The sequence below is a fragment of the Daejeonella sp. genome (assembly GCF_030695525.1).
GTDB lineage: Bacteria > Bacteroidota > Bacteroidia > Sphingobacteriales > Sphingobacteriaceae > Daejeonella.
This window is the reverse complement of record NZ_JAUYSS010000027.1, coordinates 1-57671: the sequence shown is the minus strand read 5'-3', so window position 1 is coordinate 57671 and position 57671 is coordinate 1. Positions and strand designations below refer to the sequence as shown.

General features: G+C 39.7%; 43 protein-coding genes and 1 tRNA gene (1 of these 44 running past the window's edge). 22 read left to right on the top strand and 22 right to left on the bottom strand.

Features of this window, described 5'->3' with window-relative positions; all coding sequences use genetic code 11:
• The 10 genes from Q8S11_RS06340 to Q8S11_RS06295 all read left to right on the top strand — a co-directional run.
• Positions 1-86, top strand: the 3' end of a protein-coding gene (locus tag Q8S11_RS06340; protein WP_305661239.1) for an RNA polymerase sigma factor. 526 nt of this gene lie to the left of the window's left edge; the window shows 86 of its 612 coding nt (coding positions 527-612); its start codon lies off the left edge, out of view; its stop codon occupies positions 84-86.
• Between the two features lie 333 nt (positions 87-419).
• A complete protein-coding gene (locus tag Q8S11_RS06335) occupies positions 420-956 on the top strand; it encodes a hypothetical protein (protein WP_305661238.1) in 537 nt (178 codons plus the stop codon).
• An 87-nt stretch (positions 957-1043) separates the two neighbouring features.
• The gene (locus Q8S11_RS06330; protein ID WP_305661237.1) at positions 1044-1565 is read left to right on the top strand and encodes a hypothetical protein; all 522 of its coding nucleotides are present in this window, start codon (positions 1044-1046) and stop codon (positions 1563-1565) included.
• A 177-nt stretch (positions 1566-1742) separates the two neighbouring features.
• The gene (locus tag Q8S11_RS06325; protein WP_305661236.1) at positions 1743-2282 is read left to right on the top strand and encodes a hypothetical protein; all 540 of its coding nucleotides are present in this window, start codon (positions 1743-1745) and stop codon (positions 2280-2282) included.
• A 580-nt stretch (positions 2283-2862) separates the two neighbouring features.
• Positions 2863-3399, top strand: a complete 537-nt coding sequence (locus tag Q8S11_RS06320; RefSeq protein ID WP_305661235.1) for a hypothetical protein — start codon at positions 2863-2865, stop codon at positions 3397-3399.
• Between the two features lie 66 nt (positions 3400-3465).
• Positions 3466-4284, top strand: a complete 819-nt coding sequence (locus Q8S11_RS06315; protein ID WP_305661234.1) for a hypothetical protein — start codon at positions 3466-3468, stop codon at positions 4282-4284.
• A gap of 12 nt (positions 4285-4296) precedes the next feature.
• On the top strand, positions 4297-5811 hold the full coding sequence (locus Q8S11_RS06310; protein WP_305661233.1) for a hypothetical protein: 1515 nt from the start codon (positions 4297-4299) through the stop codon (positions 5809-5811).
• A gap of 42 nt (positions 5812-5853) precedes the next feature.
• On the top strand, positions 5854-8733 hold the full coding sequence (locus tag Q8S11_RS06305) for a hypothetical protein (RefSeq protein WP_305661232.1): 2880 nt from the start codon (positions 5854-5856) through the stop codon (positions 8731-8733).
• 53 nt (positions 8734-8786) lie between these two features.
• The gene (locus Q8S11_RS06300; RefSeq protein WP_305661231.1) at positions 8787-9176 is read left to right on the top strand and encodes a hypothetical protein; all 390 of its coding nucleotides are present in this window, start codon (positions 8787-8789) and stop codon (positions 9174-9176) included.
• A gap of 99 nt (positions 9177-9275) precedes the next feature.
• Entirely contained in the window at positions 9276-9827 is a 552-nt protein-coding gene (locus tag Q8S11_RS06295) for a hypothetical protein (RefSeq protein ID WP_305661230.1), read from the top strand.
• Here the strand turns inward: Q8S11_RS06295 and Q8S11_RS06290 are convergent, their stop codons facing one another.
• Positions 9828-12092: a cation:proton antiporter gene (locus tag Q8S11_RS06290; RefSeq protein ID WP_305661229.1), complete on the bottom strand. Its 2265-nt coding sequence runs from the start codon at positions 12090-12092 to the stop codon at positions 9828-9830. It lies immediately after the preceding gene.
• A 225-nt stretch (positions 12093-12317) separates the two neighbouring features.
• Between Q8S11_RS06290 and Q8S11_RS06285 the strand changes: the two genes are divergently transcribed.
• A complete protein-coding gene (locus tag Q8S11_RS06285; protein WP_305661228.1) occupies positions 12318-12533 on the top strand; it encodes a hypothetical protein in 216 nt (71 codons plus the stop codon).
• A 111-nt stretch (positions 12534-12644) separates the two neighbouring features.
• Positions 12645-13604 carry an acetyl-CoA carboxylase carboxyltransferase subunit alpha gene (locus Q8S11_RS06280; protein ID WP_305661227.1) on the top strand — a complete coding sequence of 320 codons (960 nt, stop codon included), beginning with the start codon at positions 12645-12647 and terminating at the stop codon, positions 13602-13604.
• Between the two features lie 174 nt (positions 13605-13778).
• On the opposite strand, the gene Q8S11_RS06275 is transcribed toward Q8S11_RS06280, so the two are convergent.
• The 18 genes from Q8S11_RS06275 to Q8S11_RS06190 all read right to left on the bottom strand — a co-directional run bounded on the left by Q8S11_RS06275 (position 13779) and on the right by Q8S11_RS06190 (position 44111).
• Positions 13779-14801 (bottom strand): ThuA domain-containing protein, encoded by a 1023-nt coding sequence (locus tag Q8S11_RS06275; protein WP_305661226.1) that lies wholly within the window; start codon positions 14799-14801, stop codon positions 13779-13781.
• 22 nt (positions 14802-14823) lie between these two features.
• The gene (locus Q8S11_RS06270) at positions 14824-18003 is read right to left on the bottom strand and encodes a PVC-type heme-binding CxxCH protein (RefSeq protein ID WP_305661225.1); all 3180 of its coding nucleotides are present in this window, start codon (positions 18001-18003) and stop codon (positions 14824-14826) included.
• A 45-nt stretch (positions 18004-18048) separates the two neighbouring features.
• Positions 18049-19164 carry a Gfo/Idh/MocA family protein gene (locus Q8S11_RS06265; RefSeq protein ID WP_305661224.1) on the bottom strand — a complete coding sequence of 372 codons (1116 nt, stop codon included), beginning with the start codon at positions 19162-19164 and terminating at the stop codon, positions 18049-18051.
• A 36-nt stretch (positions 19165-19200) separates the two neighbouring features.
• Positions 19201-20049, bottom strand: a complete 849-nt coding sequence (locus tag Q8S11_RS06260; RefSeq protein ID WP_305661223.1) for a sugar phosphate isomerase/epimerase — start codon at positions 20047-20049, stop codon at positions 19201-19203.
• A gap of 75 nt (positions 20050-20124) precedes the next feature.
• Positions 20125-23190, bottom strand: a complete 3066-nt coding sequence (locus Q8S11_RS06255) for a PVC-type heme-binding CxxCH protein (RefSeq protein WP_305661222.1) — start codon at positions 23188-23190, stop codon at positions 20125-20127.
• 23 nt (positions 23191-23213) lie between these two features.
• A complete protein-coding gene (locus Q8S11_RS06250) occupies positions 23214-23996 on the bottom strand; it encodes a DUF1080 domain-containing protein (protein WP_305661221.1) in 783 nt (260 codons plus the stop codon).
• Between the two features lie 59 nt (positions 23997-24055).
• Positions 24056-25198: a Gfo/Idh/MocA family protein gene (locus Q8S11_RS06245; RefSeq protein WP_305661220.1), complete on the bottom strand. Its 1143-nt coding sequence runs from the start codon at positions 25196-25198 to the stop codon at positions 24056-24058.
• A 38-nt stretch (positions 25199-25236) separates the two neighbouring features.
• Positions 25237-26262, bottom strand: a complete 1026-nt coding sequence (locus Q8S11_RS06240; protein ID WP_305661219.1) for a sugar phosphate isomerase/epimerase — start codon at positions 26260-26262, stop codon at positions 25237-25239.
• A gap of 18 nt (positions 26263-26280) precedes the next feature.
• Positions 26281-27486 carry a class I mannose-6-phosphate isomerase gene (locus tag Q8S11_RS06235; RefSeq protein ID WP_305661218.1) on the bottom strand — a complete coding sequence of 402 codons (1206 nt, stop codon included), beginning with the start codon at positions 27484-27486 and terminating at the stop codon, positions 26281-26283.
• A 41-nt stretch (positions 27487-27527) separates the two neighbouring features.
• Positions 27528-28553 carry an aldose 1-epimerase family protein gene (locus Q8S11_RS06230; protein ID WP_305661217.1) on the bottom strand — a complete coding sequence of 342 codons (1026 nt, stop codon included), beginning with the start codon at positions 28551-28553 and terminating at the stop codon, positions 27528-27530.
• A 12-nt stretch (positions 28554-28565) separates the two neighbouring features.
• Positions 28566-31268 (bottom strand): c-type cytochrome, encoded by a 2703-nt coding sequence (locus tag Q8S11_RS06225; protein ID WP_305661216.1) that lies wholly within the window; start codon positions 31266-31268, stop codon positions 28566-28568.
• A 74-nt stretch (positions 31269-31342) separates the two neighbouring features.
• Positions 31343-32497, bottom strand: a complete 1155-nt coding sequence (locus tag Q8S11_RS06220; RefSeq protein ID WP_305661215.1) for a VCBS repeat-containing protein — start codon at positions 32495-32497, stop codon at positions 31343-31345.
• 298 nt (positions 32498-32795) lie between these two features.
• Complete coding sequence (locus Q8S11_RS06215) at positions 32796-34217, bottom strand: DUF1501 domain-containing protein (protein WP_305661214.1); 1422 nt, start codon at positions 34215-34217, stop codon at positions 32796-32798.
• 12 nt (positions 34218-34229) lie between these two features.
• Positions 34230-36740 (bottom strand): DUF1549 domain-containing protein, encoded by a 2511-nt coding sequence (locus Q8S11_RS06210; protein ID WP_305661213.1) that lies wholly within the window; start codon positions 36738-36740, stop codon positions 34230-34232.
• Positions 36741-37478: 738 nt separating this feature from the next.
• Positions 37479-38417 carry a sugar ABC transporter substrate-binding protein gene (locus Q8S11_RS06205; RefSeq protein ID WP_305661212.1) on the bottom strand — a complete coding sequence of 313 codons (939 nt, stop codon included), beginning with the start codon at positions 38415-38417 and terminating at the stop codon, positions 37479-37481.
• Between the two features lie 11 nt (positions 38418-38428).
• Complete coding sequence (locus tag Q8S11_RS06200; protein ID WP_305661211.1) at positions 38429-39367, bottom strand: ABC transporter permease; 939 nt, start codon at positions 39365-39367, stop codon at positions 38429-38431.
• Positions 39354-40844, bottom strand: coding sequence for a sugar ABC transporter ATP-binding protein (locus tag Q8S11_RS06195; protein WP_305661259.1), 1491 nt, complete (start codon positions 40842-40844; stop codon positions 39354-39356). Before Q8S11_RS06195 ends, Q8S11_RS06200 begins: the two co-directional genes overlap by 14 nt.
• A 111-nt stretch (positions 40845-40955) precedes the next feature.
• Entirely contained in the window at positions 40956-44111 is a 3156-nt protein-coding gene (locus Q8S11_RS06190) for a protein O-mannosyl-transferase family (protein WP_305661210.1), read from the bottom strand.
• 328 nt (positions 44112-44439) lie between these two features.
• Here Q8S11_RS06190 and Q8S11_RS06185 point away from each other — a divergent pair.
• From Q8S11_RS06185 to Q8S11_RS06160, 6 genes are all read left to right on the top strand, one after another.
• Positions 44440-44513: transfer RNA gene (locus Q8S11_RS06185), tRNA-Gln, on the top strand.
• A 118-nt stretch (positions 44514-44631) separates the two neighbouring features.
• Positions 44632-45576 carry a ribose-phosphate pyrophosphokinase gene (locus tag Q8S11_RS06180; RefSeq protein WP_305661209.1) on the top strand — a complete coding sequence of 315 codons (945 nt, stop codon included), beginning with the start codon at positions 44632-44634 and terminating at the stop codon, positions 45574-45576.
• Between the two features lie 166 nt (positions 45577-45742).
• Positions 45743-46318: a 50S ribosomal protein L25/general stress protein Ctc gene (locus tag Q8S11_RS06175; RefSeq protein ID WP_305661208.1), complete on the top strand. Its 576-nt coding sequence runs from the start codon at positions 45743-45745 to the stop codon at positions 46316-46318.
• Between the two features lie 108 nt (positions 46319-46426).
• Positions 46427-46987 (top strand): aminoacyl-tRNA hydrolase, encoded by a 561-nt coding sequence (gene pth / locus Q8S11_RS06170; protein WP_305661207.1) that lies wholly within the window; start codon positions 46427-46429, stop codon positions 46985-46987.
• Positions 46988-47040: 53 nt separating this feature from the next.
• Positions 47041-47409 carry a Spx/MgsR family RNA polymerase-binding regulatory protein gene (locus Q8S11_RS06165; protein ID WP_305661206.1) on the top strand — a complete coding sequence of 123 codons (369 nt, stop codon included), beginning with the start codon at positions 47041-47043 and terminating at the stop codon, positions 47407-47409.
• Positions 47406-49391 carry a M1 family metallopeptidase gene (locus tag Q8S11_RS06160; RefSeq protein WP_305661205.1) on the top strand — a complete coding sequence of 662 codons (1986 nt, stop codon included), beginning with the start codon at positions 47406-47408 and terminating at the stop codon, positions 49389-49391. Before Q8S11_RS06165 ends, Q8S11_RS06160 begins: the two co-directional genes overlap by 4 nt.
• A gap of 321 nt (positions 49392-49712) precedes the next feature.
• Here Q8S11_RS06160 and Q8S11_RS06155 read toward each other — a convergent pair whose 3' ends face one another.
• The 3 genes from Q8S11_RS06155 to Q8S11_RS06145 form a co-directional block, all read right to left on the bottom strand.
• Positions 49713-49994 carry a hypothetical protein gene (locus Q8S11_RS06155; protein ID WP_305661204.1) on the bottom strand — a complete coding sequence of 94 codons (282 nt, stop codon included), beginning with the start codon at positions 49992-49994 and terminating at the stop codon, positions 49713-49715.
• A gap of 150 nt (positions 49995-50144) precedes the next feature.
• A complete protein-coding gene (locus tag Q8S11_RS06150) occupies positions 50145-52592 on the bottom strand; it encodes a helix-turn-helix domain-containing protein (protein ID WP_305661203.1) in 2448 nt (815 codons plus the stop codon).
• 154 nt (positions 52593-52746) lie between these two features.
• Positions 52747-53598 carry a hypothetical protein gene (locus Q8S11_RS06145; protein WP_305661202.1) on the bottom strand — a complete coding sequence of 284 codons (852 nt, stop codon included), beginning with the start codon at positions 53596-53598 and terminating at the stop codon, positions 52747-52749.
• Positions 53599-53796: 198 nt separating this feature from the next.
• On the opposite strand from Q8S11_RS06145, the gene Q8S11_RS06140 reads away from it, so the two are divergent.
• From Q8S11_RS06140 to Q8S11_RS06125, 4 genes are all read left to right on the top strand, one after another.
• Positions 53797-54423, top strand: coding sequence for a Uma2 family endonuclease (locus tag Q8S11_RS06140; RefSeq protein ID WP_305661201.1), 627 nt, complete (start codon positions 53797-53799; stop codon positions 54421-54423).
• Between the two features lie 56 nt (positions 54424-54479).
• On the top strand, positions 54480-55121 hold the full coding sequence (locus Q8S11_RS06135) for an ERCC4 domain-containing protein (RefSeq protein ID WP_305661200.1): 642 nt from the start codon (positions 54480-54482) through the stop codon (positions 55119-55121).
• 110 nt (positions 55122-55231) lie between these two features.
• Positions 55232-56992, top strand: a complete 1761-nt coding sequence (locus tag Q8S11_RS06130) for an SWIM zinc finger domain-containing protein (protein WP_305661199.1) — start codon at positions 55232-55234, stop codon at positions 56990-56992.
• 45 nt (positions 56993-57037) lie between these two features.
• The coding region (locus Q8S11_RS06125) for a Uma2 family endonuclease (RefSeq protein WP_305661198.1) at positions 57038-57671 on the top strand (634 nt) is incomplete at its 3' end.

The window sequence follows — 57671 nt, the reverse complement described above, 5'->3', positions numbered from 1 at the left end:
ATATTACAGTTGGAATTTTACGATCCAGACTTCAGTCATCAATAACCGAGCTCCGCAGGACGTTTAACAGGGAATATCTGGGCTAAGGTTGGGTTTAATTACGAATTACCAATTACGAATTATCAATTACGAATTACGAATTACGGGGTTTCGCATTCCCTAAAATAATTGAGTAATCATTATTCAGTTTTTTTATTATTGCCAATAAATGCCAAATTAAGCAGCCTTTAATCTCAATACTCAATACTCTGTACTCAATACTCCTTTGAGTATCCCATTCCCCATTCGGGAAAAATTATCCCATATAATTTCCTCGTGATTCTCAAAAAAACCTCTTTTCAGCCTCTCTGGCACTTGGTCTGTAATTTGTCTATAGCTAATCAACATCAACAAATTAAAAACAGACAAAAAACAAGAACATGAAAAAAGTAATCATCACCTTCGCAATAGCAGCAGTTTCATTATTAGGTACCAAATCATTTGCACAGACTGCAAATTTAAACATCACCATATCTGATGTCTTATCTTTCAGTGTAACTCAACCGGCATCATTGGATGTGAACTTCGATACGGAAGCAAAATATACGAATGGTATCACTGCCCTGGCAACTGACCATGTGAGTGTAACCAGCTCAAGAGGTTATGTAGTTAAAGCAATCGCAGGGGCAGTAACAGGTTCGGCAGCGATCGCACCCGGATCAGTAAAAATAAGTTCAGCAGTTGGAGCTACTAACAGTGGTAATACAGCCGGTATCACATACGGTTCTTCAGTAACTTTACCGGTAACAGGTGGATCAGCAGCGACGGTTATTACAGCAGCCAATACTTCATGGAACGGATCAAACTCTACGAATAAATTCAATATTTCTTACCTGATTGGTGCAGGTGGTGCATACGCAGGTAAAGCAACAGGATTGAATGTGGTGCCGGTAGTTTATACAGTAACACAACAGTAGATTCATTTAATTCACATAGCGAATTGAATGAGTGGTTTACTAACCACTCATTCAATGCTTATTCTCTCACATGAGATTCAATTCATTATGAAAAAAGTATTTATTCTATTTCTATTTTATTTTATGGTACTGACCCATTCTATGGTGTATGCACAGTCTCCGGGCTTAAGCATAAAATTGTTGGATGCGTTGTCATTTACGATAAGTCAGCCACAAGACTTTGATTTGGAATACATCAATACAGGCAAAATGAAAAACCGTATTGTCGCCAAAGTGCCTGATCATATTACCGTGATCAGTTCACGGGGCTATGAAGTAAGGGCCGTATCGGGTGCTTCAAATGATAGGGAATCACAGGTTAGTTTAACTTCACATATCAGCAAAACAAATAAGGGAAATACATCCGGACTTGTTTTTGGAAGGGGAGTTCAACTGGAAGCATTAAATGGAAGTGCCGTCACAGTTATTTCTTCTTCTAATACTTCCTGGAATGGCATCAATCCTGAAAATAAATTTGACATTGATTATTCTCTTGAATCCACCTATTCACCCGCAAAGGGTGGGGTTCCCCCTACAATCCCTGTGATTTTTACGGTTCTACAGCCCTGAGGATTTACGGGTAATTATGTGGGATAATTTTAAATCGGGAATTGGTTCAATACATTCAACTGGAATTGTCATAACAAACATAAATTAATATAAATCAGGATTTATATTAATGTTTATGAAAATTAAGGTAGTATTGACATTATTTATTGAATCTGAGCTTGCCTGGATAGCCTGAATATGAAGAAAATATTAATTATTTCGGTATTTTCATTCTTTATCCATTATAGCAAAACAGCTTATTCTCAGGGTACCAGCCTGAATATTACCTTATCTCCAACAGTCATATCTGTCAGAATAAGCGATCCTCCTGCAATTGAGCTAAGTAGAAGCGGCTATGCAAAGTATGATGAGGGAATCAATGCCATAATCAGGGATCACATTAATATTGTAAGTTCGGGAGCCTATATTGTAAAAGTTGCTATCGGAGACATAACAGGTGATTCGAAACTGGATAAAAATTCAATAAAAATTACTCCTCAACTGGGTACCGGGAACAGGGGTAATCTGAATGGACTGCATATTAATTCGGCACTACCTCCAAATTTTCAGATAAATAAGCAAATAACCATTATTGAAGCAGATCATGCATCGTGGAATGGTAAGGATTCAGCGAATACTTTCAACATCTCCTATTTAATTGGCACAGATGGTGCTTTTGCAGGGAGAGTGCCTGGAACAGTCTTAATTCCTGTTATTTATACTATTATACTAAAGTAGTATCCTGTGTTCGATTCACATGGCAAAATGGTTCTTTTGCCGGTCTGCCCTTCCCAATGAAAAACAGCTCCGCGTAAAATAAACCTTGCCGGAGGAGGTAGCTTCCGGCTATTGGTAATTTGATGTAGAATGCGATTTCGTGCCGGAAAACCCCGGAGGAAAGGGATGAACTGTACTATAATACACAGGTATTGCTTTCCAAAATCACATTATTGTGGGTCATGAGCCTTATCTGACCAATTATAAAGTATTTTTTTAGCTCATAAGCCGAACTCAGATTAGAGCTTCCTGCTCTTATATGATACCTGGTCCGGGAAATTTTATATCCATAATTCCATCATGGCTTAAATTTTCAAATGAAATAGGATTTAATCTCAATACTCTCTACTCAATACTCTCTACTCAATACTTATTACTCACTACTATTCTGAGTATCCAATTCCCCATTTGGGAAAATATATCCCTTAATATATCCCCCAATTTACCTGAAAAGGCCTTTATTGTACTGTTTGGCACATTGGTCTATAATTTGTCTATACCTATTCAACATCAACAAAATAAAAAACAGAAAAATAAGATCATGAAAAAAGTAATTATAACCATCGCAATTTTAGCAGTATCATTATTAAGCACTAAATCATTCGCACAGACTGCAAATTTGAACATCACCTTATCTGATGTTTTATCATTCAGTGTTACTCAACCTGCATCATTGGATGTAAATTTCGATACTGAGGCAAAATATACCAATGGTATCACAGCCTTAGCAACCGACCATGTAAGTGTGACCAGTTCAAAAGGCTATGTGGTTAAAGCGGTAGCAGGTACAGTAACGGGTTCAGCGGCTTTAGCACCCGGATCAATAAAAATTACGTCTGCAATTGGATCTACAAACAATGGTAACACTGCCGGCATCACCTATGGTTCATCAGTAACATTACCCGCTTCAGGCTCAAGTCCTGCAACAGTGATCACAGCATCTAACAGTTCATGGAGTGGATCAAATGCTACCAACAAATTCAATATTTCTTATCTGATTGGTGCTGGTGGTGCATATGCAGGTAAGACAACAGGATTAAATGTGATTCCTGTAACCTATACAGTAACACAACCGTAAGATATAAGAGCGGTTTTATCGTTATATTGAGGCCTTTATTAAAAAGGCCTTTTTTATACCATACTTATGAAAAGAAATATTTTCTATATCCTTTGTGTAGCCATGCTTGGTTTTAGCCAGAATCTTATGGCACAAGCAGGCATGACTGTTAGCCCGGGCAAATTATATTTTAAACTTGCCCCGGGTGGCGCAGGTACTCAGAAAATAGTGGTAAGCAACCCCAATAATAAGGATCTTGAGATCGGGGTATCTCTTAATGACTGGGATTACGACTCTTTGGGTAATAACCAGACCTATGATGCTGGAACGCTTAAGACCTCTGCTGCCGAATGGATCAGGGTTATGCCCGGATCATATTTTACTCTCAGACCAGGAGAAAAGCGAGAATTGGATGTAGTATTCAGTGTTCCTGCAGATGCAAATACAGAAATTCCGGTGCATACTGCCATGATGTTTCTAACACAACTTAATCCCGGGGATGGAAGGGCAGCTGATGGAACTTCAATTAAAGTAAGTGTCAGAATGGGAATAAAAATCTACCATTCATTTTCCCAGGCTGATGTAAGGGATATTGAGGTTTTGGATTTTACAGACGTGCTACCTGATAAAGATGATAATACATCGAGTGGATATCTTGAATTAAAGCTCCATAATACAGGTAAACAATGGCTTGAAGGGAAAGTCAAATGGGAGATACTGAATACCCAATCCGGGGAAAAGAAGAAACTCGATGATCAGGAAATATTCTCTTTACCCGGTGATCAACGACTGGTTAGGCAAGTCCTTCCTTTAAATCTGGCTAAAGGTAAATATACCGCAACTGCTATAATCAATTATGGGGATAGGGATGAGTTGAAACTTGTGGAACTTGAGTTCCAGAGATAATTAAATTATTAGATGAAAAATATAAAAGGAGTTAACATTAGGATTAGCAAACTGCAGCTGATATTACTAGTTGCAAGTTTTCTCTTCTTAACCATTGATGGAAAAGCACAATCTATTAATGGATGGCTGGGTACACCCGTTACTTTTGATACATCTGCCGATATTTTAACAAATAAAACCAGTAGTAATTACCTGACCTTACAGTATAGTTTGAATTCGAACAGTCAATCAGGCTGGACGGTGATTATTCAGGCAAATAGTAATTTCAGTAATGGTACTGCAATTATCGATGCGTCCTTTGTATCCCTGTCGTATGCATCCTCTAGCGGAGGTCCTGCTGGGACTACCGGTACGGGCTACCAGAGCTTAAGTACCAATACTGCAAAGTCTATGATTAATTCATCAGGAAATATCACAGGTGCAAACAGAAATTTTCAGCAGCTCTTTGATATGAGAGTTTCAGGTGGCAATCACCTGAATGTTGGTTCAGGTACATATAGTACAACATTAACGGTAACAATTCTAGACAGAAACGGGGCTGTAATGGCAACTAACAATAATATTCCTGTTTCATTTGTTGTAAATTATAGCAGTACTTGTCAGGGAGCAACTCTGAATACCTATTCAAGTACTCAGGGTACCTTTACTACCTATGCCGAGCAAATGGCAGGCAAAACAGTAACCGATGCCCTGAGTGTACAATATTCTCCAAATGGAGCGACCTGTGATGAGTGGAGTTTACATGTGAGGGCAGCCGGTAACTTTACAAATGGAAGCCAGTCGGTAGCGCCTCAGTTTTTTTCATTGCGTTTTAATCGGGTTAGTACAGGTACACCTACGGCCACCCAAATCGGGGTATCTAATACACCTGTGGTTTTAAACAATACCGATGTAGTGCTTATTGATGGCTCGAATGCACCCTTTGGTGCATATGTTTTTACAGAACATAAGTTCGATATGCTGATTCAGGGAGGGAGTCATCTCATGGTTCCAAATGGGACCTATACCGCGACCTTAATTTTTTCATTATATAATTCCAATAATGTTCTGGTTTCTACAAGTACAGTAGCTGTATCATTTCAGGTAAACTCTGTTTCAAATAGTTTTACACTCGAACTTCAGAACTCAGCAAATGAGATAAACCTGGTTTTTAATACACTTGAGAGTTATGTGAATGGGGTATCAGTAAATAAACCCAGAGGGATGAGGGTTGTTGGTTATCAGCCTTATCAGGTATTGATTAAAACCAGTGGAATAAATTTAGTCGGTTCAGAAAGTAATACTATACCTGTTGCCGCAGTCAATGTTCAGACTACGAAGTATACCTCAAGCTCCGGAGGCATATCGACTTTTTCGAGGGCGCTTTCTACTGCTGACCAGGTTATCGTGACAAATCCAATGGTTGATTATACCCAACAGGTAGTAGAATATGACTTAAGGTATTATACAGCTGCGAATGACAGCAGGCTCTCAGGTAAAACCGGCACCTTTAACACAACAGTTTTATTTGTAATTATTCCCCAATAGCGTTCTTCATAAGAAACCGAATACATTTTCAGAATTCTTAAAGTGAGAAATAGAATATCACAGTTATTATACTATTCATTTAGTTTTTATAGATTTCGGTCTGCTTTTAGGATTGAGCCGGAGGGTCTGTTTGTATTTCTGTTTTTAGCTGTATTTCTGTTTTTAACTGTGTTTGATTCTGTGACATTAAAGGCACAATCAAATGATTCTTTAATCGTTTTGACCCCATCAAAACCACTTGTTAGTGCCTCTAATGAAGAACTGATCGATCTTACTTTAAAACTGGTCAATAAAAAAAAGATACCTCTTGTGGGTACAATCAGTATCAATCCTGAGAAAAGTATCAACCTGATCAGTAAAAATAAAACGGTAGTGTCAATCAACCCCGGGGACAGTTTATTTATTCCCGTCAAAGTATTTATCACCAAAAAGACTGTTTCCGGCCAGAGGCATGTAATAAGGTTTGTGCTTTCAGATGAAAGTAATAATCTGATTATGGCAACAGAAACAATAGTGCAGGTTTCTGTTAAGAGAAATGTGAATATGTTTTCACTGGTTTCTAGTATCCTGATAGATGTTTCAACCGACTCATTAAGAATACCTGTTAGAATTTCCAATCCGGGAAACACTGCACAGCGTATAACCTTAATTAATCGTTTTCCTCCTGTATTTCAGAATCAGGCATTTCATTCCACACAGGAATTTACAATTCAGCCATCTGCTGATACGCTGATTACAATTTCAAAACCGGTTACAAGAAAAATGTTTCAGTCGGAAGGTTTTGATGTGACTTTTACCGGACTATATTCAAATGGAGATGTGTTTGGGATGGCCTATGTCAGAGTACAAAGCGGTCGTAGTGACCGTGCTTACCACGATCCAAATATAAATGAATCGTATAATGCAAATAGTTTTTCTCTCAGCTCGCAGGGTATGTTTTCTAGTAATGAATCCTATTTATTGAATGGGCAAGGTAACCTGGCGCTTAAATCGGGAAATTTGGGATATAGTCTTGATTATACCGATTGGAAGAACACTTACTCACCAGCTATGATGAGGAATACCTGGCTTAGTTATGAAACTGGCAATATGGGGATAACGGCCGGAAACATTAACAAGAACATGGATATAAACCTCAGTGGCAGAGGAGCAAATCTTTTTTTGAATGATACCACAAATAATGATTCATATGAGGCAGGTTTTTTAGATGGAAATTCAAATCTGATTGGAAACGATTCTTATAATTTTTTACCTTCCGGTACTGCAGGATGGGCCGGCTATACCCACAGAAAAGAAAATTCTGAATTTTCTACAAATGTAATTTATGAAATAAGTCCGCTTCAGAACTCAAAGAACGCAATATTGAGCAATAGCTACACCCTTTCGAATTATAAAGGATTAAGAATTGTAGCCAATCTAAGTGCAGGTCATACACAACAACGTGATAGTATCAGTTTGATAAAACCGAGTTTTGCTTCGGGTTTTAATATTAATGGCACAATTAAGAAAATTGTAATCAGCAGTTCAAATTACTTTAGTTCCGGATATTATCCTGGGATGAGGAGAGGTGCATTGTCTTTTAATGAACGGATTACCTATATGAGAGAACGGTCAAATATTTGGGCAGGATTTGATTATAATTATTTTGCACCAAAAACCTTTTCAACTTTTAGGTTATTTATGCCTAAATACAGTACTATCAGGGCTGAAATTGGAATGTCGGGCACGATATTTAAAAAAATGATTGCCTCAGTTTCGCCACTTTATTTTCAGGAATCAAATAATGCATTCAGACTACCCGGTTCAACTAAAGAAGTACATACTTTAAGCTACTGGAATATTAATTCATCGTTTAATTATCCAATATCTAATAATCAGTACCTATCTCTTAATACAGAAAGTGGCTATTTCAGCACTTCATTTAACGATCGGCTACGCTTTCATTTCCGTTCAAATCTGAACTATAAAAGAGGGATCTTTAATCTGAGTTCCACACTACAATTCGGGACATTCTATGTCGGTGAAGCGGTAAACAATTTTTTAAGAAGTCAGGATTCTCCAAGAATTTTCAGCATTATTCCAACTGCAAGAAAGAATTTTTACAGGGATAAACTAAGACTTGAAGCAGGTTTAGCATTAATGAATAATTCATCCTATGGTAGCAGTAGTTTTCTGACTGGTAGGGCAGAGTATGATATTTTACCTAAATCCAGTATTTTCACTTCCATAAATCATAACCGGTTCAGTAATTATCAGTTCAGTCTTCTGGAACTTGGGATTACTCAAAAACTATCCTTACCTAAAGCTGGTGCTGTCAATAGCGATCTGGAAGTACTTATTTATAAGGATATGAATCAGAATAATATTTTTGATCAGGGGGATACAAAGGCTGAAGGTCATCTCCTTTATATCAACGATATTGCTTTCATTACAGATGCTTCAGGTTCTGTAGTTTATAAAAAACTCCCTCATGATAGTTATCGTGTCAGCATGTCAAACACCAAAGGCTGGTATGCACCTGATCAATATATAAGCCTGGATAAGAAGAAACACAGACTCGAAATTCCGCTTAAAAAAACAGGTACTATAAAAGGGAATCTAATTTACGTTTTCGATGAGTTCAGTTATGAAATCAATCGGAATTTGCAAGGTATTACTGTAGTTGCAACTGACGAAAATAATGTTAGGTATGTAACCAAGACCAATCTTGAAGGCCAGTTAATATTTTACCTTCCAATTGGGAAATACACTTTGACAGTTGATGGTACAAACCTGCCTCCTGAGGTAGAGGTTGATAGGAATATCCCTCAAATTGTTTTGGATTCTGAAAGTCCGGCAAACCTAACAATTAAGCTGATTATTAAGCCCCGAAAAATCGAAACTAAGAAATTCGTTTCGCCAAATAAATTACCTAACAGGTAAAATTATTTCTTTGGGAATTGTAACCTTTTCATATATTTATCGTAAGAGTATGTATGAAAGTCTTACTGAGCTTTATTCTTTTACTTTTTATCGCCGCTGAAATTAAGGCTCAGGTGGCTAGTAGCACACTTTACATCACTCTTTCAGATATTCAGTCTGTAAAAATTACTGAACTGCCTGCTGAGTCAAAATCGGCTCTCACTGAAAAAAAATCAGGGCAAGGGGATATATCAATACTAAATCCTTCATCTTCTCAAATCCGCAAATTTGAATCCCAAACCGGGAATACTCAAATTCTATCTCAGGATAACAGTCAAAGCAGCGGGATAGAAATTCCTGCATCAGTATTTAGTGGTCCCGGGGCTAATATGCAAATGGCAAAACTGAGTAATCAAAAACTTAGTGCTGTTCCGCTTGTTGTTTACCAGATCGATCCTCGTTAGTAATATCTCAATTCCAGATAAATCTATTTTTTCTTTAGTGCTTCTCGATTGTTTGGGAGTAAAATTGGCTTAATTTTATATTCTCATACAGCCGCTATTTTGAAACTATTCTTTACCCTATTGATTCTATTTTTCGTTTTTCCTGTTTTTTCACAGGATACGTTGCGGATTGAACATGGGAGGGATTATGATGATTCTTTGGTGCAGCCCTTTATGCGTTCCCTGAACTCTGAGAATGATTTTGTAGTGGCATTTCGCGCCTTTTATCCGGGAAAGTCTGCAAGAGTATCTGAGTATTTCGTTTTAACAGGAAGCGGCGCACAGCTTAAGGCATATGTATATTCGGGAATCAATGGCCGACTTAAGAGCCTGAATTTATTGCCCGGTTCACTCGATCAGATCTGGAAAACATTTCAGCAGAATGACTTATTCGGAATAAGGGATGAGAAGGAAATTCCTAATTTTTGTCCTAAAAAGTATGATATCTACGAATCGCATACCTATGAATTCACAATCCTTTCGAAGTCGCGCATGAAAGTATTATCCTATTATAACCCGGAATACTATATAGTAGCTTGTTACGGAATTTCTGAAAGGCAAAATATCATTAACTCTGTTGCAGTAATTGATCTTCTGAGGCCTGAAAACTGATCAGGTGTTCAACTGCTGAATCTTTTTCCGTTCACCTACAATCCATACAATATCTCCCCATTCAAAAATCATTTGAGAATTGGGGTTCAAAATTCTTTCATGGCTTCTTTCGATTCCGATAATCAAGCCATTGGTTTTTTCACGGATACCCGAGTTGCGGACTGAAAGCCCTTTCAGTTTATTGTGTTCATCAACAACAATCTTTTGAACCACAATATCTTCAACATTATATTCAACAGTGTCTATCGTTTCGGTGGAATCAAAAACAGGTTTAAACTGCTGCATTTGTTCATCGGTGGCAATTATTCCGACATGGTCGAAGGGAAGTAGTTTATTAAAGCGGGTTGGTGCATAGATCAATTTATCACCACGTTTAATATAGGCAATGTTAATTCCGTATTGTTCGCGCCATGCCAATTCTTCCAGGGTTTTTCCTATATAATCAGCATTTTGATTCACCTGCATATCCACCATATGCGCTTCCCATGGAACAAGGTCTGATTTTGGCATGAAGTGTTTTCTTAGAATCTTTTCAGAGTGTGCATTTTCTTCTTCAGCAAGTTCCCTTTCATTAAAATTAGATAAGAATCGGCCTTCGAGTCTATGATAAAAGCGCTGTAATCGCTGTGAAAATACCATCAGTACAAAGACGATCAACGGCATTGCGATCAGAATTGCTGTCATGGCAGAGAAGAGCTTGTTTACCCAGAATCCCATGATGAGTAATCCAATGATTACCCGCGCAATTTCAAGGACCAGTAAAGGACCACGACTGTACTTTTTATCTAGCCATAACTCCTTATATCCCAATTTTCCAGGCCTTTTAGCAATAAGAGCCCATATGAAAGGTGCAGCTGCGCCAAAAGAAAGCAGTAGGCCAACAGAAGAGCTTAAAATCTCGTTTTCAATATTTTTATCCAGAAATGGTTGGAGAAATTTTATAGAAAGCAGCATCATTGCAAGAAGAATGATACCATTTGTTACAGCAATCTTAAGATAAGAACTAAATACTTTTTTCCAGTTGCTCTCTGCCTGTATATTCTGTGTACTTGATGAATAATTTGATAAATTTTCGATCCATGTGGCAGGCAGAATCCTGGCAATCAGTTCATAGAGCTTTTCAGAATACTTAATTCTATAAGGGGTTGTAAAAGTGGTTATTACTGATACACCTACAGCCACAGGGAATAGAAAATTACTGGTAACGCCTAATGCAAGGCCTAATGAAGCCACGATAAATGCAAATTCACCGATTTGTGCCAGACTCATTCCTACCTGTATTGATTGTTTTAAGGGTTGACCTGAAAGTAATGCACCCATAGTTGAGCTAAAAAATCTTCCGAACAAAATCAACAGGGTTACCCAGAGGATTGCCCACCGATTTTCCATAATAGCCACAGGATCAATCAGCATCCCTACAGATACAAAGAAAACAGCTCCAAACAAATCCTTAATTGGTTTAACTAAATGTTCAATTTTCTCTGCTTTTGTAGTTTCAGCCAGAATCGAACCCATTATAAATGCCCCGAGTTCAGCTGAAAAGCCTGCCTGCCTGGCTACGATCACCATTCCAAGACAGAGGCCTACGGCTAGAATAAGTAAGGTTTCATCATCTAAAAGCGATTTAGCTTTCCTGAGAAAAGTTGGCAATAAAAATATTCCGGCAATGAACCATAATATTAAAAAGAATATTAATTTGGCTACTGTAAATAGCATTTCAGAACCTTCAAATTGATTAGTAATAGCTATTGTTGAAAGTAATACCATAAGGAGAATCACTACAATATCTTCCACTATAAGTATTCCGAAAACTACCTGGGCAAACTGTTTGGTTTTAACACCCAGTTCATCAAATGCCTTAATAATGATTGTAGTGGACGAACTTGCGAGCATTCCCCCAAGGAATAGGCTGTCCATGAATGACCATTCCATCCATCGGCCAAGTAAATAACCGGCTACGGTAATGAAAACTATACCTATCAGACCTGTAATTGAAGCTGCTCCACCAACCCTTACCAGCTTTTTAAAACTAAATTCAAGTCCGAGGCTAAATAGCAGAAATATAACCCCAATTTCAGCTAAAGTCTTAACATTAGTAGTATCCACAACGGTAGGTGTGATCGACAGATGGGGGCCAACCAGGAATCCGGCAATGATATACCCTAAAACAAGCGGCTGTTTAATCCTTCTGAATAATAAGGTGGTGACGGCAGCGACTATTAATATTAGTGCAAGATCTTCAATAAGTTTTGGCAAATGGCCCATATATTCTATTCCTCTTCTTTGTTTTTTACTTGTCGGTAAAATATAATAAAAAAATCAAAAAAGGGAGATCCCCAAAGACTTTTGGGTCAGGGGAAGGTCAGTATTTTTTGATTATGTTAAGATTTACTGGCAGAAGCCAGTATTGTTCCAATCATGTATCTTTGTATTTCCTGAACATTAAGAGGACTGAATTGATTTTAATTTTCCTATGTAAAAGATAAAGAAATGATAGATGGAATAAATTTTATAACCGATGAAAGTGGAAATAATAAGGCAATCATTCTGGATTTGATCCGCTTCAAGAAGGATGGAGTGAAGGATAAGGCAGTTTTTGAAGCTCTTGAAAATCTACAGGAACTCATCGATAATGCAGCAACCGAAAAGAAATCAGCAAATACCTGGGATCAGGCTAAAGAAAAGTTAAAAAACCTCAATACCTGAATTCAATAATTTTATTAAAATTTTTAAATATTCGGTTTTACAGATTTTCATAATTAGATTTATTTGTGATGGTATTAATTTCCTAATTTAGCCGGGTCTTTTAGATAACCTATGAGTAGTACAACATTCGATTTTGAAAAGCCTATTGTTGATTTGCAATTGCAGATTGAAAAGGTTAAACAGGTAGCTGATAAAACCAAGGTAGATATGTCTGCTACGCTGGCAGAACTGGAGCAAAAGATAGATGTAGCCCGACACCAGATCTATTCCAATCTTAGCGGATGGCAAAATGTGCAGATATCGCGGCATCCTGAACGGCCATACACTTTGTCTTATATAGAGATGATCTGTGATGATTTTATTGAAATGCATGGTGATCGGACAGTAAAGGATGATAAGGCGATTGTTGGTGGTTTTGCGAGTATTGGTGGCCAAACTGTAATGATCATTGGTCATCAGAAGGGGGTGAACACCAAGATGCGTCAATACCGCAATTTTGGAATGGCAAATCCCGAAGGTTATCGGAAGGCCCTTAGGCTAATGAAACTCGCTGAAAAGTTCAATAAACCGGTAATCACGTTTATTGATACTCCGGGGGCTTATCCTGGTTTGGAGGCAGAAGAGCGTGGTCAGGGTGAGGCAATTGCCCGGAATTTGCTTGAAATGTCAGTATTAAAAGTACCAATCTTATGTTTTATTGTAGGTGAGGGAGCATCAGGCGGAGCCTTGGGTATTGGCATTGGCGACCGGGTATATATGCTTGAGCATACCTGGTACTCTGTAATCTCACCCGAATCATGTTCCTCCATATTATGGAGAAGCTGGGATTATAAAGAGAAAGCAGCAGACTGCCTGAAGCTGACAGCAGACGACATGCTTCAGAATAAACTTATTGATGGAATCATCAAGGAGCCTTTAGGTGGCGCACATCACAATCCTGAAGAAATGGCTAAGACTATTCAGGATCAAATTACAAAAGACCTTGATCTGTTGCTAAAGCGGGATATCGGCGAAGTGATCAATGAACGTATTGAAAAGTTCTGTGCAATGGGCGTAGTGATCGAGTCCTGATCAGTTTAAAATAGACTATATTATTTTACTATACTAATTAAATTCCGGCAAAGGCCGGAATCTCCCAATACCCACCCCGGATTGTCATCCGATAGCTATCGGATCCAGCGAAGGCTGGAACCTCCTGACTCTGATGTCATTTCTGTTTCAAGCTTTCCCCAGACACATTTAGTACTATTTCTTCCATTCAAAAGTAGAAGGGCTTAGCCCTCGCTGATATTTACCAAAACCAAACATGGTTGGATTGTAATCACCAACTACCTGAACATTATTTTGTGCAGGAATCAGGTTTTCCATGCCTATGCTCCAATAACAAGCATTCACAATTAATCTGCGAAGGTCTTCACTGATCAGATCAATGGAAGCCCCCATTGTTGTAGTAAAGATCTTTGCTTTTTTACCACTTGCTGAGCTGTAATTTCTAATCCATGCGACCGGCATAACTGACTTTTCATAGCTCAAAGGAGATGTGGAGCTCATCCCCATTGTGGTTTGGCCGAATATCAAAACCTGAGCATCATTTGGCAGGCCCAGAATACCATATACATCAGTTGGGGTCCAGATATCTTTTACTCCGCGCAAAATAGCATGATCTTTCACAAGGCCATTGATCAATGCCCGGGTACCTTCCTTAGCGTGTACGCCATGGTGATTGATCCAGGTTTCACCAAGAACCTGTTTGCCATAACCACCTTCCCAGCCTTTTATCTTGCTGTTATAGCTGTATTTGGCATACGGATTTTCCTTATTGCGTGAATAGCTAAAGGCATGTGTTGAGGTGCGCAGGGCTACAATCGGTTTTCCGGCATTGGTATAATCCACAATATGTTTCATTTGCTCATCCGGTAATTCCCTGAACCGTAATAGCATGACCATCAGGTCGGCTGTCTTTAAGTGTTCAAGCCCTGGTATATTTGTCTGATTATCGGGATCAATATTATTCGTCTTTGGGTCGACAGCAAAAAGAACTGTGCATTTAAAGCCATGGCGTTCTGCCAAAATTTTTGCCAGCATGGGTAAACCCTCTTCCGAGCGATATTCTTCATCCCCACTCACAAATACAATATGTTTGCCTTTTCCTGGCCCTTCATTTCCCTGATAGACAACCCATTGTGGATTACTCTGAGCAAATGAAATGCCGGTATGAATAAAAGTGATCAGAATGATCAATAACATCCTGTTTGTTTGCTTGTTCATTTTATATATCTTCTGAATGGGTTTATTTCTCTAATGGATGTTGATTTAGCAATTCTTCAGGTGAGTAAAACCCTGTTTTATCTTTTACCGCTGCCCTTGTCAGTTTTACCTTTTCTACAGAAATTGCCGAAGCCTTGTTCCCAAATGAATTTCGCACATAGGTCAATACTGCAGCAACTTCCTCATCATTTAACATTCCTGCAAAAGGTGTCATCGGTACCTGTCCGGGATATTTCTTATCAAGCACTTCTATTGGCCCATAAAGCCCCTTCAGTACAAGTTTAATTAGTCTTTCTTCATTTCCGGTTACCCATTTTGTACCTGCTAGTGGAGGGAAGCCGGAATTGCCGAGCCCTTTTCCATCACTCTGGTGACAAGTATTACAAAAGCCATCACGGGCATAAATTGCTTGTCCTTTAAGAAAAAGCTCCCGTTCAGCTCCTTTAAGATCGGTCAATAATGGTTCTTCTTTTTTAACTACCCGTTCATATCCATTTAGGTGAGCAATTGCTGTTTCATAGGCCGGAACCATCCATTCGTCAAGGGGTTTTTTACCAGCTTCCATAACGATTGGTAATCCTTTGTCTTTTCCAAGCCAGGAGGCGCTTACAATTGCTTCAAGCCTGACCCGTCCATGTACGTCAGCTGCTGCCTGCATCAGCAGGTTTGTCTGATCAGCAACCTGATGCCCGGTATATCTTAATACGCGTACAGCCGCTGCACGTGCCCTATAGTCTTTTGCTACAAGCAATTGGCGAAGGAGTTTCTGATCTACCTTATTCAATCCCCAGCTTACCCATAGAGCTTCCAACAGATGGTGCTCATAATTAGGATCTTTTTTATCAAGTTTGGCAGTCCAATTCGTGATTTGGGCAATAACCTGATTCACAGGGCGTCCCCGAAGCTCCCTTCTGGTACGGTAGCGCGTCCGGTATTCAGGTAATTTAAGATTGTTCAGCAATTGTTCAATGTTTGCTCCATCTATTTTAGCAGCTTGTACCAATGGCCTTGAAGGATAGGTGATACGATAAATACGCCCATGCGAGTGGTCGCGCAGTGGATCACGTACATTATGCTGCATATGACCAATCAGCACATTATGCCAGTCCACAAGATAAAGGGAGCCATCCGGTGCAAATTCCATATCAACAGGGCGGAAATTTCTGTCTTCTGAAACCAGCAGATCCTGACGGTGTTTTGTGGCATAGCCTGTACCTTTTTCCTGCATCAAATGCTGTTTAGTACCGAGGAATCCTATGGTATTGTTGATAAGCATATCGCCCTGAACCTCATCCGGAAAATGACGGCTTGAAACAAATTCAAGCCCTGAGGTAGGTCGTACCCTGTGCTTATCCTCAATCAGGTTGGTTGATTTATGCGTGGCTACACCATATCTTGGTTTGATAGATCCCGGCATCATCCAGAGCACATCAGGTCCTGAGGTTTCTGCGAAAAAATTCTGTCCCCAATCATCAAAGGCGATGCCCCAGGGATTCGGTATGGAGAGTTGAGCGGTTCGCTCAAGGTGATGCCTTGCAGGGTTATATCTGTAAAACCCGCCATTGGTAGCACGTACCGGGCCATAGGATGTTTCGACATTCGTATGTAAAAAGACTCCTTCTCCCATATAAATAGCACCCGAAGGGTCTGTGGTATAGGCATGATGTGCATGGTGCGTATCATGGTCATCAAAGCCGCTCAATAGGATTTCTTTAGAATCAGCTTTACTATCTCCATTCGTGTCTTTATAAAGCACCAGATTGGTACCCTGAGAAACATAGACACCTTCAGGGGCTATTTCGAAGCCTACAGGTAAATGCAGGCCATCTAAAAAGGTGGTTTGTTTATCGGCTTTACCATCCCCATTAGTATCTTCGAGAATAATAATTTTATCATTCGGTTTTTTATCCCCCGGTTTCCAGTGAGGATAAGTCGGCATTGTAGCGACCCATAATCGCCCTTTATTATCAAAAGATAATTGTACCGGATTTTCGATGTCTTTAAATTCAACTTCAGAAGCAAATAAATCAATTTTATAACCTGGTGGTAATTTGAATTTCGCTATGGCTTCTTCTCCATAAAGATATTTAAGACTGCCATTTTTATCAGGATTGTAATTTGTTTCAATATTCGGAAGGGCTGTTGTATTCTTATCAGCAGCATCCAGATCCATTTTTTCCCCCTTCAAGGCTAGCCAGATAGCCTGATCTCTGATGCTTGTCATCTCCCTGATCTTATTTAGTTCTGAAGGATAATTATCCTGACCAAAGGGATTATATCTTCGACCAAAAACATGCACCCCATTTGGTATTTTAATATCGTTATGCCACATCCAGTTTTTTTCCTGAACTGCGTCATGTACCAATTGACGATTGCCTTCAACAGCAGGGTTTACTCTGGTTTTACCGAAAAGTCCATCCGCTAAAAGCGGTGCAAATTTAGCATAGGCCGCTTCTGTAAGCTGAGATCCATCTATGGTCATCGGTTTTTCATTGGTCTCATACCACTTTCTGCTTGGTGTAAAGACATCCAAATAATGAACCTTGTGCTTCGCTGCAATTTCCTTCATAGCCAGCGAATAGAGTTCCAGGTTTTTATTTTCAGTTTTGCCATCAGGAAGGTCGGATTGAGCCGACAGGTCTTCAAATGCAATGGGTGAAACCAGGGCAAGTTGAGGGGAAGTTAGTCCGTTGTACTTTTGTTTTAAGGTATGAATTACGAAAGCTTCAAGCTCAGCCTTATAGTTTGCAAGTCCCATCGGGCCCTGAAAGGATTCATTATATCCAAAAAATGCAATGATAATATCGGCTTTATGATTTGTGATCCATGTATCCGGACTATCAAAAAAGCCTTCGCTATTTGAGTTTCTCGCTAGTTCAGTCTGAAATTTTTCGGCACCCGGAAATGCCCATGGTAATGCACGACCCGAATGGGCTCTGAATCCCGGGGTATCTCCTCCATCGCACATATTCCGGATGTACAGCATGCTGTCGGGATAACGAAGCTGCATTTCGGTTTCAAAATATCCGTAGTTCATCATCCTTGAGCCAAGGTTGTTTCCAATTAAAATGATGTGATCACCTTTTTTAATTTTTAATGCTGTCGGATCGGATTGTGCAAGCTTAAACGCACTTAAGGCTATTGCCACCATTACAATGGTTTTTAGCAGTACCTGGATAGTCTTATATTTACTTATTGCCATATTCTTGGTGGTAATATTGCTTAAGGAGTTTTACCATAGCAATTTTCACAATTTCAAATTTATCTTTTTACCCGTTTTAACCGCTAAATAGATTGCATCCATAATTTTTAAGTCTTTCAGACCTTCTTCGCCATCTACAGGTACGAGGCTTGGTTCTCCTGCCAAAATGATACCTGCCATTTTTTCCATTTGTACTGTTTGGTGAGTAGCATGCGGATGATTTAATTCGCCTTTATGAGTACGGCCTTTGATGGGCCCATAACCGGTTGAGGGTTGTAACTCGGCAAATCCTTTTTCAGCAGTTAAGAAAAAGCGATCCAGATAACTCATATTATAGCTTGATAAACAAGACGCTACCGCCCCGCCAGGAAAACCTAACTGAACCAGAATAGTCTCGTCAACGCCTTCTTTAAATTTTTCGGGATTTGTTTTGGTTTCCTGTGCAGTAACCCAAACAGGCTCTTCGCCTACCATATAACGAGCACCGTTTATTGCATAAATGCCAATGTCCATTAGCGAGCCTCCTCCGGCCAATTGCTTATTCAATCGCCACTGATTAGGGTCGCCAATTTTGAAGCCGCTTAGTCCCTGAAAAAACATAATTTTCCCCAATTCCCCTTCTTTCCGCATCCGGATTATTTCCAGGGTTTTAGGTTCAAAGTGCATTCGGTATCCTACTAGCAATTTGACATTCGCTTTCTTGCAGGCATCAATCATTTCCTGACCTTCTTTAGCATTCAATGCCATTGGTTTTTCGCAGATAACATGTTTACCGGCTTTGGCCACACGTATCACCTGATCGTGATGCAGGGCATTCGGTGTAATGACGTACACCGCATCAATCTCAGGATTATCTTTTATGCGATCGAAATTCTCATAATTGTAACAATTGTTCACTGAGATATTATACTTGCTCTGCCAATTCTTTAGTTTAGAAGGCGTGCCACTGATAAGCCCAACTAATTTAGCCTTCTTACAGGCTTGCATGGCCTCAGCTACACGGGTTCCGTAACTACCAAGGCCCATGATCGCAACCCGAAGAACGGGCCCTTCATAAGGCTGCTTGAAAAATTCCTCAGCGCTGGCAAAACCATGTCGGGGGATTGATAGAGCAAGCATTGAAGCGCTTAGTGTGTGCAAAAAATTTCGTCTTGATTCCATAACAGAAGGTTTTAAATATATATTTCAATTCCAGAACTATTTAATTAAACAAGATCTTAAAAATTTCAATCCTTTTATCGCAATATCTTCCTGTGAAGGTTCAAATTGTCTCCAGATGGACGCGGCCTTCGCAATCATTTCGATATCAGGAATAAAGGATTCGATAACTACTTCTCCATCATAATTGACCTGATGCAGGGCAGAACTAATTCTTTCCCAGTTGATCTGATCGCCACCGGGGGTTCCACGGTCTGAACCACAGGCGTGGAAATGCCCCAGTTTACTTCCTGCATTTAATATCGCCTGATAGGGATCTTTTTCTTCAATATTCATGTGATAGGTGTCAAGTTGAAGCATCAATGCTTTGCTGTTCACCTGATTAACCATTTTCAGGCCTTGTTCACAGGTATTTATAAAATCGGTTTCATATCTGTTCAATGGCTCAATAGCCAACTTCAGGCCTAATTTTTCGGCATAATCTGCCAGCATTTTTAAATGTCCGGCAACAGTTTCCCATTGTTTCGCATAATCTTCCTTACTTACCAGTTCGGCACGTCCTACTGCTGAATAAAGTGGTCCGATCAGGATGCCACAACCTAAAACAGGCATCATGTCAAGTATGCTTTTTATATAGGTAATAGCTGTCTGTTGATCTTCAGCCGTTCCTCTGAGGTCACGTCCCGGCCCCATAGCGGCACAAATTGAACCACATTTTAAACCACTCTTATCTAATGCCTTTCTGATCACATGCGGATCAATATGCGAAGGATCCTCAATTGCAATTTCCACAGAATCAAAACCCCAGCCTTTAAATTTGGGGAATAAATCAATGCTCTCATTTGTAAATGGAGAAGTGAAGAGGAAGGTATTAATGCCAAATTTCATTTTATATGTATTAATTGATTGATTTTCAATGAATAATAGATTAATATAACAGGATTTATTTGAAATTGTAGATGTTCATCCTTTTTTCTTTAACGTGGCCATGTATTGAATGATATCTGCAAGCTCCTGCGCAGTCATTGCTTCATGCAAGCCTTCAGGCATCATTGATTCAGGTATCATCCTGATTGTTTTGATATTATTGGTCAAGATTTTTTGATTTAAACCTCCCGGGAACTTAAGCTCTATTTCTGTTGGGGTTCTGCTGGAGATAATTCCGATCAGGCTTGAGCCATCCTTCATTTCAACTTGCCAGGTTTCATACCCAAAACTTATGCCTGCTGAAGGATTAATAATGGCATCAAACAAGCCTTCTTTCGGTAATTTAGAACCAATTTCTGTCAGCTTTGGACCAACATCATAGCCCTCCCTATCCACCTGATGGCAAACATTACAAGATCTTTTAAAAACGGCCGCCCCGTTTTTAGAATTGCTGGTTAAAGCAAGTAATTCATTTAGTGTAATTGAGGGCTTTGGATTGTTTTTTTTTACTGTCTCAGGCAAAAATGTCAAAGATTCTTCATAAACAGCTTTTCGTCTGCTTCCTTTTAGCCCGGCAACAAAATAGGGAATAAGGTCTGATGGAGCTTTTTTTGTTCGCAACAGATCAAGTACACGATCTTCTCCGGTTCGGCTTTTTCCAAGCATTTCAGCGGCATTTTCACTTACATCAGTATTCTGATTGTTCAGAAGACTGATTTTCTCTAATATTCCAACCGACTCTGTATTTCCTACTCCACCTAGGGCTGTCAATATTGAGTTGATCTGATTTGAATCAGAGCCATTGAGAACCTTATTCAGGACTGTAGTTCCTTTTAGCTCGAGTAATAATCGTGCTGCATCAACGCCAATAGGTTCATTTGATTTTGCAATAGCCAATTTCAGGAGGTTTTCGGTTTCACTCTGAAGCTCATAACGTCTCACCAAATCCAGATAGTCTACCTTTCCTGAGACAGCCTGTAAGACCTCCATTAGAGTTTGTCTTGCCAGGGGAGATTGAAGTGCAAATTGGGTGTCCAGATGATTTAAAACCAGACTCTTAAACTCAATATTCCCGGTCGGATTATCTTCAATCATTTTAACCAGGATTTTTGATTTTTCAGGCCCGGTATGGAAGTCGAAAGCACGGAAATATCGTAATCTTGATTTGAGGTCATACTTACTATCGGAGGCGAGTTTTGCGAGAAGTGGAAGTGACTGTTCGGTCCGTGCACGCCAAATAAGATCTCTCCCGGCAGGATTAAGCAATGGAGTTTTATTCAACTGTAAATAAGCTTCAAAAAAGCTATCCCATTGTCTGTCGGCAGCAATACCCAAAGCCTCTAAATACCATCTGTCATTGCCATCGTGCTGACTGGCAAGCCTGGCCCATAATTCAGCAGCTTCCGGCGATTTGTTATGTCTTAGGGCTATAATTGATTCTCTCCTAACCTGTGGGTCCTTATCATTGGCTAATTTTCTTACCAATGGAATCATTTCCAATTTTAATTGTCTGGCCGCCCTTAAACCTGTTATTCTGATATCAGGATTAGGATCTTTAATGGCTTCATTAATATAATTCTGTCCTGATGGCATTTTTACTAATACCCAAAATGCCCTGACTCGCATCCTTGGATTGGAAGCTTTTCGCCATAATTTTTCAAGCCCTGGAACTGCCTTTTTCCCCATTTCCTGTAAGGCTAGCCAGGCATGCCTTCTAACAGCAAGATTTGGATTCTGAAGTGCGTTGATTGCTCCGTCAGGCGTGCTGTAATCATACAGGGGAATGTTATACTGAGAAACATCAGGAGCGATTCTGTATATACGTCCCCTTTGTAAATCGCCAACCCGATGACCTCCAACACCGGGATCGTACCAATCAGCAACGATTAGTGAACCATCCGGAGCTATGCATACGTCTGATGGACGGAACCATTGGTCATTTTCTCCTTTCAAAATATTTAGGATGCCTGCCGTGTAGCCGGCTCCATTTTTCTTTACAGGATAAGAACGAACCACATTTGGACCAGGATCGGAGTGAATTATTTGATTTTGGTATTGCGCAGGGAGTAAAGACCCTTCGTATAATAAAATACCTGTTGGTGAACCTGCTCCTGTTTGTAAAAGGTTTGGGACTACTCCGGGATCGTTGAGATGCCAATGGCGTAAAGGGATAGAATCCTCAAGATTGGTTCTTTTTGCCTGCCAGCTCGCGCCAGTCATTTCATCTTTGTAGCCATAATTTCCATAATCCATCACATAGTTAATTCGTACACCCCGGTTGCCGTCATCGTCATTGTCGCTTTGCCAGATGGAACCGTAACTATCTACAGCAAGTTCAAAATTATTTCTGAAATTATGTCCAAGGCATTCAACATTAGAGCCATCCGGATCAGAACGGAATACCATTCCTTCACGATATTTTCCAGGCCCAATTTCATCCCCATCCTGATCCAGTACAACCTTGTTGTTTTTATCTTTTAGCGTTTGCCCGTAATTGCCAAAATTGAAATATAATTTCCCATCAGGCCCGAAAGTAAAAGAGTGCATACCATGGTCATGCTGTTCACCTCCTATGCCCTGAAAAAGTATCTCTTTACGATCCGCTTTATCATCTCCATTATCATCATAAAAAATCCATACGTAAGGGCTTTGCGATATAATTACCCTGTTACCTAATACAGAGATGCCCAAAGGAGCATTCAGTTCAGACCCCTGGTAAAAAACTTTACTCGTTTCCAGCCGACCATCCCCATCTTTATCTTCCAGAATTAAGATTCGATCTCCTTCAGTTCTGGGTTTGTTATTGTTGATTTGAAAACGATAATTATAGGCTTCAGTCACCCAAACTCTTCCTTTTTCATCAACATCAATATTTGTAGGGTTTATTAAGGTTGGCTCTGTTGCCATAGTCTGAATTTGCAGACCTGGACTGATTGCAAGGCCTTTTAAGGCATTTGAAGCTAAGCGTTTCTGACTTTCAGTGAGTATGGTATCAGCCGGGTCATAGACCTGATGTGAACTCGCTGAACTACAGGCCTTTATAAGCATGATGCTTGATATCACTAACAGAGCCAGCAATAAAGAGAATAGGTTTTTTTTCATGCTTAGGTTTTTTTAGCTTATAATTACTGCTTAAGCATAATTTTACGGTACTCCACCTTCATTGGCGGACCAACATGTACCTGCATGCCTAACATCCCTTTTGATTTTCCGTTAACCGATTCATTATCAGTAACATCACTCATCAATACTCCGTTAATATAGTGCTTTAGCCGATTGCCTTTTGCTACTAATCGACAGGTATTCCAGTCTTCACTTTTTATCTGTTGCAATAAGGCATCAGATTCTCCCAATGAACCGATTACGGTTAAATCGGTCCAGGCATTATTTTTTATTTTTGATTGGACAGTACCATTAGCATTATCTGCACTTTGAGCCTTGATAATCGTCTTCTGCCCTCTGTAGGCCAGGGTAGTCCTTCCACGCTCCTCATAGTTTTGCCCGGTATACCGGTTTGCTCCATCAATATCAAGTTGGTATCCTTTTAAAGCATAGGGGATATCCTTCAGTTCTTCGCTACGGTAGTTAATGCCACTATTACCTGCCTTTGTTATTTTGAACTCTAAAGTAAGTTCAAAATCAGCCGGCATTCCTCCCCGCCAAATGAGGAAGGAGTTACGTTTAAGCAGGGTTGCCGGTGTAATCTCTCCAACAATATTCCCATTTTCAACTCTCCAGTAGACAGGATCACCCTCCCAGCCAGCCAGCGTTTTCCCATCAAAAATTTGAACAAAACCCTTTTGTTTGTACTCATTGCTATCAGCCATTTTATAGCCTGCAAGAATTATAATTATTGGGAGCAAGCCCAGAATTAAAGATCCCTGAATTGAATTAATTTTCTTGTACATGATTGATAGCTATAAAATGGATTAATGTTCAATGATTTTGGTATCTGCTTTCAAATTGCCTAAATGGTTTTCCAGCTTCTTGTATTAGCTGAATCTATTACTGCTTCACAAACTTTTTGAGTCTCCAGTGCTTCTTTAAAAGTAGGGGAGCAAGGCTCACCGGTTTCAAGGCATTTCAGAAAATCAGCTACCTGATGTACGAATGAATGTTCGTAACCAATTGAAAGACCGGGAACCCACCATTTGTCCATATAAGGCTGATCACCATCAGTTACGTGGATTGAACGCCATCCGCGAACGATAGAATCATCAGCGTGGTCGAAATATTCCAGGCGGTTAAGATCGTGCAGATCCCATCGAATGGATGCATGTTCACCATTTATTTCAAAGGTGTACAGAGCCTTATGTCCGCGGGCATATCGTGTAGATTCAAACAGTCCTAAGGATCCATTATTGAAGTGGCAATGGAAAATACAGGCATCGTCTATCCTTACTTTTTCCTTTTTCCCGGTCAGCTGATGCATACGTTCTTTGACGAATGTTTCGGTGAGTGCAGAAACATCTTTAATGCCTCCGTTTAACCAGATGGCGGTATCAATACAGTGTGCGAGCAGATCGCCCGTTACACCGGAACCTGCGGCATCAATATCCAGACGCCATAAACCTTCACCACCCTGTGGTAGATCAGCATTGATAGTCCAGTCTTGAAGGAAATTGGCCCTGTAATGAAATATTTTTCCCAGTTTGCCGGTATCGATAATTTGTTTGGCCAAGGTTACTGCCGGAACACGGCGATAATTATACCAGACTGTGTTTGCAACACCAGCTTTTTCAATAGCATCAACCATGGCTACTCCTTCAGCTAATGTCCTTGAAAGAGGTTTTTCACACAGTATCATTTTACCCGCAGCAGCAGCGGCAATAGCAATTTCTGCATGCATATTATTTGGTGCACAAATGTCAACAGCATCAATATCCTCACGGGCAATTAACACTTTCCAATTGGTTTCAAATGATTCATAGCCCCACTGTTCAGCAAAGGCCTGAACTTTGTCTTTACTGCGGGAACAAACTGCTTTTAAAACCGGACGATATGCCAGCTCAGGGAAAAAATCTCCAACCCGTTTGTAGCCATTCGAATGGGTGCGGCCCATAAAGCCACATCCAATTAACCCAATTCTTAATTCTTTTTTATTAGCCATTATAGTATTCTGAATATTTCAAATAATCAATTCATTGCTTAAGACCAGCTGTTTAAATTGCGAACCTTGATCATCGCAGCCAGGATATCATTCCATGTTTTTTGCTGCTCTAAAACATCATTCGGAAACATGCAGCCATCCCAGCAGATATGTTTAAACGCCTTGGTCAACCCTCCGTTTTCATTCCTAAGCCAATGTCCGGCATCGATAGCAATATCTAATTTACCATTTGGATCTGTTGCCTGGCAATGTCTTCCAGTTTTATCATGTGAACCTGAACCATAAGCTGTCCCATCATTCTGGGCAACGTGAAAATCTATAGTCCATGGTCGCAATGCTGCGGTTAACTTTTTAAGCCCTTCTGTAAGCGCTTCACGGTCATTCCACTGATAATCTGCTGGTAAAATGCGATCTTCAGGGGCATTATAACCAAGGAGATAAAGGAAAGTATGTGACATGTCTGCCTGAAAGCCAATATTTGGGCGATCTACTGCTTCCAATGTATCCAGCATTGCTTTCCAGCTATGCATACCACCCCAGCATATCTCACCTTCAGCAGCTAGCTTCTCGTCATAATCAGCAGCCACATCACATGCTTCACGGAAGGTTTGAGCAATCAGTTTAGTGTTATTAACCGGATCTTTAGCCCAGTTTTCAACAGTGCTGGCTGAATCAATACGAATGATACCATAAGGGCGTACGCCCAATTCCTTCAGTTTTTGACCATAAATACATGATTTGCGCACTTGTTCAACAAAATTTGCACGATCTTCTTTGGTACCCATTGCAGGCCCGCCCCAAATTGGTGCTACAAGACTGCCAATTACTAAATTATGTTTGCTAACCTGATCAGCCAGTCTTTTAATACCATCCAGGTCATCTAAATTGATTGAAGGGTCAAAAAGACCAACATCAACGCCATCAAATTTAACTCCATCCACTTCTGCGGCGGCAGTCATTTCAAGCATCTTCTCTAAGGAGATCGGTGGTTCTGAATCAGGACCTTTTCCCACAATGCCAGGCCATGTAGCATTGTGCAGTTTTGGATAAATGTGCTCAGTCATATTTGAATTTTTTAATAATTACAAAATAAGATCCGGGTTTTCCGGACCGAAATGTTTAAGTATAACAATTGGGTCGGTTTTGGAAGGGTTACTGATGCTTATGCCTTCTTTTGCCGCTTTCTCAGTGACAAAGAACTCATCATTAGTTAGTTGTCCATATCTGATCAGAGCCGGTGTCTCAATATCCCATACTCCAAATTTACCATGTCCCTGCATCACGATCATGCCATAACATGCACTATCCTTGATAGTAACGGTTTGTCCGGGCAATACAGTTAATTCTTTTGCGCTGAATGCCGCTGATCTGTAGCAGATCCAGTTTTCAATATATCCTTCTGCCTCCATTTCAGCCAGAGGCTTCACAGGCTTTGGAAGCATGAACCGGGTTTCTAAAATATTCGGATTTACGTTCAAGTCCCAGTCGATTACTTCCATCAACTGATCGTAATCACCAATTCTGTCTTTTGGTGTCCCATTCCATAGCAATTCCTCAGGTATAATTGCTTCATTAACCAGGGATTGGTACATTGCGAAAACGTCAGACGCTTTTTGAGGCTCATAGGTACATAAACTTCCTGGTGCATGCAGCATGCCCGGAGGTACATCCCATCCTGTTCCCGGTTCCAGTTTAAATGCCTGAGAATAGGTAGTCAGTTTGTTATCTCCTTTTGTAAAATTCACCAGGCATTCCCTGATTTGTGCTTTGGTTGTACCCGGAGCAATTCCAAAAAAGGTATAAGGAAAATCCCCGCCATGATTGTTCAGTTGAGGAGGAAAGTAATAAGCCTCAGGTTTACCTTTTTGTCCGATTTTTGCAGCATGTTCATCATTGTGATGGATATGATGGGGCAGGGGACCCATATTATCAAAGAATTTGGAATACATCGGCCAGCTATGGTGTTCATTCCACAGCCGGTCTCCAATAATTTCACCTTTAAGCTCATCAATGGCATCTTTTAATAAAAACTGCTCATCTTTTCCTCCTTCATTAAATACTATGGCACTTAAACCTTCATTTTTTCCGGTCAGGGGCCCGTTTTGTGCCGGCGTAGTAGAGGATAACCATCTTTCATCGATACCGCCACGTTGCCCACCGAGCACATAATAATCATCCGGGTGTAACTTAATCCTTCTTCCCGGTACGCAAAATGAACGGGGGACCCAGGTTGGTGCCAGTCTGAGAATTCCTTTTCCTTGTTCTAATGCTTGCTTTGCTAAACTCATATTCTTATTAAACTTGTTTTTTCAGGCTTGAATTTTTAAGCCTATTTAATATTTAAAACTTCTATTTCTAACTCATATTTTCTGCTTTCTCCGGGAGAAAGCAGGATTAATTCATTTTGCTGCCTTGCCCGGCTTTGCCCTATGGGTGGATTTGTACCGGGTTCGAGCCCGACAACATATTCGCCTTTACCAAAATGCAGCCAGTTGGTTAAGCAGGGTAATTGCTTTTTCCTGAACCTTAAATTCAGGCTTAAGCCGATTTTTTTATTCTCTAGTCCGCAGTTGCAAAAGCCTGATTCATTTGATTCAATATCTATAAACGCGACTTCTTCACCGGATCCGCTGTGATCATTCAAAGGGGCTGGGCAGGTATGAAAGTCATTCCCATTTTTAAAGATTTTATCAGGATTTCCTTCTCGCGGGGTCCAATTGCCACTCCATTTTATGCTGGTTCCTTCATCAACAAGGGGGTATCCAAAATTGCAATGGTACAGGAGCATATGCGGAGCCTCAGCATTTCCCCGGTTGATCACCTCATCCTGAATCCGGATTGTGGATTTCCCCAAAGTGGCAGAAATGGTACGTCTTAATTCCAGTCTGTTTCCCAATGCCTGCGATTCCCTGATGATTCCACTAATGCTCATTTCCATATTTCCTGATAATATATCAGGTTGAACCACGGAGGCAATTTCTGCCGGTATATTGCTTATTTGTCCGTGAATTCCACGTTCGCCATATTCGTCCTTTTCAGGTCCGCCAACATGGCTAAGTCCGCAAGTCACTACTAATCCTCCACCAAAAGTTCTAAGCCAGTCAATACCTTTATCAGACAAGGCTTGAGGAGTACTGATTCCCGAATGACTTAACCAGGCAAGGCTATGCTCATTGTAAAAGGCATCTGCAATATCCATTGCACGGTCGATGACTACTTTAAACCGGAGTCCTGATCCGGTATTGATCCAGGCAATGCGTGTTCCACGCCCTGCCCCATTATCCAAAACAGAGGTTTCAATACCTCCCAATTGAGCGGTATTTGATATTTTATTATGCCAGGCCTGTTGCTTCAAAATCAGTATAAACTATTTAGTTTTAGGTTTGTATACCTGATGATCTTTATTTGATCCTGAAATCAGGTAAGCCATCAGGTCTTTTAATTCTTCTTTATTTAAGCCATTGACCATACCCGGATACATGGATGAAACATCAGAAATCCTGGTTCTTACTACATCACTCTTGATTACCTCACGTAGTGTTTGCGGAGCAAAAGGGTTTTGAGAAATATAATATTTTTCAGAATCCTCATTTTTCAGTCTTCCGGTTACCGAACCACCATCTTTCAAGTAAAAAGAAGTATAAGCATATTGATCAGATATCACTTTATTGGGCTCAAGGATTGACTCCAGGATATCGCGTGCCGAGAAACGGGTGCCTAATTGGGTCAGTGCCGGACCAACCGCACCGCCTTCGCCTTTCATATTGTGACATGAAAGACAGCGGGTTGCACTGAAGAGCATTTTACCTTGCTCAAAGTTTCTGTCGGTGGAGTCATTTTGAATAATTTCAAGTGCTTCATCCATTTTCCAGGTTCTACCCGGGCCTTTCGGACTACCTAAACTGGCCAGTTTCATGCCATTAGTTGTCAATAATTCATTGCCCGAAATCTTATTATAATAATCGAATTGGTCTTTCGGTATGTTAGCTAAAGCCATTTTACGTGCTTTGTCAATAAATCCGACGAAGCTGTTACCGCCACTATATCCAAAAGCTGTATAGTACCATTTGAAATATTTTTCCCTCAATTCTGTTGTCCAGCCATTTTTTGCTTCGCTCAAAGCCGTTACATAATAGATCTGCTGAGCAGGAGGGGTTTTAGCTAACATACCTGCTATATCCAGTCCGTACTGAGGATTTCGCAGAATCAGGTCTGAAGACTGCATAAAAGATTTTTGATCATCCACATCCTGTACGCCCCCATCAAGTAATGCCAGTGTTTTTTGAACTACTAAAGGGTCGTCAAGTGCAACCAGAACTTTGCTGAATGAGCGATTCAATTCATTGCTTTTTGCAGGATAGAATTGATTCAAATACCTGCTTAATTTAACTTTTTCAGCATCATAGGGTTTACCCATTCTCGAAATTATCAACTCATAGGCTCTTAAAACATCTATTTGCTGAGATTCAGGTAATTGATTGTAGTTTATATTCATTAATGCATTGATCATCCTGATTTGTAAACCTCTGTTTCCGGTTCTGGCCATCGCAATCATCGCCTGAGTAAGAATCTGAGGGTCTTTTTCTTTGAATGCTCTTTCCTGCCATTGGTAAAGAGGTTGATGCTCCATGACCATACGTGCAGCATAACGAATATACCGGTCCTTATTTTTCATATTTGGCCAGGCCATACCAATTGCTAATGCGTTTGGAGCACCATGAAATGATTCTAAGCGTCGTCTTAAATCACGTGCCTGAAGTATATCAGCCGGAGTATTTGTGATTAATGGATCATTGGGCAAAGTATTTTCGCCATAATAAACCCGGTATAGGTCCGAATCCAATTTCCGTCCACCTGTTAAAAAATACATGGCTCCATCGGGTCCGATTATACCATCTGTTAGGGGTAATGGTGCGCCAGAAATGAATTCTTCGGCTGTTGCTGTGTATGATGATCCGCTGGGGGTTAAATGAACGGCATAAATAATTCCGAAACTCCAGTCGAAAGCAAACAGTCCCCTGCGATATTTTTCTGGGAATCGGGCATTATTGCCACTGAACAGACTGGTAGGGGAACCCTGTCCGATATTTAATATTGCCGGCAGATTATCGGGGTAAGCAGGCGACCATTTACTGTTTCCGGTGCGCCACCCAAATTCGCTGCCACTAGTAGAATGACTGATGCGGGTTGGGCGGTACCAGGGCATTCCAAAATCCCATTCCATGTCAGCATCGTATACAAACATGTCACCAACTTCATTGAATGCGAGGTCAAATGCATTTCGGTAACCTGCACTGATTAATTCCCAGTTTGTTCCTTCCGGATTTATTTTAGCAACAAAACCACCCGGAGCATAACGATCATTGGCATGTCCGTTCGGATCTTTTATTAGAGGGAATAAATTATCTTCTTTCCAGGTTTCAGGTAAGCGATAGGCCTCCATTTTTGGAACATCCACATGGTTTCCGGCAATGAGATGAATTGATTTTTTATCAGGAGAGATGACCATACTGTGTGGCCCATGTTCGCCTCCGGGAGTAACCAGGTCTTTGAGTAAGGTAATCTGATCATACTGATCATCATTATCAGTGTCTTTAAGCCGGTAAAGACCACTATTCTTAGCCATGGAGGTATCACTTTTATGATTAACCATCACGTAAAGGCTATTGAATGCATAGAGCAAACCCTGAGCATAGCCCATTTTTATTTTGGCTTTGGAGGTATCTCCTTCAACTTTAATCTCCAGTTTTTCTACAATAACTTTTGATTTTACTGATTCAGTGCCAATTGGGGGAATTGTCAAACGGTATAAATAGCCGTACTGATCGCAGGCAATCATTCTGCCTTTATGATCGAAAGTCATCGCAACCCAGGAGCCATTTTTGTTTTCAGAAGGACTGTACAGATGTTCTGCCTTAAAATTGGGTAATAACTTAAGCTTCTCAACTTTAGGATCCAGCTCCCTGACTCTGTTTTTCTTAGTTTCTTCTACGTTGTCAATAAAAGAGATTCCTAAAAAAAAGACGATGGACAGCAATCCTGCCAGTTTTAAGTAGGTGTTACGTTTCATAATTTTATGTAGTGCTATTTTTAAAGTATTTTAAATATAAAATTGATTTTTGTGATGGAGCTGAATTTTTTTAATCAGGGTTTCTCATTAAAAAATACATATAAGCCATCTTTTCCTGCAACAACTATATCTTTTCTGCCGGTTTTATGCAAATCTGCAATGCTGAAAAAAATACCTGTACCCTTACCTTCACCAAATGGACCATAACTGATTATGTGTTTTGTAAATGATTCTCCGTTCCATTTAAAATAATAGAGTCCCGGCGACTCATTTCCGCCGGGATCTTTACCATTATGTGCACGATAACGTTTGCCGGTAATCAGTTCCATTTCTCCGTCATTATCAATGTCCTCCCATTCCATGGTGTGAAATTGTGAATGATAAGGATCAATGGGATGTTTAATAAATTTAACAGATTTTTCTTCCCTTTTTTGTTCGTACCAATAAAGACCATAGGAATGACCATGCCCTGCAATAAGGTCATTTAACCCATCTTTATTCACATCTGCAACAATTACAGGAATACTGGCATCTTTCAGATCAAAATCAGGATGGAGCTTCCAGGTTTTATTGTTTTTATCATTGGGTGCTTCAATCCAGCCTTCTGAAACAATAAAATCCCCTTTTCCATCTCCATTAATATCCCCAAAGCCCAAACCATGGCCATGCTTTTCAATAACCTGGGTTTTTATGAATTCCCCGAGTGCCTTATTGTTTTTATCCCGTTTCAAGGTGTAATAGATCAGCGGATGGCCGGGAGTATTAGGAACAATTTCATCAAAACCGTCTCCATCGATATCCCAAGCCCGAATCGTCTCAATATTACCGGTCTGTGCAATATCCAATAATGCCCACTCTTTTTCATTACCCGGGTTTTTACGCCAGCGAAGAGTTTTACTAAACCAACCACCTGTAATAAAATCTAGTTTTCCATCACCATCAACATCCATTGGTATGGTTGAAAAGTCATCATAATATTCACTTACCCGTTCCACCTGCCCTATGAAATGACGATTGAGAAATGATGGCCCTTCATACCAGTAACTTCCTGAAACGATATCTGGATTTTGGTCTCCATTCACATCAAAAACCCCTACAGACTCGGCACTTTCTGAGGCAATTAATTGTTTTCTGAATTTGAGTTCAGTACTTGTGTGGAAAGAGAGTAAGGGCAGAATAAATAAGCCAATAAAAACCTTTGAATAATGAAAAAATCCTGTGGAAGCCATCAAAAAAAATTATTCGTAATTATTGAATTGTATATTAAATATAGAATTAATCAGGACAATAATGTCATTGCCTGATATCAAACACAAATTAGATATTAAAATATTAAGGTCTGTCCTGAGCTGTCATGGCTGTGATTGAAATGGAGAATCACATAGTCAGGAAAACTTTTTTGTCTTCGACCCCGAAGGTGGTCGTATGTGAGAATTTCCAATTGTATCGTCCTAAAATAAGTTTACAGGTGGATTAATTTCATGATTTTCAACAGCTATTTACCTTGCAGATTTTAAAATCCTATTTTTAAGCAAAAAGTTCCATCTCTGCCTTACCTAAACCATCAGGTGTTGTATAGAAAGGTCTTTTCTCCACGATATAACTAGCGTCCTCAGCAATACCAAGTGCATGATAGATCGTTTGGTGAATTTCTTCAATCCGGATTGGTTTTTCAACGGTTTTGCATGGACGTTCGTCGGATGTTTTACCGTAAACATTACCTTTTTTAATTCCACCCCCAAACATTAAAATCGAACATCCATCGGTAAAATGTCTATGCATACCATAATTTTTAATATCATGTATGATATCAGGTTGATCGACCTGCTCCTGAACTTTGAGATCAGGCCGGCCTTCTACCATCATATCCCTGCTGAATTCACTTGCTAAAATAATCAGTGTGCGATCCAGGTGCCCTGATTTTTCAAGATCTATTACTAATTGTGCAACCGGACCATCGATTTGCTTCTTCATATCAATAAGGCGGGTATGTCCATTATCATGGGTATCCCAGCTTTTGAAGGGCTCATATTCTGTGGTTACACTGATGAAACGGGCACCCTGTTCTGTCAGGCGGCGAGCCATCAAACAACCTAAACCAAACTTCCCGGTATTGTAGATATCGTAACTTTCTTTAGGTTCTTTACTCAGGTCAAAAGCAGCAGCCTCAGGAGATTTTAAAAGCATATAGGCTTGCTCCATTGATCTTTTCAATGATTCTTTTTGATAATCACTGCCAAATTCACCCATAGCACCTTTATTGATCAGGTCATTATAAAGCTGATTTCTGGTTTCAAACCTTGTGGAAGACATTCCCACTGGAGGTCTAACGCTCTCTAGTCCTGCCGATGGATCCGGAATCAGGAACGGACCAAATTCACTTCCAAGAAATCCGGCCGTATGGAAAGCTTTTAATTCTTCACCTTCGCCTAAGGTAAAGCGCTGACCAATATCTATGAAAGCCGGGATAACCGGATTGACTGTTCCCAGTTCTTTTGCAATCCATGATCCGATGTGCGGCGCAGAAACAGATTGAGGCGGTTTATAACAGGTATGCCAGTGGTATTGGTGCCGGGAATGTAAAATATGCCCCATATCGCCTGCTACATACGATCGGATGACAGTACCTCTATCCATCACTTTTCCGATCGACTCAAGTCCTTTAGAAAATGAAACTCCATCAAGTATGGTGGGTACAGGTTTAAATGTGCTTAGCACATCATTCGCATTCATCCCTTTGCTGAAAGGGGTATATCGTTTAGGATCAAAGGTGTCTGTATGAGCCATTCCCCCTGCCATCCAGAGTAAAATCACCGTATCGGCTTTGGCATTTCTTCTATTATTGCAGGAGGATAACAGACTTGAAAGGGGGGCACCTGCAGCCAGTGCAGCAAGGGTGGCCGCACTGCTTTTCTTAATAAACTCCCTTCTGTTCCATTGATTATTCATGCTCAATACTTATTAATAGATAATTTGAAATTCGGGGAGCAGCATAATTGCCCAGAACAGGTCCTGAACAGCATCGGTTTGAGGTTTATCTCCCAATATTTTTATCGCAATTTTATATTCTTCTGAACGCACCTGACGGCCCAGTGCCTGCTTGTATATCTCTTTAATAATCAGATCCCCACTTTTATATTTCTGCTTCCATTTTTCTGCTCCTGTTTTGAGCATAGAGTTAAAACGTTCGCCGTTAGTCAATTCCAAAGCTTGTAAAAGATTGGCCTGTGATTCCCTGCTGGTTGAAACTGTTTCCCTGTTTGGCCTGCCCAATGCCGTCAGAAAGGGGTTGTTGACTACCAGTGAAGCGCGCGGGAAGAATTGAATATTCTGATCGTTGAATACTTTTGTTATAGGTCGGTACCTGACCATTGAATCAGGAAATATAGTGCCAAATAAGGCAGATCCTGCATCTGCAAACTGTTCAGCAGACATTCTTTTCCTCAGCATTCCTGAAAATTTGTATTCCTGCGAAACTATCTCATTTGGATCTTTGAACCCCACAGAAGGTAATTGATAGGTTTTGGAAGTAGTGATAAGATAGATCAGGTCCTTAATATTTGAATTATTCTGCTGAAAATTGAAAGCCATCCAATCAAGCATATCCTGATTCCAGGGTTCATTATCCATCATGTCCAATGGCTCGATAAAACCGCGACCCATTATCTGTGCCCAAATTCTGTTTACGAGGGTTCGGTACAAACGGCCGTTTTGAGGTTTGACCATGTTCTCTGCAAGCTGCGCCCTTTTAACTGAGACTTTTGCTTTATTATCAATGCTGCCCAGTTCTTTCCAGAGCATCCTGGCATCAGTGAATTTGCCCGTAGGTTTATCACAACGATTGATTTCAAGAGTGGTATCTGCAAAAATATTGGCGAAGGCATAGGCATCTTCCAGTTTCCAGTCGCTGATAAAACTGTTATGGCAGGATGCGCATTTCAGGTTTAGGCCTAAAAAAACCTGCGATACGTTTTGCGCTGCCTGCATTTCTGTCCGCTGGCTTGAATTCACAACTCCACGCCATTTTATCCCTTCAATAAATCCTTTGGAATTTTCGTCCGGACTAACAAGTTCTTTGACAAACTGATCGTAAGGTTTATTCGATTTGATGGATTGATAGAGCCAGTCGGTAATCGCATAGCGACCCTTTGTTATATATCCGGTTCCTGTGTAATCGTTCCGTAATGCATCATTCCAGAATGTAAGCCAATGCATGGCATAATCATCTTCACGATCCAATAGCTTTTTACTCCAGATTGCCCGTTTATCAGGTCTGGAATCTTTACTGAATTCATCGACTTCCTGCTGGCTGGGCAGCAGGCCGATGATATCCATAAATAACCTTCTTAAAAAGATTCTGTCATCGACTAATTTTGGCCAGGCTACTTTATTCTGTATAAAATATTGATTGGTCCAGCGGTCGACAGGATTAGTATAAATGCCTGAAGCCGGAGGTAATAACGGATTTCTTGGTGCGAGTTCCGCAACCTTAAAAACCTCATCCTTATCTGATCCATCAGGCCAGGGGGCACCTTTTTTAATCCAGAAATTAATGACAGCAATATCATTTGTTGTGAGTTTCTTCCCTTTGGAAGGCATTGCATCTTCATGATCTGAAGATAAACTTATACGTCTGAATAGTTCACTCTCATCGGTGTTTCCAGGTTTGATTACTTCGCCATTTTCGCCGCCTTTAAAAACAAAATCCTTGCGGTCGAGTCTTAACTCGCCTTTAACTTTCTCTTCACCATGACACTTATAGCAATTATGTGCAAATATGGCCCTGACTTTGAGGTTAAGTTCCTTTTCCTGGGCTTTGCTCAGAGTGTCTTTTTCACTGGTGTTTGAGTTGATATCAAAGCTGATATTTTCTACATTCTCATAATCATCGCTCCATGGCAGGGTACTCGAGAGGTAATCATCACCATGAGTTAATGAAGCACCTAAATGCCCGGCAAGTATGACCCCAATAACAGTAATAAATAAGGACAGGCGATAGGTTTTGATGTGCTGGGTTTGATCTTTCACTAAAACCCTTTGGTGCAGTACCCAGACAATAATTCCCAAAAAAGCAGTGCTGATACCCAACCATTGGTGTAAAATCAGATTCTCGCCATATTCAGCATTCCCTGACAGTAAGATTCCGAAAATGGCTGAGATCAGGGAAGAGATAATTCCGGCAATCAGAAGTATTTGAATGCCGGGGCGCAGTGGAGAGTTAAATTTTTTAAATGTACTAAGTTCAAGGATGGCTGTAAGCAGGAGCAGTGCAACCGGAAAATGAACTGCCAAGGGGTGAAGCCTTCCAAAAAATCTCAAAAACCAGAAGTTTTCCGGAGCAAGGGAGAGGATTGAATTGGCTGGAGCAAATTCATTATAAATCAGGTGAAGTAATAAGATTGAGAGGAGGGTAATGAATAGGGCAATGAGCTTATTATTTCCGAAAAAATTATTTTTAGCATTACTATTCATTGGCTCCTAAAAATGAATTGTTAAATAAATCTAATATTTATTCAGGAAACAATATAGTAAATTGCTTGACTTCAAGGTAGATTGCTAATGATTGTTCATCCCGATCATGTCACACCCTGAAATAGCTATAAAGATTTATCGAGTTTTACTGATTGGACTATACAAGTCAATTTTCTGTTTTTCCATCGTATTTTGATCAGTCCGGATAGAAGGCTGGCTTGTTCGGGTTTGAGCCGATTACAGCTGTCATGCGGCCTGACCTGGTTAGACCAACACCTCTATCGATCCGCTGTTGTGTTTCTACCAGGCTCTGCCGGGAACTGTATAGATAAAATTTTTGAAGCCAAATATTTTGATTTTGGAAAGCAATACCTGTGTGTTATAGTTTAGTTCAGCCCTTTCCTCCGGAGTATTTCCGGCAAGAAATCACGTTTTATTTCAAATTATCAACAGCCGGAAGATACCTCCTACGGCAAGGTTTATTTTACCCGGTGCTGTTTTTCATAGGGACGGGCAGCCTGGCAAAAGGACCATTTGCCATTTGAAATAAACCCGGGTGGCAGCTCTAGCTTTTTGCAATACTGAATTTCATGGTATCTATTAAATCTGTTGCAAAAATAAGGGCAGAACACGGGACTACCGGAACCGAAGATGCACCAACCCTGCTTTCTATAACAAGAGAAAATAGTTAATTTTTTAGTGCTTCGGCAAAATTTTATGTCGAACTTACGTTAATTACTAATTCAATTTCAGGTAGGGATCTACATCCCCTTTGGTAAGCAATTTGAATGGGATCAATAATTCCTTTTCAAATTGTTGACCTCTGGCAATCTTAAAAGCAGTTTCAATTGATCCGGCACCTTGTTTGCGGGCATCCTGAAAGACAGTGGCATCTAAATCACCTTTTTTGACTGCCTGTAGCGCATCGGCAATCGCATCTATACTAACTACAATCACCTTGTCTTTCATCCCGGCATCTTGCAATGCTTTTACTGCACCCAATCCCATTTCATCGTTATGGGCAAATACCGCATTGATTTTTGAACCATACGATTGAATCCAGTTTTGCATTAAGTCCATGCTTTTAGCTCTGTCCCATTCGGCAGTTTGCTGCGCAATCATAACAAGTCCCGGAAATTGCTCCATAATTTCTTTTGCACCCTGTTCTCTTTGAATTTGAGCAGCTTGTCCATTCAAACCCTGTATCATGACGATATTGCCTTTCCCTCCTAATTTTTCTGCAATAAATTTCATAGCAATTCTGCCCGATTCAACATCATTCGATCCTACAAATGCAGTAGGCTGAACCTTGGTAGCAGAGTTAACATTCACAATAGGAATGTTTGCATCCAATGCTTTAGTGACCGCTGGTGAGCTGGCTTCGAACTCGCATGGGTTCAGAATAATGACATCTACTTTTTGGGCAATAAAACTCTCGATCTGTTCAATTTGCTTTAAAGGCGAGCGTTCTGCATCCACAATAATCAATTCGGCACCTAGTTCTTCAGCTTTTTTTTGCATTTCATCACTGATATTTACAATGAACTCATTTTGCATACTCAGCATTGAAATGCCTATAACGATTTTCTCTGAATCATTTTTTTTATCACTCTCAGATTGATTGCATCCTGTAATGAATAAAAACAGAGTTAAAAATAGTAAGTATGTGTATTTCATTTTCTATATTTTTAAGAATTCGATTTATGGTTAAGGCTATCCAAAACCACTGCTCCAATGATGATAATTCCCATCACAACCTGCTGGTAATATGAGGTTACGTTTAATAAATCTAAGCTATTATTGATTACACCAATAAGTAAAACGCCGATCAGTGTTCCGGTCATACTGCCTTTTCCACCGGTGGTGCTGGTTCCGCCAATGACAACTGCTGCAATCGCGTCCAATTCAAAACCTGCCCCTGCATTTGGCTGCCCGGTAGTTATTCTTGATGTCAATAATATTCCTGCTAAACCAGCTAATAAACCTGAAATCGAATAGACTGCTATTTTAACCTGACTTACATTGATTCCTGATGCTCTGGCTGCCTGCTCATTACCTCCCACTGCATATACATACCGGCCTAAGATTGTTTTATTGAGTATCACTGAACATAATATGAACATGATTATCAGAATAATAATCAGGACGGGTATGCCTAAAATCTTGCCGCTACCGATAAAAACAAAGGAATCTGAAAGATTTGATACAGGGCGTCCATTACTTAAAATCAGGGCTAATCCACGGCCAATTGTCATGGTGCCCAGTGTGACGATAAAGGGGGCAATTTTACTTTTGGTAATTATAAATCCATTGAAAGCACCTATCAGCAGCCCGGCAAACAGACCAGCAAAAACCGGAACCAAAAGCGGATAGCTATCGGGGTGTGCCAGCATTGCAGCGCTTACACCTGCCACGGCAACTATAGATCCCAAAGAGAGGTCAATACCACCGGTAATGATTACGAAAGTCACTCCAAAGGCTAAAATGGCATTAATTGAAACTTGAGTGATGATTATCGTCCAGTTTGAAACAGTTAAGAACTGCGGGGATATAAATGAAATAATTAGGCAAATAATACTGAAGACGATTAAAATACCGTATTGCCTGAGCTTATTAATGTAATGCATACTGCATGATTTTTTCCTGACTTGCTTCTTTTTGTGTCAATATAGTTTTTTGCTTTCCTTTGGATAGAACAAGAATCCGGTTACTCATCCCCAAAATTTCAGGCAATTCGGAAGAGATCATAATTACTGCCAGTCCACCTTTAGTCAATTGCCTGATAAGTTTATAGATTTCATGTTTTGCTCCAATATCAATTCCTCTGGTAGGTTCATCCAGAATGATTAAAAATGGGGAAGCTAATAATACCCTTGCAATTACCACCTTTTGCTGATTCCCGCCACTTAAATTCATTACTTTTTGATTAAGACCTGAAGCTTTAATCTTTAGTTCCTGAGCTATTTTGCTGGTAGCTGTTTGTTCTTTTTTATTGTCAATAAACCATGCCTTTGAGTATTTTAATATACTCGAAAGACTAATGTTTTGCTTAACAGATAATTCCGGGATAAAGCCCAGAGTCTTTCGGTCTTCACTGACATATCCGATTCCTTCCCTGATTGCATCTTCTGGTGATCTTATGGTAAGTTTTTTGCCTTTTAAAATGATGTTGCCACTATTAATACGATCTAATCCAAAAATAGCTCTGGCTATTTCAGTCCTGCCTGCGCCCATTAAACCGGCTATGCCAAGGACTTCACCGGCATGAACCTCAAAGTTAATATCAGAAAATTTCCCTTTTTTATGGAGGTTTTGAACTTTCAGGACCACTTCAGGCTGGGCCAATGAGTTTGCAGAAAACAGTTCTTCTATTTCACGGCCTACCATCAGGGAGATTAAACTGTTTTTATCCAGATCTGCAGTGTTTTTTGTTGCAATAAATTTACCATCCCTCAATACGGTGATACGGTCAGCAATCTTGTAGATCTCTTCCATTTTGTGGGAAATATAGATTATGGATACACCTTTATTTTTTAAATCCCGAATGATTTTAAAAAGTATTTCAACCTCTTTCTCTGAAAGGGCAGAACTTGGCTCATCCATAATAATCACCCTTGCATTGTGGGAAACAGCTTTGGCTATCTCTATCAGTTGCATTTCGGCAATGCTGAGGTGTTTTGCTTTTGTCCGGACCTTAATGTTCAGCCCCATCGACTGCAACAGGTCCTCAGCTTTTTGATTTATAGCCTGATCATCAAGCAAATAAGCCCGCCCGATTTCCCTGCCTAAAAAGATGTTCTGGGCAACAGTCAGTTCAGGAACCATTAAGATTTCCTGATGTATCATTGAAATGCATTTTTGCATGATGGAATGAACATCCAAATTCTCAATTTGTTCAGAATTGAATGATATTGAGCCCGAATCTGCTTTTAGGAGTCCAATCAAGATTTTCATGAATGTTGACTTTCCGGCTCCATTTTCGCCCATAAGGGCATGCACTTCTCCCTTTTTAAGGTCGAAATGGATATTATCCAGGGCTTTTATACCAAAAAATGATTTGGAAAGACGGTTTACCCTGAGAATTTGCTCAGTAGCCGCATGCATTTTATTCAAACTCAGTCTTTTATTTGGATGAATGTACTAAAATGCAATTAACAAAAAAAAAATCCCCGCTAATTAAAGATAACGGGGATTTATTTCATTGAAATTAAAAATCTAGCGATCAGCACCCATAAATTTTGACTCAATTACTTTCATGCGATCCTGTAACTTCTTAAGGACTGCGGCCTGTTCATATTTTTCTGAAAGTTTTACCAGTTCACTCATCACATAAACACCAAGTTGTATTTCACGGGAATTAAGATTCTCTTTTGTTTTTGCAATAGCGGCCATATAATTCAACTGATCTTCAATGTACTCAGCCGTATTCAGAGTCAGCTCATTTGCTTTCGCGGGTTCTTTGAGTTTATAGAGCAAATCGGCCATATAGAATTTGCGGATCGTAAAATTCAGGGAATGATTTTTATCAGGGACTACCTCCATACATTTCAACAATAATTTTCTGGCTTCCTCGGTCCGGCCTTCTTTATAAAGATTCTCAGCCAGAATATTGAAATGGTTAATCATGGTATAGCTCATCCGCAATGATTCCGGGTCCAAATAGCCTGCATTTTTCATGTTACCCCATTTAAACTTTGTCATCAGGTTAGTATACATCTGATCAGAATTCGTTAGTTCGGGTTTTTCAGTTGCTGAATCAGCCTGAGCTTTTTTCAGTGGCAATAGACGGTAAGCAAAGCCTTCATTATACAGGAAATCCCCTAACCCAATATAGTTATCGTCGGGTACGGTAATTGCAAAATAAATTGGCCTTTTCCAATTATTATGAGCCAGAACATCGATCATTGCAAGCTCAGTTTTTGTGACATAATTCTTATTATATTTCCACTCCATAGCAGGGATGATCAAATCCCTTTTGTTTTCAGGCAATGTTTTGCTTGCAATAATATGATCAGGATCTATACTGATTTTAAAGTTTTTTGTAGGCAGGAAATTTTCCTTTGAACCATCCTGATAGGTTGCCTTATCGGCATCATTATCTGAGGTCATAATGTCAAATATGTCCTTTAACTCAACCGCACCGGCTGCATTATAATCCTGATAACCCATTACATCGCGAACACCCTGCACGAACTTTTCGTCAGGCATAGTGATAGGTAATGCATCAGCCTGATTCACTTTCTTCTTCATTTGCCGGATATACCAGTCGGTACCCAGCAAACTTAAATTGACTACTCTGACATCCGGTCTGATGTTTTCAACTTCCTGAACATACCAGAGCGGGTAAGTATCATTATCACCATATGTGAATAATATCGCATTTGGGGCACATGATTCAAGGTAATTGGCTGCCATGTCACGGGCTGTAAATTTAGAGGAGCGGTCATGGTCATTCCAGCCATCCTTTGCCATTAGAATAGGTGCGGCAAGTAATCCAATAAGTGTTGCAAGTAATGCGGCTGTCGGGGCTTTAAATCTTGGTTTGAAAAAATCTGCAATTCCGGCAACTCCCAGTCCGATCCAGATTGCAAAGGCATAAAATGAACCGGCATAGGCATAATCCCTTTCCCTGGGTTGAAGTGGATTTTGGTTTAAATAGAGAACAATAGCAATACCCGTGAAAAAGAACAGCAGACCTACAATTCCGGCATCTTTCTGGTTTCGTTTAAAATGCCAAAGTGCTCCAATGATTCCCATAATAAAAGGAAGAAAATAGAATCTGTTATAGGCATTGTTTTCAATCTGACTTTTAGGGAGTTCATATTGGCCGCCTAACAGCATATTGTCGATAAATTTTACTCCGGATAACCAATTCCCACGGGTATAATCACCATGACCCTGTTCATCATTCTGCCTGCCTACGAAATTCCAGGCGAAATAACGGGTATACATGAAACTGGTTTGATAACTGATAAGGAAGCCAAGGTTATGAAAAAATGTAGGCGATTGATCTGCTGCCATTCCCATCCAATCCCGGTAGAATCCAACATGCTGAGGATCATCGCTATACATTCTGGGCAGGAGTGTATTACGGTCGTATATACGCTCATATTTCTGACCTGCGTGTTCATATTTCTCTTTGCCCTTACGGTAAATAATATCCCCTTGTTTACTGTCAATAGGCTTTGAATCAAAATATTGACCGTACAGTAATGGGCGATCGCCATATTGTTCCCTGTTCACATAACTCAACAATGAGAATGCATTTGAAGCATCACTATTATTCAGGGTTGGATCTGCTTTCGCCCTGATCACGATCATGGCAAAGGAGCCATAGCCAAAAATGATAAAGACAACGGAGATTAGTGCCAGATTTAATACCCGCCTTTTGTCGCGGATTTTCAGGATATATTCCAGACCTGCAAGCAATATGGCTGCTACCAGAAGGCCTGAAATTCCGCCACCGAGGGTCATTAGTAATACAAAGGCCCCGACGGCAAGCATCAGGTTAAGTTTATTGCCATTGATGCTGTAGAGTATTCCTGAGGTCAGGCTGATTATAATCAGAAGGCCAAAAAATGCTACGCCAGATCCGAATCCAAGTCCGAGGGTATTGACAAAGAACAGATCTGAATAGGCTGCGAATTTGATGATATATTGTACAATTCCATATTGAATAAATGCCAGGATAAACATCCCCACAAGTAAGGCCAGTAGAGTGCCTGAAGAAGTTGGTGTTTTAGATCTTCTGAAATAATAAACCAGTGCAATAGCGGGGATCGCCAAAAGGTTTAATAAGTGCACACCAATTGAAAGCCCCATCACATAGGCAATAAAGATTAGCCATCGGTCTGAATTTGGTTCATCAGCATGCTGATCCCATTTTAAAATTGCCCAGAAAACGACGGCAGTACATAATGAAGATAAGGCATATACTTCGGCTTCAACGGCCGAAAACCAAAACGAATCAGAGAAGGTATAGGCCAGAGCGCCAACTAAACCGGAGCCCATAATACTGATCAGTCCCCATTTTGAAAGTTCCTTACCTTTTTCCAGGATAACTTTTTTTGCCAAAGCCGTAATAGTCCAGAAAAGAAAGAGGATCGTAGCAGCACTGGCCAGGGCAGAACACATATTTATCCAGAAAGCTACCCTGCTGGTATCACTACCGGCAATCAGGGAAAATACCTTTCCAAGCATTAAGAATAATGGAGCCCCTGGCTGATGCACTACCTGAAGCTTGTAAGCCGATGCAATAAATTCGCCTGAATCCCAGAAACTTGTAGTGGGTTCAAGAGTTAAGGTATAGACGGTTAAGGCTATTAAAAAACTTATCCAACCTAATAAATTATTGATTTTATTATACTCCATAGATTCAAGATCAAAAATTATGCTGCCGAAATTAGTGAAATTATTGTTAATTGATGCCTTTCATACTTGCTTTAACATTAATTAACTAGATGAGATAGGAGTATTGAGTATTGAGTATTGAGAACCAAGATTCAAGAACAAAGACAAAGAGGATTCATTTGAAATTAGCATTATGCAATAATTCTCAATTCTCCATTCTCAACTCTCAATTTATTTAAAGAAATACTTGTCTTCGTGGTTGAAAAAAAACAATTTTCATTTGCACGTTAAACTTTATCCCCCTATATTTGCACACCATTTCAAAAGGAGCTTCTTTTTGATTTTTGTTTGCCCGATAGTATAATGGTAGTACGACTGTTTTTGGTGCAGTTTGTCTAGGTTCGAATCCTGGTCGGGCAACCAATTAATTTCGAGTTTCGGAATTGCACATTTCAAGGATCGCCTGGCGATCCATATTGTTTTTAATTGCGTTTTTATTAGATTAAAACCGAATTTATAATTTCGAAATCCGAAACAAAAAATGCCCGTAACATTTAACACCATCAAATTATTTGCCGGCTCAGGTACTACCGATCTGGCAAAGAAAATAGCTATAAGCTATGGCAAAGAGCTGGGAGACATGACTTTGTCGAGATTTAGTGATGGTGAATTTCAACCGCATTATAATGAATCGGTTCGGGGATGCGACGTATTCCTGATCCAGTCAACTAATCAGCCTAATGATAATCTCGTTGAGCTTCTATTAATGATCGATGCTGCAAAAAGGGCTTCAGCTCATTACATTACAGTTGTTGTGCCTTATTTTGGTTTAGCCAGACAGGATCGAAAAGATAAACCAAGGGTAGCAATTGGTGCAAAACTTATTGCCAATTTGCTCACAGCCGCCGGAGCTCACCGGATCATGACAATGGATCTGCATGCTGCACAGATACAGGGTTTTTTCGATATTCCTGTAGATCATCTGGATGCATCAGTAATATTTGTTCCTCATATTAAAAGTTTGAATTTGCCTCATCTGACAATTGCATCGCCGGATATGGGAGGTTCTTACAGAGCAAGGACATTCGCTAAATACTTTAATGCAGAAGTGGTGATCTGTGATAAACAAAGAAAAAGAGCAAATGAAATCGAATCTATGTCTATCATCGGTGATGTTACCGGAAGGGATGTGGTTCTGATTGATGATATCTGTGATACAGCCAGAACATTGGCAAAGGCCTCAGAGCTTATAATGGAAAAAGGTGCCAGCAGTGTAAGAGCAGTTTGCACGCATCCGGTATTATCAGGAGATGCCTACCGGACCGTTGAGAATTCAGCGCTAACAGAACTGATTGTTACGGATACCATTGCATCAACTAAATCAAGCCCTAAAATAAGAGTGCTTTCAACAGCTGATCTGTTTAGTCGTGCAATTGCCAATGTCAATGAACACGCCTCGATTAGTGAGCTGTTTAAGATAGATTAAGGAGTAAGGAAAAAGGAACAAGGAACAAGGAATAAGGACAGACAACCAAGAGCCTGAAGTAGGAGGTATGAGGAATGAATCAGACTTCTGTCTTCAGACTTCAGACAAAATATTAGATTGTTAGGTTTTCTAACAGCTAAATACAAACAATAACAAATAAATAATTATGAAATCAATTGCTATTAGCGGTTCTCCAAGAGAGAACGTAGGGAAAAGAGACGCTAAAGAGCTGCGTTACGAAGGTAAAGTGCCTGCAGTTCTTTATGGTGGAAAAAATCAAATCCACTTTTCTGTGTCTGCATCTGATTTGAAAAGTCTGGTTTTTACACCGGAAGTTTCTTTCGTTGCATTGGATGTTGCAGGTGTGAAAACACAGGCTATCATTCAGGATGTACATTTTCATCCATTAACTGATTTGCCATTACATGTTGACTTTTTGGAATTAAATGAAAAGAAACCTGTAGTTATGCTGATCCCTGTAAAATTAACCGGAACCTCACCTGGTGTTAAAATCGGTGGTAAGTTAGTTCAGAAATTACGTAAACTTCGAGTAAAAGCATTGCCTAAGGATATGCCTCAGTATGTAGAAGTTAGTATTTCTCAATTAGAGGTTGGAAAATCTGTAGGTGTTGGTTCTTTGAAATTCGATAATTTCAAGATCACAAACAATCCTGAAGACACTATTGTATCTGTGACTATGTCACGTGCCCTTAAACAGGCAGAGACTGAAGCCAAGAAATAATCAGGCCTTCTCAAATAATAGAGATAAGCAGTGCCGGCAAATCCGGTACTGCTTTTTTTTTGTAAGCCTATACTTTTTTAAAAGCTTTCAAGCATATTTGTAGTCCACATGAGATATTTGATCATAGGTTTAGGGAATATTGGTCCGGAATATGCAGATACCAGGCATAATATTGGGTTTATGGTTGCTGATGAACTTGCTAAACAGTCGCATTCATCTTTTTTCAATATGCGGCTGGCGTATTATACCGAGTTTGCCTATAAAAGCCGTAAGATCTTTGTGATTAAACCAACTACCTATATGAATCTGAGTGGCAAGGCGGTTAATTACTGGATGCAGGAATTGCGTATCCCTGTCGAAAATATTTTGGTTGTTGTGGATGATCTTGCATTGCCATTCGGTACGATACGTTTGAAACCAAAAGGAAGTGCTGCCGGTCATAATGGTTTGAAAAGTATAGAGGGGGTTCTTGGTGGTTCAGATTATGCCAGGTTGCGATTTGGGATTGGTGACAATTACCCTAAGGGCAGGCAGGTTGATTATGTTTTGAGCGGTTTCGATCCTGATGAGCAGAAAGAATTGCCCGCTCTGATCGACCGGTCGGTAGAATTTATAAATAGTTTTGTTAGCGTAGGTGCAGAGTTGACTATGACCCGTTTAAACAAATAAATTGCTAGGCTGTTAATATTATCCAATCCAGAACAATTTTATAGCTTTTTTTAATGAAAATCTACGGTATACCTAATTGCAATACAGTAAAAAAGACCCTCGATTGGTTCAGGCTGCATGAAATTGATTTTGATTTCCATGATTTTAAAAAGCTTGGAGTGACTGAGCTTAAGCTGGAGGAATGGTCAAAGCATTTGGGCTGGGAAGCCTTGTTAAATAAGCGGGGAACCACCTGGAAAATACTTTCACCCGAAATTCAGAACAGTATAACATCCAAAAGTTCGGCTTTTAGACTGATGCAGGAAAAGGTCAGCGTGATTAAACGCCCGGTGATAGAAACAGGTTCTGGTTCTGTTCTGCTTGGATTTAGCGAGGAACACTTAGCTGACCTATTAATAAAAATTAAAAGAAAAATTAAATGAATAGATTGAAGTTTATAGTTGTAGTAATTGGCTTGTTATGCTTTGTAAATCAAGCATTTACACAGCAGGTTCAAGCAGGGGGTAATTATAGTTACCACGATGCTTTTGGCCCGATTTTCTACACAAAGAATGGTAATGAGTACAGGTCTGCCGGAGGGCAGCCCGGACCGAAGTACTGGCAAAACAGAGCAGATTATAAGTTGGCTGTCCGATTAAATGAGCAAAGCAATGAGATCAGCGGGACTGTAATATTAACCTACACGAATAATAGTCCTGATAAACTCCCCTTTATCTGGATGCAATTGGATCAGAACCTGTTTAAACAGGATTCGCGCGGACTTGCGATTATTCCTCCGGGAGGTAGCCGAAGTGGTGCCAGGGGTCAGAAATTTGATGGCGGCTATACTATTAAATCTGTAAAGATTCTTTCTGTTGAAAAGGGAAAAACAATTGAGAAGGATGTAGAACATTTTATAGAAGATACCAGAATGCAGGTTTATTTGCCAAACGAACTTTCCTCAGGAGGAGGCCAACTTCGGCTAAAAATCGAATATTCTTTTATCTCTCCTGATTATGGTTCAGACCGTATGGGTGTTTTGGATACTAAGAACGGAAAGATTTTCTCTGTGGCACAGTGGTATCCGCGAATGTGTGTATATGATGATGTTTCGGGCTGGAATACCATTCCCTACCTGGGGCCAAGCGAGTTTTATCTCGAATACGGTGATTACGATATCAGTATTACTGTTCCGGCAAATCACATAGTTGTTGCCTCGGGAGAATTGGTAAATCCTCAGGAGGTTTATACCCCTGAGCAACAGCAAAGATGGAAAGCTGCAGCACAGAGTGATAAGACGGTAATGATCAGATCAGCTGCTGAAGTTAGCAATCCTGATTCCCGCCCGAAAGGAAAGCAGGAGCTTACCTGGAATTTTAAATTAAAGAATTCGCGTGATGCGGCTTGGGCTTCATCTGCTGCCTTTATTATTGATGCCGCCCGGATGAATCTTCCAAGCGGTAAAAAATCAATGGCAATTTCTGCATATCCGGTTGAAAGTGATGGTAAGGATGCCTGGGGTCGTTCTACGGAATATACGAAGGCATCGAATGAATTCAATTCAAAGAAGTGGCTTGAATATCCTTATCCGGCGGCAACAAATGTTGCTTCAAATGCCGGGGGAATGGAGTATCCAGGCATTATGTTCTGTAGTTCAAAAGCTAAATCCGGAGACCTTTGGGGTGTTACTGACCATGAATTTGGCCATACCTGGTTCCCGATGATTGTAGGATCCAATGAGCGCTTGTATGCCTGGATGGATGAAGGTTTTACTACCTTCATTAATACTCTGACAGCAGTTGACTTTAATAATGGAGAATACAGGCCAGGTAAAACAGACATGCATGCTCTTGGAAAAGTATTGACTAATCCCGGTTTTGAACCGGTTATGAGCAGTCCGGATAATATGAAGGAAAACAGTATCGGTTTGCTGGCCTATTATAAACCAGCTATGGCGCTTGGCATTTTACGTGAACAAATATTAGGACCGGAACGTTTTGACAGAGCTTTTAAAACCTACATTGATCGTTGGGCATATAAGCACCCAACTCCTGATGATTTCTTTAGAACCATCGAAAATGTGGCGGGTGAAAATCTAAGCTGGTTCTGGAGGGCATGGTTCTTGAATAACTGGAAGCTGGACCAGGGAGTTGTGGATCTGAAATATGTAAATAATGATTTTAAACTTGGGGCTTTGATAACTATTGAAAATCTGGAAAAAATGGCAATGCCGGTGATTCTGGAGATCAAAACTAAAAGCGGGAAAGTGAACCGTTTAAAACTTCCGGTTGAAGTATGGGAACGTAATGCACGATTTACCTTTAATTATCCTTCAACGGAGGAAATTGTATCGATTGTCTCTGATCCGGATAAAGTTTTCCCTGATTCGAATCCGGCGAATAATGCCTGGCCTGCAACAAATTAAAAATATCAACTGCGATCCTGTACCCAATAATAAATGGCTGCCCGTACCTATATTTATTGTGAGCATCTATTTTTAATTGTGTTTATATGACCCGGAAAGGGTCAAATGTTTTTAGAATAACATAAGCATAGAAATCCCGACCCCGAAGATTCGCATTTAACAAAGCGACACATATCAACACAGAATCCTCGGGGTCGGTGAATGGTTTGTAAGGTCTTTCTATAAACATACGACCACCTTTGGGGTCGGTATGACTTCTGATAATACGCGATAAAATTTGCGGATATACGGTAGCCAAAAATAATTAGGGTAGGATATCTTTTAGAATATATTAATCACCCTTCTTGCTGTACGCTGAACTTTTCTTGACTTCTTCCGGCTATCCGGATCTTTTTTTACTGTTCTGTATACACGTCCGGCTTTACGCACGATTTTCTTTAATTTTTTCCTCTTAACCTTTGTACTTTTGGTATTTTCATCTCCCTTAAGCAGTAGTTGGATCAATTCCTTAGTGTTTTTTGAATTTGTTGTTTTAGCCTTTGCTTCAGGTATTACAACGCTGAAAAGCATAATAAAAATGATGGAGAACAGGAGCTTTTTCATGGTTTTGATTCTTTATCGAATTTTATTTACCCGGTCCCGGGTAATATTCCCGAATCCTTTAAATATAAGACGCAAAGCCAAAGTATATAGTTGCATCGGGAATAAGATTTTTTACTGGAGAATTAATATTGCTTTAAAGATCAGATTAACCTAAGTCAATTGTTCAGCTTTGGTAAAGGCAATATGACTTAATACAGCCTTTAGTTCACTATAAGAAACATCATCGCCGAGAGTAATTTTCGTATCCACAGTACTTGAATCAGGGTTTTGGACTAAATAAGCCATTATTTTTGCTACTTTAATTTTGGGAACTATTTCGAACACTGAGATCTCACCACTTTGAATGTAATGGGAAAGATGACCTTCTATTGTGCCAGTTGTAAAAGACCGTTCTTTGGCAATTTCACTGATCGTTTTGCCTTGTTTGAACAAATCGAAACTTACTTGTTTAGTATCTGTCTTTATTTTCTTCTCTTTTATTGGCAATTCATTTAACTCTTGTTCGATGCCATGTTCCTTGCAATAGGAGTTGATAATTTCCAATAAATCAGTTCCGTATTGCTTAACCCTTGTTTTTCCTAAACCTTTGATATTTTCTAATTCTGCAAGGCTGGAGGGAAGGAAGCGTAAAAGTTCCAGAATAGATTTTTGGGCCAGTACGAGGTATAAGGGGACTCCCCATTCTCTTGCCAGTTCATCTCTCCAGGTTCTTATTTCCTGATATAATTCAGGATGAAGCATGTTTTCTGATGAATAGGAATTGCTTTGTGCTGGACTCTTAATCGGCCTGTAGTCTATTTCAGCATTAGATTTAGTTTTGAGATAGTTAGTTGTGTTGAAGCCATTCGTACAAGCCTTCAAAAGGGCTGTTTTAATAGCAATTTCCTTGAAAAAATCATCTAAAATGCCTTTTATGCTGAGTCCAACCGTTTTATTATCAGTATCTGTATTTAGTTTCTTCAAGGGTTCGTAAAACACCGAATTTATTTTTTCATCAAAATAGCTGCAGGCTTTTTTTATCCTGTCCTGAAGCTCAGTATTATCTTCAGGAAGTACCTGCTCTAGAAAAATTTTTGTCAGTTGTTTTTTGAAATTATCAGAGACTTCATAGATCTCTTTTTCTGCAACAGTTCTCATTTGATTAAGAACTTCAGTCATAGTGGGATCCAGAATAGTGTGATGATCCTCACTTAGCTTCTTTAAATGGAAATAATGAGTTTTCAGAGTGTTAAAATTAAATAGCTCATAGATCAGGGATTGCTGAAATGCAATTCTTGAAGCAATCAATTGCTGCTCACCTGGTTCATTATCTTCAGCATTGCGGGTATATTCAGAAATCGTCCCATCGGTTTTAACACTATTGAAGGAAATGGGAGTGCGGAGTACCATGCCTTCAAAGCTTTTGCAACGGCTTAGGGCTACGTAGACTTGTCCGTGGGCAAATGCCATATTTGCATCAATTACTGCTTTTTCAAAGGTTAATCCCTGGCTTTTATGTATCGTAATTGCCCATGCAAGCTTGAGTGGGAATTGGGTGAAAGTCCCGATAATCTTTTCTCTCAGCTCCTTGGTTTGAGTATCCAACTCATACTTGATATTGGTCCATTCAAGTGGATTAACTACAATTTCCGACAGATCGCCCGGACATTTTACCAGGATCTGCTCATCAGATATCGAGGTTACTATGCCTATTTTACCATTGAAGAAAAGGCGTTCACGTGAGGGATCATTTTTTACAAACATGACCTGAGCGCCCTTTTTCAATTCAAGTTCGGCAACTGTGGGGTAAGAATATTCCGGGAAATCGTCCTGAATAACAGCATTGAATCTGTGAACAGGGCTGTGTAGCTCCTTCAATTTACCCTCATTAATCTCCTGTGCTGATTTATTATGGGTTGTCAGGGTAATGTACCCTTCCTCATCACCGGGATTGAAATCAGGGATATAACGCTGGTTTAATTTTTTTAAAACGTTTTCATCGATCTGATTCAGCCTTACACTGTTTAAAAGGTCAATAAAATGGGAGTCTACCTGTCTGTAAATATGTTTTAACTCGATACTGACCGGCTGTGTGGCTGTAAGGGCTTTACTGCTAAAAAAAAACAGGTTTGGATAATAGCTTTTCAGGATAGTCCAGTCTTCATCTTTAACCACCGGTGAAAGCTGGTGCAGATCTCCGATCATTAAGAGTTGCACTCCTCCAAATGGCTTTTTATGATCCTTAAATCGTCTCAAGACTTCATCGATATGGTCGAGCGTATCAGCACGCACCATACTAATCTCATCGATAACCAATAGGTCGAGGCTTTTGATCAGATTAATTTTTTCCTTACTGAATCGTTTGTGTTCAGGTTTTGAACTGTTCCCTGGAATATATGGGCCAAAAGGTAGCTGAAAAAAGGAATTAATGGTAACCCCACCGGCGTTGATTGCGGCAACACCAGTAGGCGCTACAACCGCCATACGTTTTAATGAGGTATTCTTTAGTTGATGAAGGAATGTAGTTTTACCGGTTCCTGCCTTTCCTGTAAGAAATATATTTTTGTCGGTATACTGTACAAAATTAAAAGCAAGGTCCAGTTGAGAATTCTGTTGCATTGAAGGAATTAAAACGTCTATGGGTTTCATGGCAAGGTAAAAATTTAAATCCTATAACAGAATTATTGCCCTGTACTATCTGGCTTAAGCATTTTAAAACATGCTGTAATACAACAGTCTCAGTATTAAATTCCTGAATTAATAATTTAAATGTCTAAACACTTGCAAACTCAAAGCCCGGAATTACAAAGTAATAAATTGACCACCATTCATACTCCAGAGTAAAATACAATTTGAACGGGCCTTCAAACTGAATACTATCATGATTTTCTGTGAAGGCAGTATAATGCATCTGCCCTTCTGCATAGGCCAATCCTATTTCTTCCCGAATCTCAAAATTAATATCTTCAATAGTATATTTACCATTCTTAAATTGTGGATAAGAATCAAAAACTTTGGTGAACCTGTTCATTACCTTATCTTTTTTCCAAACCCTTCTATCAGGTAATACCAATAGATCAGCAAGACTAAAGGAGAGCTGTTCCTGATCCTGACTGAACCAGGAAGTGATAAATTTCGCTGCTTTATGCTCAATATCCAGTTTATGATTGGGGTGGAATTCTTCATAAATAAAATGCATAATCATCCCGGGAAGCTGCACATTCATTACTTTCTCTTCAAATAATTCTTCGGTGATAAATTTATATTTAAGGCGGAGGTCATAATTTCCTAAAAAGTCGAGAGCGATCTGTTTCCCGTTTATTAAATCCATTAAATTATTTAATGCTAGTTCAATTGAAATGTCATCCAGTTTAGCTTCAGGTATAAAATCCGGCTTTCCAATCAGCTCAAATATCCTGACCTCTTCTGCTGCAGCCAGTCCAGCCTCAAAAGCAAGCATATTCTTAAGGAATATATTTTCGATTGAGGGGGGTGTGTTAGAGGAAATATGCGCCTCTACACCCAGCTCAGCTTTTAATTTTAATTGTAATAGTTCATTTTCCATCCGCTTATTTTCATCCGGATCAAAACTCAGGGGGGGATTATTAGAAGATATCTTTTTCATAGTTAAAGATTTATGTTTTAAAAATCACATGATTATAAAGCCTGAATGAAATTATATGATTTATTACACTGCTGGCTCGCACTGGTAGTAGTGATTGTGTAAACGGTAAATATTAGTGCAGGCGGTGTGTAACCGTTTACTAATTTCTTTAGGAATTGGGATTATTTATAATTAAATTTATAAGTAGAACAAATCCTTATGACTAAGTCTGAAACCTATATTAAACCTGATCCATCAACAAAAGTTTTGGCATTTGAGGATATTGACTTGTCTTTAACTTACAGCTATGCTCATTATTTAAATTGGCTTTTTGATGATCGTATCGAACTAATAAAAGGGAAGGTATTTAAGGTATATGGTCCTGCGCGGATACATCAGCAGGTTTCCATTCATATTTCTTCTATAATTTATAATTTTCTGTTGGGGAAACCCTGTAAAATATATACCGCTCCATTTGATGTGAGATTCTATAAGGCTAGTAAAGCGGATAAGGATATTTATACAGTTTTGCAGCCGGATATTTGTGTGATTTGTGATGGGACGAAACTTGATGACAAAGGATGTATTGGAGCACCTGATATTGTGGTTGAAATTTTATCGCCGGGTAATAATAAGATGGAATTGCTCTATAAATATGGTATTTATGAGGAGTTTGGGGTTAAAGAATACTGGGTTGTAAGTCCGGGAGACAAAACTTTGCTAAAGTATACCCTTGATGTGAAGGGGAAATACCAGCCGTCTAAACTCTTTACCTTAAGTGAAAAGGTGTATTCGGAGGTTCTTCCGGGATTTGAACTTGATCTGGATGCGGTTTTTGAGGATTGATTGTTAAGGAATTAACTGTGTAAAAATTATTTTTATAATCTGTGAATATCAAGTGTATGTTTATCGTTAAAATAGACAACAGGGAGTCTAACGAAATTTTGCTGGAGGTTTTAAGGAAAGACAAAGGTACAACCATACATTTCTCTAGCCTGCCTGCAGGTGACTACCAGGTAGGCGACTATCTGTTAGTAGAAAGAAAGACGATAACTGACTTATCTGCATCCATTAAGGATGGCCGTTTGTTTAATCAGGCAGGGAAATTGGCATCTGTGTCCATGCAAAGTATGATTATATTGGAAGGTACTGCCAGTATGGTACAATCTTTTGGGCTGACACGGGAAGCAATCCAGGGAGCCTTGGTTTCTCTTTCACTTATATTCAAAATACCATTACTCCGTTCCAGAAATCCTGAAGAAACTGCCAGGCTTATCTTGTATGCCGCCAGACAAGTTCAATCGTATGGGTGTAAACAATTATATCCCCGACCCTTTCCTTATTCCCGCAAACTAAAAGATAAATATAAAAGGCAGATCCATGTATTGCAGGGACTTCCGGGTGTAGGTACTGCCCGTGCAAGCTTGCTTTTGAATAAATTCGGAACGTTAAAAGCTATTTTTAATGCGCCTGTTAAAGAACTGGAACAAATACCGGGAATAGGTAAAAATACAGCTAAACAAATAAACCGGACCATTGAATAAATATTGCGTCACTTATTCCTTTGGGCTTTTTTGTTTTCAATAAAATCCGGTTCACTGAGTTCGCATTCATATCAGTCCATATTTTATATTTACCAGATCAATTTAAGAATATGCTGACTTTAAACAATTTTGATAATCAGATAACCGGTGCTGTTTTAAAAAGGGGTAAGCAGTATTATGAGGGCGGAAATGTCGTGGAAATAAGTGAGAGCAGTGAAGGATTCTGGAATGCAGAGGTTGAGGGTTCCGAATTTTATGATGTGGAGGTACAGCTGCATAAGACAGATGAAATAATTGAAAGTTCATGTGATTGCCCCTATGATGGAGCTATTTGTAAGCATGTTATCGCCGTTCTTTACATGATTCGTGAGGAGAAAATCATCAATATTGATGTTTCAGAAACGAAAGCTCAAAAGAAATTGAGTTTTCAAGATCTGCTGGAAAAGATAACTCTTAAAGAATATAAGGAATTTATCAGGGATTACGCTTCCCGGGATAAGGATTTTAAAATATCATTTGAACTCTCTTTTGCTGACAGGGATGAAACTATTGATCTGGGCAAAAAGTATTCAGATGCACTGAAGAGAGTTATACGAAAACATTCCAATAATGGTTACGTGGGATACCGGGACGGTTTTGCATTAACAAAGGATGTAGGCAATTTCCTGGTTAATGTGGAAGATTTGATCCATAAAAGAAATTTCAGGGATGCATTTGTTATTTCAATAACAATATTATATGAAATGAGAGATGTTTTAACCTATAGCGATGACTCCAATGGTAATATAGGAGATGTAATTTCAGAAACAGTATCTCTTATCAGTACAATTGCAGCTGATGCCCCCATGGATCTTAAAGAAGATGTTTTTAGTTATCTGCTTAAAACGTTAAATGACAAATCATACTATGAATACGGGGATTTCGGGTATGATCTGTTTGAAGTTTTTGAAGATCTAACTGTTGATCTTGGCCGGTCGAAGGATTTTTTTAATTATATCGATACCCAGATCCTGAATCTTACCGGAGAGTATGATGATTACCGGAAAAAATTCTTCATAACCAGGAAAATAGAATTCTTAAAAGCATCAGGCAAGGATGCGGAAGTTGAGGAACTAATCCGGCAAAACTTAGAAATTATTGAGGTAAGGCAGCGCGAGGTTAATAAATTTGTTGGCAGCAAAGATTATGTTAAAGCAAAGGCGCTGATTAAGGATGGGATTGGTATTGCTGAAAAAAAAGGACATCCGGGGACAACCGCACAATGGGAAAAAGAATTGCTTCGGATTGCATTTTTAGAAAATGATGTGAAGCTAATCCGCCATTACACGAAGTATTTTGCTTTTGACAGGGGCTTTAGCAAGAAATATTATGATCAGTGGAAAGCAACTTTTCCGGTAGTCGAGTGGAATGCGGTTTTAGGAAGCTATGTGGAGGGCACTATAAAGAAAATTGTCCAGGATAATGAGCGACATAAAGGAAAATATTGGTTTACTGCAAATCCTCCTGTATTGAGTGCTATTGCACCAATATATATTGAAGAAGGTTATTGGGACAGGCTTCTGGAGCTGGTTAAAAAGGAAACAGATCTGGATGTTTTGCTGCGATATCATTCATATCTTTTCACCCGATATCCCGAAGAACTACTTGCATTATATCTTCCTGCATTTGAAATTGATGGTGACAACGCCAATGCGAGAAATCAGTATCAAGACCTGGTAAGAAAGATGAAAATAGTGATAGGAGATATGCCTCATTTTAAAGCTGATGTTATTGCTGTGGCACAAAAATTAAAAACGAAATACCCGCGACGTTCAGCAATGGTTGAAGAATTGAACAGATTAACCGGCGACGGGCAGAAGAAATACCGTTAACTAAATTTTTTAGGAAATTGCAAGCGGGTTGATTAAATTTGAGATGTGAATAATTGTAATGAAGGCGGAGCATATCATGATTTAACTGAGGATAAAAAGATTTTCTTTTTAGAGGATATTGACTTGTCTTTAACCTACAGCTATGCAAACTATTTGACATGGCTTTTCGATGACAGGGTGGAGCTTATTAAGGGCAAAGTGTTTAAAATGAGCCCTGCGCCATCTCCTTTGCACCAGGAAATATCGGCGAACATTTCTTCCGCCATTCATAATTATCTCAAAGATAAGCCCTGTAAGATTTATTATGCACCTTTCGATGTCCGGTTCGCTAAGGAAAGTAAAGCTGATGAAGATATTTATACAGTTTTACAGCCAGACATTTGTGTCATTTGTGATCCCGCTAAGATAGATGGTCGAGGATGTGTGGGAGCACCGGATATTGTTATTGAAATTCTCTCGCCTGGGAATAACAGAATGGAGCTGCTTAATAAATACTGCATTTACGAAGAGTTCAGGGTTAAAGAATACTGGGTCGTAAGTCCGGGAGACAAAACTTTACTAAAGTATACCCTGGATGTGGAGGGGAAATACCAGCCGTCTAAACTCTTTACCTTAAGTGAAAAGGTGTATTCGGAGGTTCTTCCGGGATTTGAACTTGATCTGGATGCGGTTTTTGAGG

What these genes read in the sequence shown, in the direction of transcription:
- Q8S11_RS06335 (WP_305661238.1), top strand. Translation starts at nt 420, where the DNA reads ATGAAAAAAGTAATCATCACCTTCGCAATAGCAGCAGTTTCATTATTA.
- Q8S11_RS06330 (WP_305661237.1), top strand. Translation starts at nt 1,044, where the DNA reads ATGAAAAAAGTATTTATTCTATTTCTATTTTATTTTATGGTACTGACC.
- Q8S11_RS06325 (WP_305661236.1), top strand. Translation starts at nt 1,743, where the DNA reads ATGAAGAAAATATTAATTATTTCGGTATTTTCATTCTTTATCCATTAT.
- Q8S11_RS06320 (WP_305661235.1), top strand. Translation starts at nt 2,863, where the DNA reads ATGAAAAAAGTAATTATAACCATCGCAATTTTAGCAGTATCATTATTA.
- Q8S11_RS06315 (WP_305661234.1), top strand. Translation starts at nt 3,466, where the DNA reads ATGAAAAGAAATATTTTCTATATCCTTTGTGTAGCCATGCTTGGTTTT.
- Q8S11_RS06310 (WP_305661233.1), top strand. Translation starts at nt 4,297, where the DNA reads ATGAAAAATATAAAAGGAGTTAACATTAGGATTAGCAAACTGCAGCTG.
- Q8S11_RS06300 (WP_305661231.1), top strand. Translation starts at nt 8,787, where the DNA reads ATGAAAGTCTTACTGAGCTTTATTCTTTTACTTTTTATCGCCGCTGAA.
- Q8S11_RS06290 (WP_305661229.1), bottom strand. Translation starts at nt 12,092, where the DNA reads ATGGGCCATTTGCCAAAACTTATTGAAGATCTTGCACTAATATTAATA.
- Q8S11_RS06285 (WP_305661228.1), top strand. Translation starts at nt 12,318, where the DNA reads ATGATAGATGGAATAAATTTTATAACCGATGAAAGTGGAAATAATAAG.
- Q8S11_RS06280 (WP_305661227.1), top strand. Translation starts at nt 12,645, where the DNA reads ATGAGTAGTACAACATTCGATTTTGAAAAGCCTATTGTTGATTTGCAA.
- Q8S11_RS06275 (WP_305661226.1), bottom strand. Translation starts at nt 14,801, where the DNA reads ATGAACAAGCAAACAAACAGGATGTTATTGATCATTCTGATCACTTTT.
- Q8S11_RS06270 (WP_305661225.1), bottom strand. Translation starts at nt 18,003, where the DNA reads ATGGCAATAAGTAAATATAAGACTATCCAGGTACTGCTAAAAACCATT.
- Q8S11_RS06265 (WP_305661224.1), bottom strand. Translation starts at nt 19,164, where the DNA reads ATGGAATCAAGACGAAATTTTTTGCACACACTAAGCGCTTCAATGCTT.
- Q8S11_RS06260 (WP_305661223.1), bottom strand. Translation starts at nt 20,049, where the DNA reads ATGAAATTTGGCATTAATACCTTCCTCTTCACTTCTCCATTTACAAAT.
- Q8S11_RS06255 (WP_305661222.1), bottom strand. Translation starts at nt 23,190, where the DNA reads ATGAAAAAAAACCTATTCTCTTTATTGCTGGCTCTGTTAGTGATATCA.
- Q8S11_RS06250 (WP_305661221.1), bottom strand. Translation starts at nt 23,996, where the DNA reads ATGTACAAGAAAATTAATTCAATTCAGGGATCTTTAATTCTGGGCTTG.
- Q8S11_RS06245 (WP_305661220.1), bottom strand. Translation starts at nt 25,198, where the DNA reads ATGGCTAATAAAAAAGAATTAAGAATTGGGTTAATTGGATGTGGCTTT.
- Q8S11_RS06240 (WP_305661219.1), bottom strand. Translation starts at nt 26,262, where the DNA reads ATGACTGAGCACATTTATCCAAAACTGCACAATGCTACATGGCCTGGC.
- Q8S11_RS06235 (WP_305661218.1), bottom strand. Translation starts at nt 27,486, where the DNA reads ATGAGTTTAGCAAAGCAAGCATTAGAACAAGGAAAAGGAATTCTCAGA.
- Q8S11_RS06225 (WP_305661216.1), bottom strand. Translation starts at nt 31,268, where the DNA reads ATGAAACGTAACACCTACTTAAAACTGGCAGGATTGCTGTCCATCGTC.
- Q8S11_RS06220 (WP_305661215.1), bottom strand. Translation starts at nt 32,497, where the DNA reads ATGGCTTCCACAGGATTTTTTCATTATTCAAAGGTTTTTATTGGCTTA.
- Q8S11_RS06215 (WP_305661214.1), bottom strand. Translation starts at nt 34,217, where the DNA reads ATGAATAATCAATGGAACAGAAGGGAGTTTATTAAGAAAAGCAGTGCG.
- Q8S11_RS06210 (WP_305661213.1), bottom strand. Translation starts at nt 36,740, where the DNA reads ATGAATAGTAATGCTAAAAATAATTTTTTCGGAAATAATAAGCTCATT.
- Q8S11_RS06205 (WP_305661212.1), bottom strand. Translation starts at nt 38,417, where the DNA reads ATGAAATACACATACTTACTATTTTTAACTCTGTTTTTATTCATTACA.
- Q8S11_RS06200 (WP_305661211.1), bottom strand. Translation starts at nt 39,367, where the DNA reads ATGCATTACATTAATAAGCTCAGGCAATACGGTATTTTAATCGTCTTC.
- Q8S11_RS06195 (WP_305661259.1), bottom strand. Translation starts at nt 40,844, where the DNA reads ATGCATGCGGCTACTGAGCAAATTCTCAGGGTAAACCGTCTTTCCAAA.
- Q8S11_RS06190 (WP_305661210.1), bottom strand. Translation starts at nt 44,111, where the DNA reads ATGGAGTATAATAAAATCAATAATTTATTAGGTTGGATAAGTTTTTTA.
- Q8S11_RS06180 (WP_305661209.1), top strand. Translation starts at nt 44,632, where the DNA reads ATGCCCGTAACATTTAACACCATCAAATTATTTGCCGGCTCAGGTACT.
- Q8S11_RS06175 (WP_305661208.1), top strand. Translation starts at nt 45,743, where the DNA reads ATGAAATCAATTGCTATTAGCGGTTCTCCAAGAGAGAACGTAGGGAAA.
- pth (WP_305661207.1), top strand. Translation starts at nt 46,427, where the DNA reads ATGAGATATTTGATCATAGGTTTAGGGAATATTGGTCCGGAATATGCA.
- Q8S11_RS06165 (WP_305661206.1), top strand. Translation starts at nt 47,041, where the DNA reads ATGAAAATCTACGGTATACCTAATTGCAATACAGTAAAAAAGACCCTC.
- Q8S11_RS06160 (WP_305661205.1), top strand. Translation starts at nt 47,406, where the DNA reads ATGAATAGATTGAAGTTTATAGTTGTAGTAATTGGCTTGTTATGCTTT.
- Q8S11_RS06155 (WP_305661204.1), bottom strand. Translation starts at nt 49,994, where the DNA reads ATGAAAAAGCTCCTGTTCTCCATCATTTTTATTATGCTTTTCAGCGTT.
- Q8S11_RS06150 (WP_305661203.1), bottom strand. Translation starts at nt 52,592, where the DNA reads ATGCAACAGAATTCTCAACTGGACCTTGCTTTTAATTTTGTACAGTAT.
- Q8S11_RS06145 (WP_305661202.1), bottom strand. Translation starts at nt 53,598, where the DNA reads ATGAAAAAGATATCTTCTAATAATCCCCCCCTGAGTTTTGATCCGGAT.
- Q8S11_RS06140 (WP_305661201.1), top strand. Translation starts at nt 53,797, where the DNA reads ATGACTAAGTCTGAAACCTATATTAAACCTGATCCATCAACAAAAGTT.
- Q8S11_RS06135 (WP_305661200.1), top strand. Translation starts at nt 54,480, where the DNA reads ATGTTTATCGTTAAAATAGACAACAGGGAGTCTAACGAAATTTTGCTG.
- Q8S11_RS06130 (WP_305661199.1), top strand. Translation starts at nt 55,232, where the DNA reads ATGCTGACTTTAAACAATTTTGATAATCAGATAACCGGTGCTGTTTTA.